The organism is Thermodesulfobacteriota bacterium, from assembly GCA_034189135.1.
Lineage (GTDB): Bacteria > Desulfobacterota > Desulfobacteria > Desulfobacterales > JAUWMJ01 > JAUWMJ01.
Genome location: JAXHVO010000028.1, coordinates 1 through 46,932 on the forward strand (window position 1 = coordinate 1; position 46,932 = coordinate 46,932).

Sequence of the window (46,932 nt, forward strand, 5' to 3'; positions counted from 1 at the left end):
TAAAAGTCATCGAATTGACAAAGAACAATGAAACTGAATTACTTTATCGTAACATTTGTACTACTCTAAACGAAAATGAATTTAAAAAAGCAGCATAAGTTTTCGCTCAATTGGGGTATAATACTTATGTCAAGCAAAAAGCAGAAACTTATAACCTCTTAATATCATATTAAATATAAATTCAATCCAAATTCTTAACGTACCTCACCTGTAGTATTTAAGGATAATATTTCGGTGTCTCTCTCTTTTTTGCGAACTCTCTATCTGATCGTTACGTTTATCCGACATGCCGCAAGGCGTAGGCTGTCAATCATTCCTTATCCAGATTAAAGGTTCAAAGAGAGGCCCTGATTGTCCCTCCCGAGGTCATTCGCCTCAACGCCCATTAACGGGCTCTCTCACCGAAAATTGAATATGTTTATAATATCACCTAATCAGTAACCAAGAAGTCAGCATTAAATGGCTCTTCCTTCTTCATTAATGTCCAGGCTATGACAAGCATTTTAGTTGCTATTTTTACTCTCATTTTGGTCTTAATGCCTCGCTCCCGTTCCCGGCCTTTTAATACCCGGTTAAATAGACGTCTGAACTGATGATTATGATAGGTGCCAACCATGGATGCCTGATATAAACCATATCTTAACTCCGAATCCCCCTTTTTTGATATCACCGCAACCGCACTGCTGCTTGTTTTACCGCTGCGACTGGCATTAAGATCATACCCGGCTAAACGAATCACCTGTTTATAGCTGTTAAATCGGAAAGGATTACCGATCACGGCGATGACAAGGGCCGCAATAAACGGTCCAAAACCGGGGATGGTCTGCAGTATTGTATATGATTTGTGTTTCCTGGCAACTGTTTCTATCTTTTGCATGGTAGCTTTGATTCTTTCTCTTATCCGCTTTAAGCGATCCGCAAGCATCTTTGCTTCAAATTCCACGGAAATATCAACCGGCATCCCGATAGAATCTGCAGCTGCATCATATATTTTCCTTAAACGATCCAATTGCCTTTTTCCTCGATCCGTTGTGGTCACTCGTTTCACAAAATCCATAAAATCCATTTTAGAAATCTTTTTCGGATCAATGCACCATTTGACTATGGCCAGGTTTTCTTTAATACTTTTTCCCCAGTATCGATCCATTTCAGGAAAATATCTTACCAGTAAGCCGTTCCTGATCCTCATCTTTAAGCGGTGCTCTTCTTTCTTTAAGCGCTTTCTTAAAGAAAGCAGGTTACGCAATTCGATGATGGATTCTTCCGGGTTTTCATAAAACAAACATTTCCCCTGTGAAATCAAATCTGCAATATTTGCACTGTCTTTATCATCGTTTTTGTCCCACCGGCCATCCAATAGCTCCCGGTTGTCCTTTACAGCTTTCCCCGACACGAGTACCGGAAAATGCTCATTATTAATCAACCACGCAGCTAAAGGTTTATGATAATTGCCTGTGGGCTCCATCCCGAATACGGTTTTAGTAAGGCTGTATTGAATCTGAAGTTCTTTGACCTGATCGATCAGTTTTTTAAAGCCATCAATGTTATTATTAAAGATTAATCGTTTTAAAAGTGTTTTTCCTCTGGCTGTTCCAAAGAATGCGTGGTGATTATCTTTTCCAATATCGATCCCGATAATAAGATGTTTTTTAGATGCACGGATTTCTGACTTCAATTGACAGAATTTTTTGTACCTGATAACATCACTTTTCATAATAACCTCCTTTTGGTGTTTAATGTTTAATAATTTGCAGATTATTATATTTATGCTATCAGGAGGTTATTTTATTGCAAGGCGATAATAAAAAAATATTTCACTACTATAGGGAAGTATTTTTTACTTCTTCTTTAATATATAACGCTCATCAGTTTATAAGTTGGCAGGAGCCTTGGAAAGTATCCCAAGGATGGGCGTGATAAACTAAAGTACTATTTACAATACGGTAAGAATCAAATGCTGAGATACCTATGGGTGTTATAAAAATTAAAAAGAAATATTTATTAGATATATACCCCTCTATCATGGGAAAATTTTTCGTCTATTAACACCATAAGTGGCTCAAGTTTTTGACCGATTTTTAATGACTGGTTGAAGAAAAATGAAACTCTTTCTGAAAATACTAAAAATTGTGGGCGTCTTTATTGTAGCTGTTATAGTAATTGTGAGCACAGCATTATACTTTTCTGGTCCGCAATTGCCCGACAGTATTGATGAGACAATTGACGGTGTTCTGCAATCCGATTTACCTGAGTTTCTAAAAGGTAACACGGGATACGTCTACCCAGAAAACAAAGCAGTCTGGTATGAATCGATTGGTCAAAACAGCTCGAACAAGGGAGTTGTTTTGCTTTTCATGGGAATCGCGAACGATGCCTTTGGTTGGCCTCAGGGGTTTATTGATTTACTGGTCGAGTCTGGATACCAAGTCATCCGATATGACTACAGGGGAACTGGAATGTCCGATTGGATTTCAGACTGGGAACAATCCCCTTATTCCCTAAAAGATTTAGCGTCAGATGCAAAACTCATCCTCGACACACTGAAAATAAAGAAAGCGCATTTGGTCGGTGTTTCTATGGGAGGAATGGCAGCTCAAGAGTTTGCCATCAACTTTCCACAACGTATACTGACATTGACGTCCATCATGTCTTCGGGAAATATCGTAGATAAGGATATCAAAGGGATATCAAAGGAAATAATATTTGACTTGATAAAAACCGGGCTCAAATATGGAATATTCCCGACAGAAAGAAATACAATCAAAATGCATATAGCTGCCAGGATAATACTTCGGGGTGAAGCTGATTACAGCATTGATATCAAAGGGACAGCCGAGCAGGTACTATACAATTTAAGAAAAAGAAATGGGTATAACCCTCATGTTTCCGGTCAACATGAGGAAGCCGTTCGCCGATCAGGTTCCCGTTATAAGCAGCTAAAGAAATTGGGAATCCCGTCTTTGGTCATTCATGGACAAAATGATCCCTTTGTCCCTATTGAGCACAGTAAGAAATTGGCTTCAGTTCTCTCAAATACCAAAACGAAATGGTTTGCAAACATGGGACACGATATTCCACCCAGTTTGTATGACTCGTTAATAGCTGAGCTAATAAAAAATTTTGAAAGAAATCCCAATTAATTTAGAAAACAAGGCCGTTTAACAGGCTAAAAGAAATGGAAATGGGGTCAAGTCTGCTATTGACCCATGAGAGTTTCAGACACGCGCTTTATGAGTTGGCGTGTACCTGGAAAGCGACTAAGGATGGACATGATTGCCCCAAAGAACTATTTTCAGTGTGGTTAGAATAAAACGCTGAGGTATTTGTGGATCTTATAAGAATTAAAAAGAAATATTTTCCAGACAAATAGTCTTATACTATGGCAAATAATCCCATCTATTAACAATGTTGTGCCGATAAAAGAAAGAATTTTCTCACCAGGCAAAATGAAAAAAGGGCTATCGACATGTATGAAGAACAAGAACAAATGAAACAGTTAGAGACAGGTTGGAGAGTAGTTCTTTTGATTTGGGGGGCAATATTGGCCTCTTTAGGCATATATTTTGTCGTTTGCATGATTATAGAAAAGGAGATGCAAATTAACATCGACCCTAAATTGCCGTTAGAAACGATCAAATATACACTCTTTGGTGTGTCAATCATTACACTTTTTGTGGTGTATTATCTGCGCAAGTTTTTATTGAGGACTACCAGCTCAACTATCATTTCAAGTCAAACATCATTGCCCCAACATCCGGCAGTAGGTAAATATTTAGTATCCGTTATAATAACATCGGCGCTTTTGGAAAGTATCGGAATCTATGGGGTGGTACTATTTTTTCTGGCCAAGGATACTTCGTCACTTTATCAATTGTTGATTATTTCCGCAGGAGCAATGATTTATTTCCGCCCTCGTAAAGATGAGTTGTTGAACATGGCGGCCCAAATGGAAGCTCAAAGGAAAAAATAAACAGGGATGATTGGCACATAGGTTGGGGGTTGGGGATATGAGTTTATAAGTTGACAGGGAACTTGGAAAGCGATCAAGGATGGATGTGATTGGCCCAAAACCTATTTTCAGTGTGGTTAGAACCAAATGTTGAGATACCTATGGGTTTTATAAAAATTAAAAAGAAATATTTTTCAAATATATACTCCTATATCATGTAAAATTTTCCGATTATTAACACTGTTAGATGCTCTGCATTCTTCAACAAGGACAACCAAGATGATCACGGGTATTAATCATATCACGTTTGCGGTTCGAAATATTGATGAGTCGTTTAAATTCTATGCTGATGTGTTAGGCTTCAAACCTATCCAGAAGTGTACAACTAGTGTCTATTTGCTGGCCGGGAATACTTGGATTGCTCTAGTAAAGGACCAGAATTCACGCTATGAACATTTACATGAGTCCACACATATTGCTTTCACCGTTGATCATCAAGACTTTGAGCCAATGAGGGAGCGTATTCTCAAGTCTGGTGCTAAGAAATGGCAAGAGAATTCGACTGAAGGCGACTCGTTCTACTTCGTTGACCCGAATGGGCATAAACTCGAAATTCACGTCTCAGATTTGGAGGCACGAATCAAAAGTGGAAAGAAAGAATGGGGAGATGATGTTCGATGGTTTGTTTAGTTCAGTGTCTATGGAATGGGGTTACATTGAGGTCCACACCTAACATGCAAATTCAACCGCAAGAGTTGTGCGGATGATTAGCGCCATTAGGGACATTAACTATATAAATTCACCTGCCAGCCAATCCAAAGTAATTTCCTACTTGTCAAACATGCTTTTGTCTTTCTTTTTCTTCCAGGCTTTGAAGGCGAATTCAATCATGTGTTCGATGACATAAGTCTGGTTTTCACCGATCTCTTCCGCCACCTGATCGATTTTTTCCGCCATTTCACGCCGCATGCGGTAGTTACGGGACACGCGCTCCATGACATCTTTCGGTGCAATAAACGACATTGGTATCCTCCCTATCGCCCGTTCTTCCCAAACTCAAAAACAGTAAGTCTGGAACAGTTAATGACCAGAACTCGATTTTATATAACCCTAATTGAGCGAAAGTTGAGGGTGCCCCAGATTCCCCCGATAACGGGATCTTCGTTTCACTACGAAAGGCGTCAAAGGGCGAAGCCGTAGTCATTTACTGTCCGTCTGAGGCGGAGCAACGAAGAAGATGGGGTATCATCGGCTTTCCCGCAGGGTAAACAAAATCGAGTGGTTTTTTGATAATTTATATTTCACTGATGCAAGAGTTGTAAACAACCCGCATGTCGCTTAAAAAAAGCTATAAATGAGGCTCTTTATATAAGTTCTCAATTTTGTTTACGCTCATTTAGGGTGTAATATTTTATAGACTATGCACAATTATGTGTCAAATAAAATGCATATGCACAATTTTGTATCCTGCGCTAACCGGGTTGCGGGGTTGCAGGACGTCCTTAGAATGATAAGTTTCCTATGCCAATTGCTATTATCGGCAAAAAGTTAATATCACCCTTGATTCAGGGAAAAGCTTTGTCGGATTCGTAAAGAAAGTGGGAAACCACTTATTGCATCTGGAAAAATTAGCTGGTAAAGATTATTTTGATGCCCTGATCCGCATGGAAAATATTGGTGCCATCGACACCAGATTCAGGGACGTCCAATGCTGATTTGCATGTTTTCTGTTAGTGTGATTTTGTCTTGGGCTCTCTCTACTCGCAGTCCACCCAATACGCTAACCAAGGGTCGAACTATGACTGGCTCAAGCTATTGGCTTTCGCCAGGGGTTGGGGACATCAGTTTTAAGCTGACAGAGTTCTTGCCAAGCGGCCCAGGATGGCCGTGGTAGGCTAAAGAACCATTTTTAGTGTGGTTAGAATCAAATGTTGAGATATCTATGGGTCTCATAAAAATCAAAAAGAAATATTTTTCAAATATATACTCCTTTATCACGGAGAATTTTTCCATCTGTTAACACTGTCATGTACTAGGAAAATATGGAGAAAGGACCAAAAGAATACTGGGAACTACGAATCAAGCTGGCTTGTATGTTTATATACTATCCAGTGATTTGGATCACCCATTTGTATTCTTTCTTTTCACCATTTGTTCGGAGACACCTGCTAAGCTATGAACTGGATGGAAACAAAAAATCTACATTCCTAATAGACCTAATTTCTGTAACAAGCATCACTGTCCTAATAGGTCTTATATGGCATGTTGAATTATTGAGTGATCCAGCGAAATACAAATATATATTAGGTTTGTATATTTGCATGATCGTATTCGGTTACATGTCCCTGGTGTTCATGCGTGACCTTAAGATGCAAAGTTGCACGTAATCTATCACTTGGGTGGGACCGACTTTTCGTTACACTCCAAGTGAGTTCCACAGTTCAGGCGTTGATATTGGAAATAGATCATGACCGTACTGATAATCATATTTGGTGCTCTGACTCTGTTGGCCGGAATAGTAATTGTAATAAATCCGGAGGTTATTTTCGGCTTTCTACGAAGTAATTTGAACAAGCTGGCAGTCCATATTCTGGCTGTTGCAGTAAGACTGGTGATCGGTTCTTTACTGATATACCAATCCAACGTAGCTAAATTTCCGTTTGTCATTGAAATGATTGGTTGGGTTTCTATTGTTGCCGCTATAATTATAGCTGTCATGGGACGCCTCAATTTCAAGCGCTTAATATTATGGGCGTTGTCTTTATCAAAGCCTTTTGGTCGTGTTGGCGGTATCATAGCCGTGGCATTTGGCGCATTTTTAATTTATGCTTTCGTTTAGTACCAATAGACGGTTGTAAAAATCTTTAAATTAATAAAAAATTGGAGGTTTATTATGATGAACAGATCAAAGATGGTTGGTTTTGTAGGATTGGCTTTGGCCATTGTATTTTGTGTAACCATATTTATGCTGCCGTCGGAGGCGGAGGCAAAGTCAAAAGTCGTTGCCATTAAAGGAGTAAGCTATAATGTCGATTCCTCTCTGGCGGACAACTTAAAATCGCTTGTCGGCAAAAAGGTCTGGGTCACCCTTGATTCAGGGCAAACCTTTGTCGGATTGGTGAAAAAAGTGGGAAACCACTTAATGCATCTGGAAAAATTGGCTGGTAAGGAATATTTTGATGCCCTGATTCGCCTGGAAAATATTAGCGCCATCGATACCAGATTCAGGGACTTCAAACGTTGATCGGCATGTTTTCTGCAGTTAAGAATAATTGTTCAATTTAAAAAACAACAAAGAGAGAATCGATACAAGATGAATCATAATTTTTTTTCATCGAGTTTTTTGGATCGTGTTTCATTGAAACGGGGAGATAATAATTGGATTAACGCTCAACTTAACAATGAATCCACCCGAATTATTCCTGTATGGAATTTAAAAAATTTATGTCGGCCTGACCCCGATCAGGGGCCGATTTTCCTCACACCAGGCGACCTTCAAGATTGTTCCCATGCCCTCGAATCGTCGATACTCTTAGGCGTTAGTGATAAAAAAGCATATTTTACCATCGATATAGATTCTGCGGAGTATGCATCTACTTTAGGTGAGCAAAAAAAGGGTGAGTTCTTAGATTTAAGGAAAATCGTTCCCTTGTTAAATTATCAGGATGCCGCCTTGTTGACTCTGGCTCGATTTATGATTAACTGGAGTTCAAATAATCGCTTTTGCGGAAAATGCGGGAACCCAACAACCAGTGCCGAAGCAGGAAATGTACGTATTTGCCAAAATAGTGAATGCGGACAGAGTCACTTTCCCAGTATGGATCCGGCCATCATCGTTATGGTTGCATCGGATGGGCGTTGTTTACTCGGGCGGCAGCAGCCCTGGCCAAAAGATATGTATTCTACCATCGCCGGATTTGTTGAGCCTGGAGAGAGCATTGAAGATGCGGTCATTCGTGAAGTTGAGGAAGAAACAGGAGTCAAGGTTGAGGAAGTGGAATATCAATCTTCCCAACCATGGCTTTTCCCAAGTTCATTGATGCTGGGGTTTACCGCCAGGGCAATGAGCAATGAAATTAGGGTGGCTAAAAATGAGCTTGAAGATGCACGCTGGTTTTCCAGACAGGAGATCACAGATAATCTAAGCAACGGATTAATGAGGCTTCCCTCAAAGGTATCGATTTCTTATCATTTGATTAAGGCGTGGTATGATAAGGGGGATTTTAATTTACCTTAGGCTTTTATATGGAAATATTGGACATACTTGAGGAAAAGGAAGATCGGGCAATCATCAACTGCTTAATGGCAGCGGTTGATAAACCCAATATCCGTTCAATTTGTGACTATGGATGTGGAGATGGTCGTGTGTTAAAAAAAATTAAAAAAAGGCTTCCTTCCGGAATAAGGTATACAGGAATTGATTTTTGGTCAAATGAATATAGCAACCACACTATTCCGGAAGATGAAGAATCAATAAATTTCATCGATAACGGAAGCCCTGAGATAGATGAATTTTTAGAAAACAATCATTATGACCTTGTTTTTTCATCGTTTGCCCTGCATCATTTCAGATTGCCGGTTAAAGAACTTAAGCGTATGGAACGTCTGGTTGCTCCGGAAGGAGTACTTGTTTTAATAGATATGTTTCGGGATTATACGGATATAGAGAAAATTGCGGATAATGTAAATTTTTTTAACAGCAAGATGATGATGATGGCCTTAAGAGGTGATTATCACCGTATTCCCTATACCAGGGAGGAAACCTGTGACCTGCTGCTTGCGCTGGACATGGAAATCACCGACCAGAAAGTCGTTGCTGTAGACATTACTGAAAAAGAGCTGGCTGAATTTAAAAGGCTCGCTCCTGAGTGGTATAAGAAAAAAGCAGAAAAAGAATATCAAGATGATGTATCCAAAAACAGGCATCCGGCTTTCCTGGATGCATTTAGGAAGGTCCAACAGTTCACCATGGATTTGATTGACAGATACGGTACAACACCGGATAGTCTGTTGGTCACCACGGCAAAAAAGACGGGCTAACTGATCGGATGCCCATCCTTTAATCTAATTCGGTTCAACCGGTATCTGCCAGATAGATTCGTTTAGACATGCAGTTCGGTAGCCAGATAGTACTGAGCCGCTACGATAATTGCGGGGAGAGGAAAAAATCTTATGGCAAAAAAAATAGTTGAAAAATATGGTAGCCGGGTCAAGTACTCTGAAAAAGAATTGCAAACATTTCGCCAGGGTGGTCACAGGATTAGGCATGTTGAGAGACTGTCTAAAGCAGCGCCTCTATATTCAATAGAAGCCGAAGTGATCAAGTCGCGTTATTGTAATTCCGGTCACATCGAAGGACAGAAATTCATTATGGATATTGACGGGAATTTTATAACCAAGCTTTGTCCGAAAAGGATGTGTGTTTACCTTGTTTCACAATTAACCATTCCGGTTGCTTTGATAAATGAAAGGTTGAGCGAAGGGCTGCCACCCAACGATTTCCATTTCATGAGGTACGTCCGGTGTCCCGATGCGGGAGTGGAGTGCCTGGGGTACGGTGAAGTCACTCTCAAGGTGCAGGTTGTTCCAAGGGCTAAATAAAAGTAGCTTACACAGGGTTGGAAACTACTATAGCATCAAATGGGATCACTTCAATAGGAAAGAGAATGAAAACCAGACAAAAGATTAGAAAAGGAATGATTTTAACCTCGTTTTTTTTATTTCCGGCTATTTTCTACTATCTGTCACCGGTGCTCATTATTCAATCCACCATGAAAGGTATTATAAATGGTAGCTTTATTATGTTCGTGCTGATGTTTGTAATCGCTCTGGTTCTTGGCAGGGCATACTGTGGATGGGTTTGTCCTGGTGCAGGGTGCCAGGAGGCAATCTTACTAGCCAGAGACAAAAAAGTAACCAAGGGCGATTATATTAAATGGATCATTTGGATTCCGTGGATCAGTGCTATTGTGATATTGGCAATCAGACGTGGCGGTTATGAAAAGATAGATTTTTTTTACCGGACTAAATACGGCTTTTCCATAGGAGATGTAAACGCTCTTATCGCGTATCTTTGCGTCCTTTTCTTTCTGATAGTGATACCTGCTTTTATTTTTGGGAGAAGATCATTCTGCCACCATTTGTGCTGGATGGCCCCATTTATGATATTGGGAAGAAAAATTAGAAATCGTTTTAAGTGGGCTTCACTACAACTAAAAACAGACTCCGAGGCATGCAACCATTGTCATACCTGTACCCAAAACTGTCCAATGAGCCTTCCCGTTGAAAGGATGGTAAAGACCAATAAAATGGAAAATACTGAATGCATTCTTTGTGGTACTTGCATTGACGGTTGCGAGTTCAATGTAATAAGATTTTCCTTCTATAATGGAGCATAGCGCAAAGGGAGACGTCAAAAAACTGCGGCACTTTATACCAGACGCGGTGAAGAATAAATGAAGCCAATTAAAAAAGTAATTATAAAAGATGAAAAATACGAAGATGGTTATTCCGAACTATTTGCCAGAATTTCTCAAAAAGGTGATCTTGTGATTGATGGATGCGATGCAGGAGAATTAGCCAAAGAGATGTTTGGTGATTGGGATTATGAATATTGGCTGACCATACCGGAAAAGTTCAAAGAAACAATTATGCTTAACCTAATAAAAGACCGATTTTCTTCGGTACATGAAATAAAAAAATGGTTGGATCAACTTGGCATACCATCAGAGTTTTCGTCCTATTAACCTTAAATAAACCAGGTATCCAACCATTTACCGGGTATGCATGCTCAAAAGGAGAGCTTTATGGAAAATCGTGTAAAAAAGGTAAAAGTGGCTGTTGTGCAAGCTGCGCCGGTTCTGTTTGATAAAGCCTTGTCGGTAGAAAAAGCCTGTGGTCTGATTAAAGAAGCCGGTGCCAAAGGAAGCCAAGTGGTTCTTTTGCCCGAGGCATTTATCCCCGCTTACCCAAGGGGATTTAGCTTTGGCATGGTGGTAGGCAGCAGAAGTGATGAAGGACGTTGTTTGTGGAAAAGATATTGGGATAATGCCATTGAGATTTCCAGCTGGGAAGTGGAGGCCCTGGGAAAGGCCTCTAAGGAAGCGGGCGTGTATCTATGCATCGGAGTTATAGAGCGAGATGGGGACTACAGTGGTGGAACCGTTTACTGCACATTGCTTTATTTTGACCTTGACGGTCATTTAATGGGCAAACACAGAAAGTTAAAGCCTACCGGTTCAGAACGTTTAATCTGGGGCGAGGGTGATGGGAGCACCATGCCCGTTTTTTCAACTGAGGTGGGAAATATGGGAGGTCTGATTTGCTGGGAAAACTACATGCCCCTTGCCCGTATGGCTATGTATGGAAAAGGCGTTGAAATTTATTTCGCGCCAACCGCAGACTCCCGTGAAACATGGCAGGCAACGATGCAGCACATCGCTTGTGAGGGACGCTGTTTCGTGCTCGGTTGCAATCAATTTGTCACCAAAGAGATGTATCCGTCTGATTTAGAGACATTTGAAGAGCTGATTGATCAACCGGATGTCATGTGTCGGGGAGGAAGTGTGATTGTGTCACCATTTGGGGAAGTGATGGCAGGTCCGCTGTATGATAAAGAGGGCATTCTGTATGCAGATTTGGACCTGTCTGAAATAGCCAAAGCCAAAGTTGATTTTGATGTGGTGGGTCACTACGCCAGGCCGGATGTTTTCCAGTTTCAGGTAAACAGCACACCGCAACTACCGGTAACTTATGAGACCGGGGAGGATTCATAACAATGCCACTTAAAAACGCTTCCCCTGAAGTCGGGCACATATCGTTTATAAGCTCATGGGGGTACTTCAACTACAAGAATGGAGGGCAACGACCCTTGTACGGTAAAAATAAGCTGCTGTTTTTTTCAGCATCGCCCGACTCAAACTATGGTTCTGAGACTATTATTTGAGTATTGAGAGATGTATTTTTTGATACAGCTGAATAGATACTGTAAACCGGCTCTGTGAATATCCAGTAGAGGAGATCCTGGAATGCGACCTATGACACTATGTATGAACCTGTTCATCTGTTTTGTTTTTTCGATATTTTTTGCCATCTATTCCGTGCTTCCGGCTGCAGCCGCGGGCAAATATACGTTAGCCGTTATCCCGTTCGAAAACATTACCAGGAAGCCTGATCTAGACTGGCTGTCCATGGGCATTTCCGAAACCATCAATAATGATTTAATGGCGGTTGAGGGGCTTGTTCTGATTGAACGTTTACAGCTGAGAAAAATTTTAGAGGAACAGCAACTGCATCTTACCGGAATAATTGATGAAAAAACTGTGGTGAAGATCGGAAAGCTGATGGGGGCCAACATCCTTGTGGTGGGCGGATTCCAGAAAATGAACGACCAGATCCGTCTCACCGCACGTTTTGTTGATGTTGAGACCGGGGGCATTTTGCAGACAGCCAAGGTTACCGGAAAAATGGATGAGATATTCGAGCTGCAGGACAGGATTGTGGCGAAACTGGCAAAGAACCTGAACATTGAATTAAAGAAGCAGGAGATTGCAAAGATAGGCACGGCTCCCACAAAATCTTTGAAGGCTTACCAGCACTTTGGCCAGGGCGCTCTCCTGCAGGCGAGAAAGAACTATCAGGGAGCCGCCAAGGAACTTGCCAGGGCGACCGAAATCGACCCGGATTTTTCGGCGGCCATCGACATGCTTAAGGAGGTCTTCTGGTCCCTGGACAAGGGGAACTATTGGACCTATGAAACCAAAACCAGGATCACAGATGACACCACCATGGAAATGATTTCAGAAATGACGAGACGATCCGGGGGACTGGAATCTTTCAACGGACGGAATGTATTCTCCTACATGAAAAAAGGAGAGACAAAGGTGATGGTGACAGGCAAGGCAATGACGGTGCCTATAGAGCAGACGCTGTATTACTTCAAGGGCGAGGATGGAATATACTGGGCCGGTCAAAAGGTGCTAAGCTCCGGTACCGGAACGATTTATACATGCAGCCCACCGCCGCTCAGCTTTCCCTTCAAGTTTTCCAAAGGAAGGTCCTGGAAAGATGTATTTATCAATAAAGTTGACCAAAACGGCAAACCCCTCGCTGCTTCACAGGCTACCCTGAGCAGCAAAATCATCGGCGTGGAGGAGGTAGAGGTGTCTGCGGGAAAATTCAAGGCTTTTGTTGTTGAAGTGACGTTTGCTTCCAAGGCAAAACCCGGTTACAAGTACGGCACCGATTCCCATACGGAATACACTTGCTGGTTCGCCCCGGGAGTGGGAATCGTCAAAACCGTGTCCCGGACGGAAATGGTTATTTTAAACAAGAAAACAGTTACCCTGATCGAGGAGACGCTCAAAAAATACCATATCGAATGATTCCACGGCTGACCGATATTTTCAGAGGCTCACGCTCGTGAGTATGGCGGCTCTGGGAAACCGGACTCAGGCAGGTACACAAGCATCTGCTTGTAGGAATACGTAAAAAAAGCTGTATGTCCCACCACAGAACATAAAAGCAGGATTTTTGGATCATGACGGACCAAGATAGAGTAAAATGGGACTCAAAATATCTAAAGGACATGGGGAGATCTGCCCCTTCCTTGATTGTAAAGACGTTTTTAGGTCTTGCACCCGGTGGGAATGCGTTGGATATTGCCTGCGGGAACGGAAGAAACAGTCTCTATATGGCGGAACACGGGTTTAGAGTGGATGCGGTGGATATATCAACCGTTGCCACCAATCATTTGGCAGGTAAAGATCCGAATATCAATGTCATCTGTCAGGATACAGATACCTGGAAAATTCCACCCAATCGCTATGAGCTTGTGGTCAACGTGCGGTTTTTAGATAGACGTCTGTTTCCCATGATTAAAGATGGACTCAGAACAGGTGGTGTTCTGATTTTTGAATCTTTTATTGGTGGAAAAAAGAAGCAATATTGTCTGAAACAAAATGAGTTGCTTCATGCCTTTCAGTCGTTGCGCATCGTATATTACGAGGAAAAAGAATCAGACCATTCGGATAAGTTTGATCAAACCGCCTCCCTGGTTGCGGTTAAAACCGGTTCAACCCTTTAGCGAAGTTAAGGTAAAGGCAATACGAACACAACCAAACCTGTTTTCCATCTAAGGAATCCGGGTAGTAATACCAAGGAATCAAAACCCATGTCGGAAACACGCGTAACCAACCAGATTTTTGATAAGTTCCCCAGCTTTCGCCGCGGCATCGTGGTCGCATGCCAGATGAACAATCGGGAATCAGCCACAAAACTGGAGTCTCTTTTGTATGAGGCTCTCGCCAACGCAGCCGCCAATCCCATCGATTTAACCACAGATCAAAGAACGGCTGTCTGGATGGAAACCTATCGGGAGTTGGGGGTCAATCCGAAAAAGTTCCCACCGGCGCATCTTGCACTGCTGAAGCGGGTCCAGAAACCCGGCGCTTCCATTCCTTTCATCAACAAGGCGGTGGCGATCATGAACGACAACTCGATCCGGGGGGCCTTACCGGTCGGTGGGGATGATATACTTCGGGCAGGGGAAACCTTCGAACTTCGCTTTGCCGAAGGGAGTGAAAAGTTCACTCCCCTCAATGCTCCGGAGAAAACCGAACAGCCCAATTCCGGGGAGATTATTTACGTGGTTGTGGAAAACCGAGAGGTCATGTGCCGGCGATGGAACTGGCGGAACGGTTATCAGACGCGGATCACCGAAGAAACACAAGCCATGGTGATGAACATCGACGGACTCGGAAAGGACAGTGAGAAACGGGCCATATCCGTTCGCGATCGCGTGGCCCGAATGCTTGAACAGTATTGTAACGCGGAGGTCGAGACCGCTCTGCTGACACCATCCGAGCCGTATTTTCGATTTCATCTATAGGCCGATTTTCCGCAGAAATCAAATAGGTGAGTTTGTTACCGTCTAAGCAATAATAGCGATAGGCCATCATCAATTTAAAGGGAATACAATTATGGAAAATATTTTAATTAATCAATCGGTAGCCATACTGTGCGATGGAAACAATATTGAACGGAGTATCCATGGGCTTTCTAAAACAAAAAACGCCATGATCAATTTTGATCGGTTGATCCCGAAATTGCTAAATGACAGGGGATTAAACCGGTTGCTTTATTTTAGGGAAGGTAAGTCCATATCTTCCAAATTCGCGGATCGATTGCATGAAAACTATTACGGCTCTGTTATTCCGTGTCATAAATCTGCCGATATTCCACTTTCTATCAAAGCCACGCAGCTCGCTTCCAAGGTGGACACCATTATCATTATGTCAGGGGATTCGGATTATGTGGATTTGGTGATACACCTGAAAGGGGAAGGGGTGAGAGTGGAAATTGCTGCAGTAAAAAGGACAGCTGCCAAGATATTAATCGATGAAGCAGATTATTTTCATGAAATCACCAAAGAAGACTGGTTTGTATATAAATCACCACGAAAGGCAAGGGCGAAATGAAGACAAGAAGCTCATAATGCCTTCCATCCCACTGCACTATCAGGATTGTATCGTTTGGGAAATAGTTGGTTGTGTCGTATTTTTTGCTAAACGGTTTTTTAACCTAGAAAAAAAGTGAAAGTGGGTTTTGCCTTTTCATGATCAGACAAGAATCTGCATACCCATATAATAAATAAGCGGGATAAATACAGCTGGCAGCATATTGCCCACTTTAATTTTATGCCCTCCCAGCATGTTTATGCCGAGACCCACAATTAAAAGCCCACCCACAGATGACATTTGGGATATGACTTCAGGGACCAGAAAAGGTTTTACATATGCAGCCGCGAGAGTGATGGTTCCCTGATATAAAAGCACTGAAACTGAAGAGAACAGAACCCCAATTCCCATGGTGGATGAAAATATTACCGCTGCAATGCCATCCAGAGTTGATTTTGCAAAAAGGGTGCTATGATTGCCGGTCAGACCACTTTCTAAAGAACCTACAATCGCCATTGCGCCCACACAGTAGAGCAAAGATGTGGTCACAAATCCTTCTGCAAAGCCTCCTTCTTTTTTGGAGAATTTTTCTTCCAGCCATTCCCCTACATTTTCCAGTCTGAGTTCAATTTTACCCAGTTCTCCCACAAGGCTGCCAAGGGCAAGAGAGATAAGTATCAGAATAAAATCATCACATTTAAAAGCGCTTTTCAAACCGATGAGGATCACACCCAGACTGATGGCCTGTATGATGGTTTGGTTATATTTTTCAGATATTTTGCCGCGGAAAACAAGTCCAACAAGGCTTCCTGCAATAATTGCTGCCACATTTGCTAAAGTACCTAACACGGGAGACTCCTTTTTTTTGGTTTTGATGGATACATATAGATCATCATATTAGCAAGATTTTTTTATGGATTGTAATATTATAACTCAAGTTTCGCACCCCTTATCAATGGTGGAGCCGGGATTGTTAAAGCGCCGATTGGTGTTAAGGGTGTGAATCGAGACAGTTATATTATTTTCTTCCAGGGGATATGAATTGAATCGGTTGCAGGGTGTCCGGATATTTGGAATAAAGTCTATCCGTTGCTAAACCATATAAAAGGGATGGTCTATTCCAAATATCCGGACACTGCGAAAAAGGTAGAACAGATGACCCACATATCCCCTTACAGAAAAAAATATAACCGTTTCGATTCACATCTGATTTTATATGTTACCTGTCGTCAGGGCATTGCTTTCCGCCAAACTGGGGTGCGAAACTTGAGTTTTAATTTTTTGCAGAAAAAGGTGGATTTAATATGGCAGAGCTTGAGGGATATTTGTTTATAAGTTGATCGTGCACATAAACTGTGGTATCTGGCAGAACAGTAACTGATAAACCGAGAGCCCCGTTCCGAAAGCGCTTCGGGTCTCTGAGGAAAACCACATTAGTATTGTCATGGTAAATCACCATGAACTTCCTGGGCTTCAGATTTTCAAAGACAGAGAATAATATCACCCAACCAGACCATTGGAGACAGGTTTAGGAGATAATAATGCTTGCTTATTGTGGATTGAAATGTCTTGAATGTCCTGTATTTCGTGCAACAAAAACCAACGATGAAAAACTCAGAATTGAGACTGCCAAAAATTGGAGTGAATATTTCGAAAAGGGAGTTAAGCCAGAGGAACTTTACTGTGATGGATGCCAAACTTTAAACAGACGAATATTTAGTTGGTGTAAAAAATGTCCTGTAAGGCTCTGTGCCGGGAGACGTCGAATACAAAATTGTGGCTTTTGTGATGCCTATCCTTGCAAGGATATTATGGAAATTCATAAGATTAACCCTCAAGCAAAACAGGAGATAGAAAATATTTTTAAGGAAGAGAAAAGAACAGGTGGCTTAAAACACTGATCAGGGTTTGCCTTATTTACTAATAAAGAGAAGACATATGATCTGAAAGGATAAAAAGCGAATACAAAGGAGAAGATACTCATGGAAAGCCAAATGGAAGTGAATGAAGAAAGACTAAAATATCTTGAAAAAATAAATCAAGAACTACCGGACTTGATGATTCACGAATCTGCCAAATGGGATGAGGTGTATAAGGACGGGGCGCTCAGTACTAAGGTCAAACGGCTAATGGCGTTAGGAATAGCACTCAGGGCACGATGCGTTCATTGTATTGTCGCCCAAACCATGAGGGCCTTAGACGTTGGAGCCACTAAGGAAGAGATATTGGAAACGATTTCCGTTAATATGGCAATGAGCGGCACTACCGGAATAGCTGAATCTCTGAGGGTTTTGAAGTTACTGGATGAATTAGGAAAGCTCTAATTAAGCCGGTGACTTGGATAAAGGGTAAAAGGCAAAAAAGAATCGCTGCACCTGTCAGGTCAGATATCAGCTATGGTCAAACCGCTTTGACAGAAAGCTGCAATTTGAAAATTTGTTCATTTAATAAAGCCAGTGGTTGACCTGGTTGTCCCTGACTTCAGCGGTAGCTTTCTACAATGAATAGTTGCCGATTGGTAATTTGCCAAATTGTAAGTGGATGATTGCATCATGGCTTCAAAAACCGTTTTCACCCGGAAACTGCATACTCCTCACCAGAGCGAAAGCTTTACCAAATATTTGCCTCTCAATCGTGAACAGGTCAGGGAAATAAGAAGTGCGGTAAAAGAAATCTTTGATGCATTTGGCGGGAAAGACCTTATCAAGTCAAGCGGGAATGTGTATATCAAGCCCAATGGGATTGATGCCAAGCCATACTGTTATACACGACCGGAATTGATAAGGGCGGTGATCGAGTACTGGTATGACGCAGGGGCCGGGAAGGTATATCTCCTGGAAAATTCAACCCAGGCCAATTATACCCGCATTGTATTTAAAAGCAACGGATACAAAAAAGTCTGCACCGATACCGCTGCCATTCCCATTTATCTGGATGAGGAGCAGACCATCACCTATCCATTCACCGGTAAAAAATCAATGGCTGACGGCGATGCAGATGGATATGACCTGACCACTTTTGAAATGCCGGTAACGGTGGTTAAAAAATTAATCGAAAAAAGTGATGAAAACCTCTATATCAACCTACCCAAACTAAAAACCCATTCTATGACAGGGGTGACCCTGGGAATAAAAAACCAGTGGGGTTTTCCCGCCCACCAAAGCAGAGGGCTCGACCATAACTACCATCTGCATGGTAAATTGATTGACATGCTTTCTTATATCAAACCGGATGTGACGCTCATCGAAGGTGTTGAGGGGAGTATTTATGGCCATTATCCGGCTCTTAATCTGGCTGATGAATGTATCAAACCGTTTGGCTTACTTATCGGCAGTAAAAATGTGGTTGCCGCAGATCTGGTTGGAGCTAAACTATTCGGTCTTGAGAAGGAGGACGTTCCGCACTTGCAGATGGCCATCGATCGAGGGTTTGGTGGAGATATCCGCACCCTTCAGGATATCGATATGGCAGGCGACATCACCCACCTTGATTCGGTCGATTTGATTGGTGATATGCCCGAAGCAGGATCATACCCGACAGATCTATTTGATTCCTTTCCGGGTGATGTGACTATTATTCAGGGAAAGGAGCTGGCCTGCAAGGAGGGGTGTGTGAACAATCCATTAACATTATTACAGGTGCTGTACAACGATTATAATGGCAGGGGCGGCTGGACGCTTTTGATGGGTAAGGGATTCGATAAAGAGGAAATTCTTAAGCTGGAAGGGAAGGTACTCATTGCGGGACACTGTGCGATTGAAGAGGTGTCTTCGATTTTGATTAAAAAATTAACAAGAAAGAATGTCTATCTCAGTGGAGAGTGCAATGACCTTTGTTCCACAGCAGAGGCAATGTTTCACCTGATGAAGGTGAACCCGATAGATCTTATTCCCCTGAGTTCTATAGCGGCATTGGTTGCCTTAATAACGGCCAAATTAAAAGGATCTCACTCAAGGGTTCCCAGTCCTTGGTCGCATATACTGAAAGGGGTATAGACAACTGGTGAAGAGCAATAAACGTATTGCCGATCTTGATGGGAGTTGCCGTGATTAACGGCATGAATTGATTCGGTTTGATATTGGGCATCATTGTTGACAGAAGAAATTCGATGATTAATCTGACTTAAGCAGCCCCCCGAAAAAAGAAAGGGCGCAAAATGATAACCAAACAGGAGTATCTCGAAAGAGTCAAAAGATTACAAAACCGGGTAAAGGGGAAAGACCTGGGCGCCTTTTTGGTGACCGCTCAAGACAGCATATACTATCTTACAGGGGTGACCTACGTTCCTTTGGAGCGCCCATTTTTTATGATCGTGTATCCTGATGATGACTCAATATTGCTGTCCCCGGCCTTGGATCAGGAACATTTGAGAACAGCAACAGATGTAGAAACTGTCCGCCGGTATTGGGATTACCCTTCCCCTTCAGGCCAAGGATGGCCGGAAAGGCTGCATGATCTTCTCGCCGGAGTCAACCGACTTGGGGTGGAGCCCAGCCTTCCCCAGGAAATTGCCATGCAGCTTGGTCCTTACAACCCGGTGGTGTACCCCTTGGTTGAAACCATGCGATTGGTGAAATCTCCGGATGAAGTGAAGATGCTCCGCCAGGCTGCTCATTTTGCCAAAAAAGGAATGGAAGCCATCATCAAGGCATCATATAAAGGTGTTTCTGAAATCGAGATTTTTTCTCTGGGGCGATCGGTCCAGATGGCGATCATTAAAACCACCGAATTTGATCCGTTGAATACCAGCGTGCTCACTGCCGCCTGGCCGGCCAGGTTGGGACTGCAGCCCCACGGGGTTCCGCTGATTGGCGATCGCCTGCATGAAGGCCCTCATATTGCCTTAAGTTTTATGCGCGTGAATGGATACGGGGCTGAATGTGAAAGAACTTATTTTGTGGCTCGGCCCACCAATGAAATGAAGAAAATGTTTAAAACCATGCAGGAAGCCAGGCAGCGTGGTTTCCAGCTGATAAAACCCGGTGTATCTTGTGCCGAAATTGATCGGGCGGCCAATGGGTTTCTGCGTCAGGAAGGTCTGGGTGATTATTTGCTGCACCGCACCGGCCATGGATTTGGACTGGGAAATCATGAAGGGCCATGGGTGGCAGAAGGCAGCGAGGATATTTTAACGGAAAATATGCTCATCAGCATGGAACCCGGCATTTATGTACCGGATTTGGGCGCTTTTCGCCATTCAGATACTTTGCTGGTTACTGAAGACGGATATGAAAATTTAACTCCTTATCCTGATGATTTAGATTCATTGACAATACGAAAATCAAAGCTCTTTAACCGGCTTCGTGGATCTCTGGTTCGGCGAGCAGTGGGTGTCACCTAGTCCGTGTGAAAAAACGCATGCCCAGTTGGCATGAAAATTTATGATAACTACTATAGAATCAATATTGAGATACCTATGGGTCTGATAAAAATATTAATCTATCTTGCAATTCTGGTCGGTTTTATCGTATTTTTTGCTGTGTTAATAAATTTTGCGGTACGGTTTTTTTAAATAAAGAAAAATGCGGAACAGCTTGAAGGATTAGCAGATCAGAAGCAGGAAACAGGAGATATTGAAATGAAGAATAAAAAAATTGGTTGGATTGGCACCGGGATTATGGGCAAACCCATGGCCATGCATTTGTTAAATGCCGGGTATACGGTCAATGTGAACAACCGCACCAAAACCAAGGCACAAGAGTTAATCGACCAGGGCGCTACGTGGTATGATACCCCTGCGGAATTGACGAAAAATTCCGATATGGTGGTGACCATAATAGGATACCCTAAAGATGTGGAACAGGTTTATTTCGGAGCGGGTGGTATTTTCCAGGGAATGAAACCAAATACCATCTTGATTGATATGACCACCACCAAACCCAGTTTGGCAGTAAACATATATGAACAGGCAACAAGGGCAGGGGCTGATTTTATTGATGCGCCTGTGTCCGGAGGCGAAATCGGAGCCATAAACGGGACCTTGTCAATTATGATCGGCGGAGACAAAAAAACAGTCGATATGATCATGCCTGTTTTTGAGACGTTTGGTAAAAACATGGTTTATCAAGGTGCAGCAGGTTCGGGACAGCATACCAAAATGTGTAATCAGATTACCATTGCCGGGACGATGATCGGGATTTGTGAAAGCTTGATTTATGGATATAAAGCAGGGTTGGACTTAACCACCATGTTAGGTTCTATAAGTAAGGGTGCTGCCGGATGCTGGGGCCTGGATGTTTTAGCGCCTAAAATTGTAGCGAGCGATTACGCTCCCGGTTTTATGGTGGATCATTTTGTTAAAGACTTAGGTATTGCGCTTGAAGAAGCGGAAGCGATGGATTTATCGCTTCCCGGACTGGCTCTGGTCAGACAACTTTACCTTTCGCTAAAGGCTCAAGGCAAAGGCACATATGGTACCCAGGCGCTGTATCTGGTTTTGGAAAGACTTTCATCTATAGATAAATAGCTTGCTGGATGTGATCATGTCAGGATCACCCCGCAACTAGTTGGAACAAAACAAAAAGATCGTACGGCTGATTGGCAACACTGGTGAACAGCAGCACAGGAGGCAGGATGATCGATTTTCTTCAGCAGTACAGCCCCGTCACCCAAGCGCTTATGGCCACGCTCTTTACCTGGGGCGTGACTGCGGCCGGAGCGGCGCTTGTTTTTTTCGTAAAAACGATAAGACCCAAAATCATGGATTCCATGCTCGGTTTCGCTGCCGGTGTTATGATTGCGGCAAGTTTCTGGTCATTGCTCGCACCGGGCATAGAAATGGCCCAACAGATGGGTCAAATTCCCTGGTTGTCCGCCGTTATCGGATTCATGGGCGGTGGGATATTCATGAGACTGACGGATCGATTGCTGCCACATCTTCATTTGGGTCTGGATATAGAGCACAGTGAGGGGATAAAGACCTCCTGGCAGCGAAGCACGCTGCTGGTTCTGGCGATCACACTACATAATATCCCCGAGGGTCTTGCAGTCGGCGTTGCTTTTGGAGCTGTATCCGCCCATCTTTCTTCTGCCACCATAGGCGGCGCTCTTGCGCTGGCAATCGGAATCGGCCTGCAGAATTTTCCGGAAGGAGCTGCGGTATCGTTACCGTTAAGGAGAGAAGGAATGGGCCGGACGAAGAGCTTTGTGATGGGGCAGGCATCCGGTGTGGTTGAACCCATCGCCGGGGTGCTCGGTGCCGCATTTGTAATGTATATGCAGCATATTTTGCCCTATGCACTTTGCTTTGCCGCCGGGGCAATGATTTTTGTGGTAGTGGAAGAGTTGATCCCGGAATCTCAGCGGAAAGAGGCAAACATTGATATGGTAACCATGGCGACCATGACGGGTTTTGCGGTGATGATGATTCTGGATGTGGCGCTGGGCTGATGGATGTGAGGCTGAAGAACTGTTGAAATGAGAGGAAATAGATCGCCAATTGCTCAAACGTTGGTTTGACTCCTTACTTTTTAGATAACGGTAAACATTTTATGATAGGAAGATTATGCGTGAAGAGATTTCCAGTCAGCGAAAAGCCTTTCTGGCCAATGACTACAGTCGGGGATTCATCGAATACTGTCAGTTCAGGGCGGAAACCATAAAGAGAGGTTATTTTCAGTCCAGAGTCAGGATTAAAGAGCATCACCGGCAGCAGGACGGTTTTATTCATGCAGGTGTGATGGCCACAATGGCCGATCACACGGCCGGGTACTCTGCATTTACCCTGGTGGAAGATAATTTTCAAATCCTGACGATTGAGTTTAAAATAAACTTTCTAAGACCGGCCTTTGGAGACGCCCTGGTCTGTCGTTCCAGGGTAATAAGAGAGGGGCGCCAGATCAAAATAGCGGAATCAGAGGTATTTGATATCAGGGGTGAAGAGGAGACGCTGGCCGCCAAAGCGATGGTCACCCTCATGGCGGTGAACCAAGATAAGCTTGTCCAAAAGAGATGACAAAATCTATCCTGCAACCATTTTGCAACGGTTCCGATCCATGTTGGGATTGTCAAGGCAGACCGATAACCAAAAACGGTTCATCAATGGAGAATTAATATGCGTTTAGCCACCATCGGGTATGAGGGGGAAGAGCATCTCGCCATTTGCCAACAATCTGGATTCTTTCGCATCAAAGATGTGAATAAAGTGTTTCAAAGTCAATGGCCGGATTCCATGGAAGTACTGATTAAAACAGAGCAACTCCTTAAATTAAACGACTGGTATGGGCAGGAGGGCAGGCGCGAAACAGCTAAAATGCAACATCTTTTTATAGACGACAAAGAATGCTCCTATGAGCCTCTTTACCGGCACCCTTCCAAAATATGGGGCATCGGGCTGAACTACAGCGCGCATGCAAAAGACCTTTCCGAAAAGCCCCCCACCTCTGCTCCGGCCAGCTTCATGAAACCCGATACCACCATTATCGGATACGGAAATGAGATAAACATACCACGGCTTTCTAAAAGAACAACGGCCGAAGCCGAACTGGGCATCATTATCGGCAAACACTGCAAAGATGTTCCCCGGAACCAATGGCATGAGGTAATCGCCGGATTCACCACCATCCTGGACATGACGGCAGAGGATATTCTGGTACAGAATCCAAGATTTTTAACCATGAGTAAAAGTTTTGACACCTTTTTCTCGTTGGGCCCGCAGCTGTTGACACCGGATGAGGTCGACGATGTTTCCGGTCTGAAAGTATCCACGGTGATTAACCAAACGGTGCATGCTGAAAATACGGTGGACCACATGACGTTTACGCCCGACGTGCTCGTGTCCTATCATTCCAGGGTGATGACGCTTTTGCCGGGGGATATCATATCCACAGGCACGCCGGGAGCCGTTCATATCCGCCATGGGGATATCGTCCAATGCCGGATTTCAGGCTTTGAAACTCTGGAAAATCCGGTGATCGATTTAAAACAATAAAAGAAGGGAAAATGGGGTCCGGAATTTTGGAAAAGTAAATTATTAATGGATGACCGATCAAAGGGGAGAGACATAAATGGCCGTGGTCGAGGCGATCTGTATCAGCCACAAAAAGGGAACAGCCAAGAGACCGGTTGAAAAAGCTGTCTTTCAAGCGGATTTCGGCATCAACGGTGATGCCCACGCCGGGAAATGGCACCGGCAGGTATCTCTATTGGCCGGCGAAAGCATCGATACTGTTAAACTTCAGCTGCCCACCTTAAACGACGGTGCTTTTGCGGAAAACATAGCTACCCGGGGGCTGGACCTGTCTTCCGTCGCGGTTGGCGATGTTCTGCAGATCGGCTCCGGGGTCATTCTCCAGATCACCCAAATCGGCAAAAAATGCCATAATGATGGCTGTGCCATCAAAAAGGCCACCGGTGACTGCATCATGCCCAAAGAGGGGTTGTTTGCCAGGGTAATTCAGGGAGGAGAAGTCCGGACCGGTGACCGGATCGGTATCAAAAAACAGGCGTCAGGATCGGATATCCGTTAATGGGTTGAACTGTTTTAATCAATATTGCGGTACGGTTCTTTTAATAGAGAAAAAAAGAAATGTTGCTCTTAATAAATCATTTATCAAAAGAGGGGGCTTGTGATGAATGTGCTATTCATTATTTCTACAGACGATGCAGAAACAGCTTATAATGCGATGAGATTGGCCAATGTAGCCGTCGAAAAAGGAGATGACACAAGTGTGTTTATGCTTGGGAGGGGAGTTCTTTTTGAACAGGGCAGCACTGAACAGTTCAATGTAATGGAGCAGATAAACCAATTTGAAGGTGATTTTTACGTCTGAGGGGTGTGCATGAAATCCCACGGTCTGGAGGGATCAAGCACTTGCCCCATTGGCTGGATGGATGATCTCTATGAACTGTCTATGGAAGCGGATAAGGTTTTCACATTTTGAAATAGGCGGTATTTGGCATAAAAAGGCTTCCGTGCGGATGGCTAAAAGCCGGCGCTGTAATGGAATGCTTTTATATAACCCCAAAAAGACAATATCGATTTATGGTAGTATATTTTGATGATAAACATCCAAAGGTAAGACCCGTATGACAAAGCTAAGAGACCAGCTGATCCGAATTCAAAAAAAGAATTATCGCCGAAACGTCAATTTGGTTCGTGAAAGTTCAGGGTATAACCCTGGAATTAAAATTTATGAAAAAGAGTATCTCCGCCATTTAAAATCGTATGAGGAGGTTTCCCATAAAACAGAACTGATTCAAAAGGTGATGGCGGCGGATTTGGTCTATCATGGCGACTATCACACGCTAAAACAATCTCAACATTCCGTACTTCGTATACTCAGAGAAATTAAGGACAAAAGGGATATTATTCTATGCCTGGAAATGTTTCACGGACGGGACCAAAAATATATCGATCGGTTTATGGCCGGTGAATTATCGGAAAAGATGTTTCTGGAAAGAATCGATTATGCCAGAAAATGGCCCTTTCACTGGGATAACTGGCGTCCCATTATTTCCTTTTGCCAGGACAATCAAATCCCCATTTTGGGTATTAATACCGAAATGGATGATGCCAAGGGGATTAAAAGATTAAGGAAACGCGATCAATATTCAGCCCGGATTATCGCCAAAGCCTTGATTAAGAATCCCGGCAAATTGATTTACGTGGTGGATGGTGATTATCATATTTCCCCCGATCATCTTCCCCAAAATGTGGAAAACTTGCTAAAACTGCTGGACGAGTCTGCAAAAACCATTTTTATTTTCCAGAACGCGGACAACCTTTACTGGAAGCTATGCAGCAAAAACCTGGAAGAATCGGATGTTCTCAAAATCAATGACAACAAATACTGTGTGATGAATACCATGCCGGCCAATAAGATCCAGTCCTATTTAAACTGGCTTGAGTATTCCAAAGACGCCTATTTCCCAGTGCACCAGGATTGGGAGGATGATGCTTTTGAGGACAGAGGCCAAATGGTGCATGAAATGGTGTCCACCCTCGCTAAAATCCTTAAACTGGATTTCCCTGAGGATGCCCTGGAGAAATTGACCATTTATTATCCGAACAATCTGGATTTTATGGAGTTTGTTCATGGCACTCCCCAGTTCAAGGGCCAGCTTAGACTCATCCGAAGTAAGATAAAAAAAGAAGAGGGATTTTTACTGGAATATGAGGTTTCAGGTGAAGCTGCGTATGTTATCTACCTGGCAAACTCTAACATTAACATGGCTGCCGAGGAAGCCGCTCATTTTTTAAATATCGTGCTCAGGGGACCTTTGAAAAAACCGGTCAGCGCTCTTGATCGCTTTTACCGGAGTGCAATCACCGAATGTCTGGGATTTTTCGGCAGCAAGTTTATCAATGAAAAAAGAAAGTCGCATTCAGAGAATTCCATCAGAATGTTGTTAGGTCAGGCAAAGCGTGGTGAACTTAAACATACCGACCAGGATATCCTGCAGGTGGCCCGGTACATTTTACAGCATTTTTATCTTCAGAGAAAAACGTCTTCTTCTGCGGAATTCATCAATAAATTTTTTCTCCAGTATAACAGTCAGTCTGCGGTTAATCGAATGCTCAGCACCCAGCTGGGTTATATCCTGGGTAACAAGCTCTACTATGCGCTGAAAAGGGGAAAATTTTCCTTGAAAAGAATCCAGGGATATTTTTGCAACCCCTTTGATCAGCCGCTGGAAGCCTTTAACAGCTATCTTGAAATAAGCAATCGGGTTAAAAAGGTAAAACATGTGAGTCGATTATAAGAGAAAGATCATTTCTAAAAGAGGTGGTGGGATCATAAGGATTCAAGGGTTCAAGGAGTCAGGGGCTCGAGTGAAAATCACCGAAAACAAATACATATAGAAAAATTCATGGCTCTTGTAACCATATTTTTATATAGATATACTTTGAAAATATTAGGAGTAAGGGCAGAGAAAACGTAAGTGTTTATGCCATCTGTATCAAACCATTTTCATTCACTTGAACCCTTGACCCCTTGGATCCTCGAATCCTTTACATCAGCTAATTTGGAAGAGAACCGAAAAGAATAGAAATAACAAAGAAAAAGAGTTGGTTTACTAACGGGAAAATGGAAAATTATCATAAATGACCTGTATCGTACAGAAATACGGCGGCAGCAGTGTTGCCGATGTGGATAAACTGCGTAAAATCGCCGGTCTGATCGCCGAAGTGAAACGTCAACAAATCGATGTCGCCGTGGTGGTTTCGGCCATGGGGAAAACCACCGACAATCTTTTGTCCATGGCTCGCAACCTTTCCCCTAGGCCCCCAAGACGTGAAATGGATATGCTCCTTTCCACCGGAGAGCGAATAACCATGTCACTGCTATGTATGGCTCTGCATGAGCTAGGTATTGATGCAGTTTCACTGACAGGTTCCCAGGCTGGAATTATCACCAACGATCGGCACAACGACGCACAGGTGATCGAAGTCCGCCCTTTCCGTGTACAAGATGAAATGGCCAAAGGAAAACTGGTGATCATCGGCGGATTCCAGGGGGTGAGCTATAAGCGGGATATTACCACCCTGGGTCGCGGTGGGTCGGATACCACCGCGGTCGCTCTGGCGGCAGCGTTGGATGCCGAGCGCTGCGAAATTTACTCGGATGTGGATGGTGTGTATTCGGCCGATCCGTCAGTGGTGGCCGACGCCCGCCATTTGCCGGAGGTTTCTTACCCGGAGATGCAGGAGATGAGCACAGCCGGTGCCAAGGTCCTCAACGCCCGTGCTGTACAATTCGCTAAGGAAAAAAATATTGCCATCTATGCGCGCAGTTCCTTCCAACCCGGCAAAGAGACCATCATCCGCAGGCTTTCACCCGGTGCGATCATCGGGGTACAGGCGGTGGTCAGCGAAAAGCGCGTTGAGCGCATTCGGCTAAGCGGAAGTCATGTTCTGCATCGTTTTAGCCGGGTGTTGTCCTATCTGGAATCCGAGCAGGTGCCGGTAAAAGAGGTGAATGTCACCCGGATCGCCGATGACGGGGATCAATCAAAAGCTTCCTTTGTTGTGTCTGCCGGTCATATTTACGGATGGGAACAAATTAAGGACGTTATGAAAGGAAAAGCCGGTTTCGATATGATCATCGATGGCGATCTGGCAACGGTGTCCCTGATTGGCGAAGGGCTGAATCGCAACAACCGGACATTGCTGGAAACCATCGACCTTTTGAAGAGTCATGATATCTCCGTGTCCGGGGTGACCACCACTTCATTCAGGATTTCGCTGCTGGTACCCCGAAACCAAATAGATGAAAGTGTTCAACTTTGCCATGCCCGCTGGGTGTTAAACGGCCTTGGGTAGGTATCGGGCAGACAAACAAATGCCCGGAGACCACCTATTTTAAAACCGCCTCAATTCACTTTTTTTTTTACTTTATTCCAGACTTTTATTTTGTCGTTTTTTGATAGTCCGTTAACGATTTCAATATGAATACCATCTGAAAGCCCGACCTCAATATATCTTTTGGTAAATTCCTGGGGTTGGCTTTCGACTTCCACGTATAGCCGGTCTCCTTCAAATTGCAACAGGCTTTCATTGATGGCCAGCACACTGTCTTTTTTTTCCAGTACAATGTCGGCATTGGCGCTGTAGCCGGCTCTGATAAAATGAGACTGTTTCAGCTTCATCTTGGCTCGTATTTCAAACTGTATGGCCCCTTCCTCTGCCACCCCTTTGGGTGAAATATATTCTAAAACAGCGTCAAATTTTTCCTTTTCCACAGCACCGACCGAAAGGATTAAATCCATACCTGCTTTTATTTTTCCCACTTCGGATTCATCCACTTTGCCTTGAAAAATCATTTCCATCATATCGGCAATCACCGCGATGGTGGTCCCGGCGTTAAAGTTGTTGGTTTCAATCACAGACTTGCCTTCTTTAACCGGAATATCCAGAATCATTCCGTCGATGGTTGATCGGATCAGTGTATTGGTTTCTTCACCGGGTTTTTTGGTCACTCCGGCTTTAATTAACTGCAAATTGTTGTCAGCTGCATCCATTTCTTCTCTGGCACTGTTGTATGCCATTTCATATTCCTGATATTTAGCGGCGGATATTATTTTCTTTTCATGTAATTTCTTTTGCCGCTCGAGCTCCCTGTTGGCATCATCGAGATTGATTCGGGCCAGATTTAATCTGGCCTCGGCATTATTTAGGCTGATCATATTTGGAATCACCCTAATTCTGGCAATCAGGTCATCTTTTTTCACTTTATCGCCGGGCTCTACAAAGATTTCTTCAAGAATGCCCGATATTTGAGGCTTTATTTCAATTTCTTTTCTGGGGACAATAGATCCTGTGGCCACCGTTTTTTTGACAATATTAGTTATAAAAGGGCTTCGAGTTTCAAAAACGACCGGTTTTTTACGGGATTTATGATACAAAAATAAAAGGGTGCCCAAAAAGACAACTAAGACTAAAATCAGGCTCAGGATTTTAAGAAATACTTTCATTGTTATGCGTTCCTTATGGCATAGACCGGTTTGATGCTTACCGCCCGGTGAGCGGGAATCATACCGGCTAAAATTCCGGAAATAATAAGTACGATTAATGCAATGACGGCAATCTGGAAATCAACTTCCGGGTTTTGGAACATATCAGTGGAACGTCCAAACATTTTCAACCCCTTTGAAACCGTTTCCAGCATCCCCACGCCGGCCACCAGGCCGAAGTATCCGGCAAAAGCGGTTAATAAAACAGATTCCAGGATGATGTTACTTATAATTTTCCAGGGTGTGGCACCCACCGCCCTCCTGATACCGATTTCCCTGGTTCTTTCCTTAACGATGACAAGCATGATATTACTGACCCCGATAATGCCAGCAATCAAAGTCATTGTTCCCACAAACCAAACCAGTATTCTAATCCTACGAAATAAACCCACAAACTTGAGGAATTCTTTTTCGGTATTCCAGTGTCCGAAGGCCAGGGTATCATTCGGAGCCACATGATGGCGAGCCGCAAGAAGAGCAATGGCTTTTTTTTCTACCTTAGAAACCGGAACATCCTTCACCGATGTCAAGGAAAACCAGCTGACACGGTTTCCGAAATTAAATGCCTGCTGAAAGGTGGTAAAAGGGATAAAAATTGCCTGGTTTTCTTCTTCTTCCTCATCCCCCACCGCCTTGCTGTTAAATACACCGACCACTTTAAAATGAACTCCCTGTATCTTTATATATTTTTCGATCGGTTTTTCTCCGGGACCAAATAATATTTTATACACCCGGTTTCCGATGACGGCCACTTTACGTTTTTCTTTAAGGTCCAGGTGATTCATAAATCGGCCGTCAGTGATATCCATCAGTTTGATGAAATAAATTTCAGGGAAATCGCCATAAATACTAAAAGCCCCGTTCTTTTCTCCTCTATTTACATTGTTGATTCCCCGATGGCCACCCAGTTTATTCCTGGGAGCAATGTATTTAATTTCAGGTATATTATCTTTTAACGCTTTAATATCGTCATTGTTAAATCTAAACCGTCTTCCTTGGGGAAATCCTTTATAAGAAATGGTGGTTTGTCGTGGCCAGATAAATACGCTGTTGGTGGCTATTTTTTTAAAATCTTTGATGGCACCGTTTTGCAGACCGTTTCCGCTACCCAGCATAATAATCAGCATAAACACGCCCCAAAAAACTCCAAATGCAGTTAAGACTGCACGCAATTTGTTTTTTTTTAAAGCGCTGAATATTTCCTGCCAATTGTCTTTATCGAAAATCATATTTAAAAACCAACAGTTTCTATTCCTCCAGCAGAGCCTCCACTGGTTTTATATTGGCCGCTTTTCGAGCAGGGATCAATCCTGCCAACGATCCTGCGATGACCAGCAGTATGATAGCCCCTATGGCTGCTTGAAAATTGACTTCCGGGTTCTGGAAGAATTCGGTTTTTGGCAAATATTTTGCGGCCAGTTCAATGGCAGCCACTCCGGTGACCAGACCGATGTAACCGGAGATCGACGTGATCATAATGGCTTCGGTTAAAACTAAGGTGACAATAGACAAAGGAGTGGCTCCTAAAGCCTTTCGAATGCCGATTTCTTTGGTTCTTTCTTTGACTGCGATAAGCATGATGTTACCGACCCCCACAATGCCGGCAACAATGGTTCCGATTCCGATAATCCATATGAAAATCCTGATCCCCTTGAACAAGGTTATAAATTTTTGATAGAATTTTACATTATTCCAGATATTGACTGCTTTTTCATCATCTACGGAAAAGTTGTGACGTACAGCCAGTTGTTTACGCACCATGTTTTCTATGTCCAGGCTTTCTTTTACCGAAGCATCACCTAAAGTAAATGCAAACATATGAATCCGGTTTGAACCGTTGAAAACCCTCTGTGCAGTTGAAATGGGAAGGTATATCAGACTCACCACGCGTTCTTCTTCATCGGAAAAAACACCCACCACTTTAAAGGGGATTGAATTGATATTGATGTATTTGTCCAGAGAAGATTCCTTTTTAAATAGCAATCTTTCCACTTCGGTTCCGATGATCGCCACTTTGCGAAATTGATCAATATCAATCTGATTGATGTGTCTTCCCTTGACCATGATGGTATTTTCCAGATATTGATGCGCAGGATGGCACGAAATAATGTTAAACGCACCGGTTTCATTCCGGTAGGTAATCTTATTATTCCCCCACCGGTAAAATCTGGCGGTAATATGTTCAATTCCTTTTAGAATTTTTTTTGCATCTTCATAATCGGCATTGGTAAACCTTATACTTCTACCGGGTTGGAGACCTTTATGGGGAATGCTTGTCTGTCCTTTGCGGACCCAGACACTATTGGTGGCATCTTTGAAAAGGTTTTTGACACCCTTTTCCAGTCCTGTCCCTGATCCCAGTAATATGATGAGCATAAAAATTCCCCAGGATACGGCAAAACCGGTGAGGAAAGTCCTCAACCTGTTTTTTTTAATGGTACTGAAAATTTCCTGGAATTTATCAAGGTCAATGATCATTTTTGTTCAGCAATCCGGTGTTTATTGGTGATTTTGAATACGGCCATCTTTTAAACGAATCACCCTGTCCGTTCGGTCGGCGATATCATGCTCATGGGTGACAATCACTATGGTGATGCCTGTTCGGTTGATGGTTTTAAAAAGATCAATTAACCCATAAGATGTTTCGGTATCCAACGCCCCGGTCGGTTCATCGGCTAAAATAACTTTTGGATTGGTTACAATCGCCCGTGCCACAGCCACCCGTTGCTGCTGCCCCCCGGACAGTTCCCCCGGCAGATGTTCTGCCCACTGGTAAATGCCCATTTTGTCCAGGTATTCCAGAGCGATCTTGTTTCTTTTTTTTCGGTTCATTCCCTGATAATAAAGGGGAAGAGCCACATTTTCCATGGCGTTTTTAAAGGGGATGAGATTAAAAGATTGAAACACAAAGCCTAAAATTTCATTTCGAAAATGAGCAGCTCTGGTTTCACTCATATTGCTTATCAGGGTATTATTTAAACGATATTCTCCGGAGTCATAAGAATCGAGTATTCCGATTATATTGAGCAAGGTTGATTTTCCTGAGCCTGACGAGCCCATAACGGAAACCAATTCTCCCTTTTCAATATGAAGATCAATTCCCTTCAATACGTGGAGGCGATTGGTGCCGGTGATATAGGACTTGTGTAGATGGCTCAATTTTATCATGGTTAAGTTATGTTACACTGGCACTCAGTCTGATCACGGCAAGACCTGATTAGTAACTAACACCTTTAATTTAATCAGAAATAAACTTCAGCCTTATTTTGCATATGTAACGAATATGACTTATTTGGGGTAAAAAATCAACAGTTAGCAATTTATGTGTCAATCGTATTGGGTAACACAGATAAATCATTGGTTATAATCAAAGAAAAAGAGATGGTTGACAAGACAACCGGTAGCCGATATTTTATTTTACAGTGCGACCCATTTATTTGATTCTTCGTCGGTTTGTTATGATCGGTCGAAAACAAGAAAAAGGAAGGAGCAATCAACATGACACTGATGGACCTGTTAAGTGAAGAGGAATGGAATGACTTTGTAAAAGACCTCCACCAAAAATTCGGTATATGCTGTTCGGTTTCGGATACGGAGGGTGCCCATGTGAGTCATTATGAAAACTGGTGCAACCGGATTTGCCCGGTCATTAAACAGAAACCCGAGTCAATCGCGGCCATCTGCGCCGTGGCGGCGCAGAATTTTACTTCGGAGACACAAAAGACAAAAAAACCGATGGTCGGGGAGTGCGACATCGCCCTGAAAAAGGTGGCTGTGCCGATTTTCGTGGGCGATACCTTTCTTGGTACGGCCGGTGGATGCGGCCTTCTCCCCGAGAACGGGGAAGTGGAGGAATTCATGATTCAGAAGGTTACCGAACTGGATGAAAAAAAGATTTCCGAGCTGACCACAGGCATCGAGATAATGACCGAAACCCGGGCACAAGAGTTTGCGGACTACATTACTGCACGTATTGCAGAAATTGTAAGCAAGTATGAATCGAAATAAACCATGATGCTTTGTATAGGTTACTAATAGGAGGCAGGAGTTATGCAGGAGATGGAAAATCTGATTGAATCCTGGCAGGATACCAACGGGATGAAAAACGTATTCATCAGGCTCAAAGACTTTCTGGGGACTCAACAGGAAGCCAACCTTTCATTCAATGCCCGACCGGGGGTCAGTTACTCACTTCGTGCGGTACATCCGGACCAGAAAGATCGATCCTTGTATGTGATGGCAGATGTGGTGGACGATGACCCGGATGACCGGTGGTTGTCGGTGTGTTTTTTTGGAGACATGATTACAGACCCCGAAGAAAAAGGGGACTTGATTCCCGGCGGTTTGCTGGGTGAGGATGGCTACTGCTTCGACATAACCGAACCAGACGACAAGCTGACAGCGTATGTGGAAGCCAGGATCGAGGAGGCGTATCACAGCGCAGGAGGATAGAGTCGATTCTGACGAATTGAAATTGTTTCTTACCCCAGGCCATTCAAGTTGCGACCATTCAAAATGGTCTCAACGCAATTCAGACCGGGGAGTATTATGAACTTACCGGTAATTGGACGATTTCCTCAAAGTGTGGCTTTAATAAAAAAAAGGGCATTATATTGACATCAACCATTAAGACAGACCAACGCCAGAGAAAGGATTATGCGATGTATCACCGAAAAATAGGGCATTAACGGCAAACAGTATAATTGCAGGTTTCATTTCTCCCATTCATTTTTACTCCCGCAAAAGGCAACCAACCCTCCGTTCATTTTCGACTAAAACGAACGCATACGGGGGAGGCTGATGTAAAATGGTAATTTTTTAGAGTCTTTACCTATCTGCCTGCCCTGTTAAACCTTTTTATATCTAACCGGATATTGCTGTACCAAATATAAAATATGCAGTTGACAATATTTTCAGCTTAACTGTTGCTTTTTATTGAAAATAGGAGTAAAGTTCATCTGTTTTTCATAAATCCAGGGTATCTCTGAGTGAAATATGGAAAGATGAAAATTTTCAATAAAAAAAAGCAGTTTGTCGCTGATGATGAAAATTTTATCACTCTGGTACAGGTGCTGCAAGAAGATGATAAAATTCGAAGTAAAGTCGAGCCGATTCTTTCCATGAATCCATTTAACAGAAAATCCGCTTTAAATACATGGCTGGAACAACTCAAATTGCAACAGGCACCGGAAAAATTTATGGCTTTGCTTTCCTGCCTGCTTGATGATGATATTGCAAAGAGACTTCTTCAGGTACTCAAGGAGTGATTTTTGGACGAGAAGATTAACGGGCAAAAGAGTATTGCCGGGCACATTATCGACGGTTCAATCACCATTGATTCCGTGTCTGATTTTGAAAGCATGCTCGGTCTTTTTCCTGACAATCCGGCTCTTTTTAATGCTTTTGGCGATTTGCTGGTTAAAAAAAAGTCCTATAAAGCGGCTGCCAGAGCATATGGAAGAGCGGCCGGTCTTTTTTTTGATTCCGGCATGATGTTCCCTGCCATACTATCTAAAGTTCTCCAGTGGCGCATAATCAAGCCCACCCTTCATGAAGTTCGTCCTTTTTTTGCCAATCTTCAAAGGACCCACTTTAGCCCTTCGTTATTAAAAAATTTTTTTAAAAGCCTGTCATTTCCAGAGATGGTTTCCATCACAAACCGTTTAATAAAAGTTCGCCTGCCTTCCGGTGACGTTTTTAAAAAGATAGGGGATGTTGAAAATTATCTTTATTTTATTGCATCCGGCACCCTGAAAGAAACGACCTACCAGCCATTAAGCAGGGATGAAAAAAAACACAGAAAATCAATTGTTTACCTGTCGGCAAACGATATTGTGGGTGATATTTATCCTTTTGAAGAGGAAAAATTGTCTCAATCCTACACGGAGGCGGTTACCTCCGTGGAGATGGGGAAAATATCAAAAAAGGGTCTAATCACGGTTTGCACCAGATATCCCAATGTGGCGCATTCCATAATTAAACTGTTTAAAGACCGCAAGGCAAGCAGGAAAAAATCCTCCCGGTCGGCCAGAAAGTCCAGCCGTCATTCTTTGCCTTTAAAAATGAAGTTAAAAATCCGGCCCAAAGAAGCGGGTTATCCCCCGTTTATTCTTGACGGTTTTTCCCGGGACATCTCGGTGGGGGGAGTTTGTGTCGTTTTGGATGCCAAACATAAGAATGTTGTACCTATAGCAAAGAACATTCAAGACGCAGGGGTAACCATTTACATACCCGGCGGAGGGTTTACCCTCAACGTTTCAGGTACGGTTGTATGGAGCAGGGGAGTGATCAGCAAAGGTAAGAAAACTCTGGCCCTGGGAATTAAATTTAAAGGGATGACTCCGAAAGTTAGCGGTTTGCTGGTGGTTTTTGCCGATATGCTGTATAAGATTTAATAATTTTCATAGTCAAACTTGGCTTCAAGTTCCTGCTTTTTCCCTTCGGTCAGTTTGCCGATATCCACCAGCAGATCTCCGATACCGGCTTCACGGAGTAGATCAATTTTCATAATGTCTTCAGACCGTTTGGTGGTGACATTAAAAAAAGTATATTCAAGGGTAAGGTATGATTTTTTCAGCAGGTCAAAATCTATGCTATTATTTATTGAGTAAAAAATGATATGATAGCTTGAAACAAAGTAGCCCAGGACAAGAAAAAGGCCGATGAAAATGTAGCTTTTTATTCTCTTTAGCAATGTTTATTCCCTTACTGTTAAGCTAAGATTTCCAAACGTTCCCTTTTGGCTCCCGTCAGTGGCGGGAAACGATTGAAAACCGTCTCTAAGGTTTGGGGTGTCATTCCGATCAGGCGGGAGTATAACCGGACCATTTGGTAAAAGAAAAATATTTTCTTATTATGAAACTAATTTTATATAAGCCGGTCATTTTTCTGCTATAGTTGTTGGGTTAAATGCCGATATAATCCTATAGATAAGCATTTTATTTTTATTTTAGCAATTTTCATGGTTATAGTCAACAGCAATGCGTCTGATCGTTGAAAACCCGTATTGCGGGAGGCAAAACGATTGGCTTCGGCATATGACAGGCAAAGTCCATATGAACAAGGGCCGATGAAAAGCCATAATGTTTTACATAGATAAATATATGTGATATTGAGGTGTTAATGGATTCGTTAAAAGCAAAAATTGCTTTTAAACTTAGCAGCAGTTCACCTTGGTGGTCGGAGAACTTCGATATGAAAAACCTGATTAAAAACCGTGTAAGTGTGGCAGATTCCATGATTGTGGTGGGAATTTTGCTCGCTGCAGTATACTGGGCCATTGAAGCTGTTTTAAATCTTTTTACCACACGTAAAGTTGACATTTTTTATCAGCTGTTTCCCACCCAGGTAGATGAGATCTGGCCGCGGATAGTCGTATTATGCCTGTTTGTGATTTTTGGCTCCCACGTTCGTTTTACCATAAATGAACGAAAAAAAGCCGAACAAGCGTTGACGGTCAGTGAAAAAAAGTACCGCAACATTTTAGAGAGCATTGAAGAGGGTTATTTTGAGGTTGATCTAAAGGGTAATTTTACTTTTTTTAACGATTCAGTTAGCAGGATACTGGGTTATTCAAGAGAAGAATTAATGGGCATGAACAACCGGGCATTTACGTCCCCTGATGCGGCAAAGGAAATGTTTCAGGTCTTTAACAAGGTGTATCATTCAGGAAATACCGCCAATATTGCAGAGTATGAAGTCATCAACAAAGACGGCAGCATAAAGTATGTTGAGTTTTCCGTTTCCCGCATGCAAGTCAAGGAAAGCCTCCCGACAGGTTTCAGAGGGGTCGCCCGCGATGTGACCGAGCAATTAAAAGCGGAAAAAGAAAGAAGGAAACTGCAAAAAGAACTGCTTAGCGCAAGGGCTGCAACCATTCTGGGCCTCGCAAAGCTGGCGGAATACAGGGATAAAGGAACAGGCGCACATCTTGAAAGAATAAGGGAATATGCAAAGATAATTGCTTTGGAAATGGCCGGACTGCGGCCCTATAAAGGCTATATTACCGAAAAATACATCGGGGATATCTATCAGTCGTCCATTCTTCACGATATAGGAAAAGTCGGCATACAGGATTCGGTGCTGTTGAAACCCGGTAAGCTCAGTGCCGAAGAGTTCGAAATAATAAAGAAACATACGGTGCTGGGTGGCGATGCGTTGGCCGAAATTGAATCTCAGACCGAAGGCCGCTCGTTTCTTATTCTGGGCAAGGAGATTGCCTATCACCATCATGAGAAATGGGATGGAACCGGATACCCAAAAGGCCTTAAGGGTCAGGATATTCCTCTTTCAGCCAGAATAGTTGCCATTGCTGATGTTTATGATGCCCTGACCACCAAACGATTTTACAAAGAGGCTTTTACCCATAAAAAATCGAGGGAAATTATTATCAGCCTGAAAGGGAGTCATTTTGATCCGGATATAGTGGATGCTTTCCTGGCCAATGAAAAAATATTCAGCAGGATATGTACGGAAAGGCGAACGGAAGAGATGGCCCTTCCGGAACAGCCGGAAGAGATGTCCGTGCATTAGCGCCCATTAGAAAACGCTTCTTAAAGAGTAAAGAAATACCCCTCTCGGAACAACCTGAACAGATTTTGCTGCAATAGACATTTGACAGCATCATAACGACCATTTGTGGTTCATTTCAGTCGGCAGGTGGCTTTTATATCGCAAGCTTGCGCCATACAAAGTATTTTCCCTATTTCCCCACTTTTTTCAACTAATAAATGAATCTTTATTCAGCGGTTTCTATATATCCCTTCAATAGTTTTAAATAATATTTTTATGAGGTCGATGCAATATATAATTTTATAACTTATAGATTTTTAAATCAAAATTAAATATTCAAATTATTGTTTCCCGTCAAGGAATTTACTTGACAGGCAAATAACCTTTCTGATAAATGAATGAATATTCATTCATATAACGAGCCAGTTTCAAAACCTTTCAGCCCGAAGTCTGCGCTTATCTGTCCAAGGTCAAGGAGGGTGATCCGCCTGAGGCGGATTAACCACAGGAATACATGTAGTATTTCGCGGATTAAAATGTTAGCCTGACACAGAGATTGGGCAGATAAGCGTAGACTTCGAAATGGGACGTTTTGAAACTGGCTCTATCGTTAATAATTTATCCAGGAGGCTATTATGAATAGAAAAATCAGATCGGCCGCGGTTATCGGTTCAGGAGTGATGGGGGGAGGAATAGCTGCCCTCTTGGCCGGAGCCGGCGTTAAGACTTTATTACTGGACATCGTTCCCTTTGATTTGAAAGATGATGAGAAGAATGACCCTGCCGCACGCAACCGGATCGCAAAAGCCGGACTTGACACGGTTCTTATGTCTATGCCGTCTCTTCTTATGCAGAAAAAGGATGTCGATCTCATTTCCATCGGCAACCTTGAAGATGATTTTGCTAAACTGGCGGATTGTGACTGGATTGTGGAAGTGGTGGTTGAGAACCTGAAGATCAAAAAAGACCTTTTCCAACGGATCGAAACGGTAAGAAAAAAAGGTACCATTGTCTCTTCCAACACATCCGGGATTCCTTTGAAGGCGATGTCGGAAGGCTTGAGCTCTGAGTTCCGTCAGCATTTTCTGGGCACTCATTTTTTTAACCCTGTTAGGTATATGAAGCTGCTTGAGATTATTGCAGGAGAGGAAACACTGCCTGAAATCGTTGAATTCATGGCCGATTACGGGGAAAGGATTCTTGGTAAGGGGATTGTGTGGGCCAAGGATACCCCGAACTTTGTGGGAAACAGAATCGGTGTTCAGGGGATTACAAAGGCAATGCAGCTTATGCTTGAGGATGGGCTCACCATCCCGGAAGTGGATGCGCTGTTCGGACCGGCCATGGGAAGGCCGAAAACAGCCATGTTTAAAACTACCGACCTGGTCGGTCTCGATACCATGGGGCATGTGGCGAAAAATACCTATGATCTGGTGAAAGATGACGAGGCCAGGGAAAGCTTTGTTATACCGGAATTCGTGGATAAAATGATTGAAACAAACCTGCTGGGTAAAAAAACACAAAGCGGGTTTTATAAAACGGATCTGACGCCTGAATGGAAAAAAATTCGTAAAGTGATAAATCCTGCCACCCTTGAATATGCGGAATATGAACCGCCTGATTTTCCCTGCCTTGCCGAGGCAAAAAAGGCGGCTACACTTCCCGACAAAATAAAGGCCATTTTGTACGGTGAGGATAAGGGAGCAAAATTTGCTTGGAAAGCGGTTGCCAACAATCTGATCTATGCCGCCAATAGGATACCCGAAATTTCAGATACCATTGTTGATATCGACAATGCCATGAAGTGGGGATTCAACTTTGAAATGGGGCCTTTTGAGGCCTGGGATGTCATCGGTGTGAAAGAATCTGTGGAAAGGATGAAAAAAGAAGGTTTAACAGTACCGCAACTGGTTACCGGGATGCTTGAATCCGGTGGCACATCTTTTTACAAGTCTGAAAACGGCAAGGTTTTCTTTTATGATTTTAAGTCAAATGACTACCGGGAACAGGTGGTAAGTAAAAACATTATTTCTCTTAAAGCGCTCAGGGGTGCGGACAAGGTGGTCCGGACATGCAATTCGGCCTCTCTGATCGATATCGGAGACGGGGTTTTCTGCTGTGAATTCCACACCAAGATGAACGCGTTAAATGGTGAGATTATTGATTTTATAGGAGACGTACAAGACTATATTGACGAAAACGGCGTCGGCTTGGTTATCGGAAACCAGGCCGGTGGGATGCCGGGCGCTTTTTCAGCGGGTGCCGATCTGGCGTTTGTTCGGAATCTGGCAAAAGAGAAAAAATATGCTGAAATTGAGTCATTTTTACAAAAAGGCCAGTCAGGCATTCAAAAGGGAAGGTATGCCCCATTTCCGGTTGTGGCCGCACCATACGGGATGACCCTTGGGGGCGGATGTGAAACGTGCCTCGGCGCCGACAGGATTGTCGCGCATGCCGAGCTGTATATGGGTCTTGTGGAAATAGGTGTGGGTCTTCTTCCGGCGGGTGGCGGTTGCCTGAACCTGTGGAAAAAATTTATCAGTACCATACCGGAGGCAGTCACCGATGTCGATCTGGCAAAATTCTTTGTTCCGGCATTTATGGCCATCGCCATGGCCAAGGTTTCCATGTCTGCTGCGGAGGCAAGAGCCAACGGATTCTTAGGGCCGACGGACAGAATCGTATTTAACCGGGATTACCTGATCGGCGAGGCCAAAAAGGAAGTCTTAAAGATGGTTGATGAAGGTTATGCACCACCGGTCAAGAGAAAAATCAGGGTTTTTGGCGAATCGGCTCATGGAATGATTAATGCTGAGATCCTTAACATGGTGAGTGCAAAATTTGTCAGTGAATATGATGCATTTCTGGCCAAACGGATTGCCTATGTTTTAAGTGGCGGAGAGGTTCGGGCCAACAGCGAAGTGGACGAAGATGTTATCCTTAAGCTTGAAAGGGAGGCATTCATCGATTTTATTAAAGAAGAAAAAACGATTGCCAGAATTGATCATATATTAGAGACCGGTAAGCCGCTTAGAAACTAAGGAGGAAATGTCATGAAAGATGCATATATAGTAACATCAGTCAGAACCCCCGGGTGCAGAAGAAACAAGGGCGCATTTAAAGATACCAGACCGGAAGATCTTCTGTCTTTTATTTTATCTGCCGCTGTTGAAAAAACGGAAAACCTGGAAAAAAAAGATGTGGACGATGTCATGATCGGTTGTTCTTTTCCTGAAGCCGAGCAAGGTTTGAATATCGGAAGAATGGCAAGTCAGATTGCAGGTTTTCCCATTGAAGTTTCCGGTGCGACGGTAAACAGGTTCTGTTCGTCCGGGCTGGAAGCGATTTCTTTGTCATGTTTGCGGGTGATGGCAGGATGGTCTGATGTCACCATTGGTGGTGGAATAGAATCCATGACCTACGTTCCCATGGGGGGGTATCTTCCGAGGCCTCATCCTGAAATCACCAAGAAGTATGCCGACCTTTATTCTTCAATGGGAATTACGGCAGAGAATGTGGCTAATCGGTATAACATATCCAGGGAAGACCAGGATGAATTTGCCTATCATTCCCAGATGAAAGCATCCAAAGCCAAGGCGGAAAAGCTTTTTACCGAGATCGTACCGACTCCTGCAGCACGGTTCGTTCAGCAGGAGGATGGCACATACCGAAAAGAGACATTCCTGCAGGATTTTGATGACGGTATCCGGGAGTCAACCACAAAGGAGGGACTGGCGAATTTACGGGCGGTTTTTGCCGCCAACGGTTCCGTTACCGCAGGCAATTCCTCCCAGACTACAGATGGAGCTGCGGCAACCGTGATTATGTCCGAAGAGAAGGTAAAGGAACTGGGAGTAAAACCCATTGCAAAGTTGAAATATTATACCACCATCGGCTGTGAGCCTGATGAGATGGGTGTGGGACCCAGGTATGCCATTCCCAAACTGATGAACATGGCAGGAATGGAATTCAAGGACATCGGGTTGTTTGAAATAAATGAAGCCTTTGCTTCCCAGGCGCTGTACTGTATCAGAGAGCTTGGCTTAGACAATGATATGGACAAGATCAATATCCACGGCGGGGCGATTGCTCTGGGTCACCCCTTGGGATGCACAGGTGCAAAACTGTGTGCCACGCTTCTTGCCAACATGAAGGCAAAAGGGGTTAAATACGGTGTCGAATCCATGTGCATCGGCGGAGGAATGGGTGCGGCAGCACTTTTTGAACTTTGTGATTAACATCATTCATCACTGAATACGCAGAGATCACAGAGAATATTTTGTTTTATTAATTAAAGGTAGGGGGCGATCTCTGCTAATTTCGTCCGGGGAATAGCCCATCGCCCGCTGTGATCATTAACAATATTATTTGAGAGTTGACATACGGCAGCTATCTCGCTGAGATCAAATTTGAACCAGCCCCGGCAGACAGGATCCCACGGCGGCAATGATCGTCTCTGTCTGTATGGATTTAACGCAGAGGATAGGGGGCGGCTGCAAGATTTTAAACGAATTTGTTAATGATCACAGCGGGCGATGGGCTATTCCCCGGACGAATCGCTGACAATCATTAAAACGCAGACGGTTCACCAAAAAGTCTTTTAGGAGAAACTCTCCGATCCCTTAATTCGTTATCTCTGTGAGTTCAGTGTCCTTTGTGGTAAAGGCGTTTTTCCCTAACGGTCTTCAGCCTTAAACCTATCCACCTGAGTTATAGTTCAAACTTATTAAACTGTCCGGTTTCAAGGTCCACATGGACCATGGTCTTTCTTAAAAGATTTCCTCGTTTCAGAATGATTTTAAGCACTTCCATTGCCTGGAGTGTGGCCATAAAAGCTGGTGTCACCGCCGGCACACCAAGTATTGCTTCAGGGCTTTTTCGATTATTCTTCTCAGCCTGATCATCTCCATACAATGACTTCAAACCCGGATCGTCCGGGAAGATGGTCATCACCTGTCCTTCAAAGCCTGCCACAGCGCCGTGTACCATTGGAATTTTCAGCCTTTTGGCCGACTCTTCCACAACGAACCTGTCTGAAATATTATCGAGTGCATCCACCACCACATCGACGCCGTCCAGTATTTGATCGACATTGGAAGTGTCGATGTTCACCATAAGGGGGGAAACAATCACACCGGGATTAATATATCCTATAATACGGGCGGCTGTTTCGGACTTGGAAAGTTCTATGGATTCCGTGCTGGATAATGCCTGGCGATTTAAGTTTGTTTCATCAAAAACATCCCCATCGCTGATGACCAGATGACCGATTCCAAGTCTTGACAGGGATAAAATCAACTGTCCCCCAAGGCCGCCGGCTCCAATTACGGCCACCTTCGATTTTGCCAGAATGATTTGTTCCTTGAGAGTAATTGCCTCCCTGTTGCGAAGATAACGATAAGGATATATCCTCAGGTTCATGGCTTCCAGATAAATGTCATGAATGCTGCAACGACATTTATCCGCCAGTTTTAACGCTTGATTGTCTTCCATGACCTGGGCCAGCCGTCCTGCCGGGTCGGTAACTTCTATAGAATACTCTTGAATGAGTTCGGCCAGTCTGGTTTTATTATTTGTATTCATTTTTATTCAGTTTTAGAACTATATTTTTCGGGCGTGGATTCTCTATTTTTTACGAAACCGCTTGAATTACTTATGGTACATTTAGGCTTAAACCGTCAAGAGTATTTTTTGATAAACGACTATCAAAAAACGATTTTAAGCAGATTTTGAAGTTTGCTGGCTTTCGACTATTGGATTGAAAACAACCCTGGAAAACAGGAGGTGATAAAAAAATAGCAACCAATATTTTTGGGTGATTTTCCCAGTAAACCTGATATGATTGTTTTAATATTTTCATTGTATTATGGTTTGGCTCATTTCCCGGTTGGTTGCGGGTAATTAAGGCAAAATGAATGAGTGATCTTCCATTGAACGGGTGTGAGACGAAAAGGTACCAGAGGGCAAGAGTTGGGGTGATGCGTTAGGTAACAGTCGCACAACAATGTTGTTGAATGACAAAGGACTGCATATTTCGAAAGGAATATTTTCCCTAGTTTAACTTCGTGCGCGAATATATCAAAGTATTCTCCGGATTTTTGCTTTAATAACAAGGAAAGATTTTACATTTTTTACAAAATATTTAATGAATCGGAGGGTTAAGAATGACCACCATTCTTGAGATCAAAAAATTAAAAAAGAATTACGGTGAACTGACCGCGGTCAATGAGGTTAGTTTTACCATCAGGCGGGGGATCTGTTTTGGACTGCTCGGACCCAATGGGGCAGGAAAAACAACCGCCCTGGAAGTGATCGAAGGAATCCTTCCCCCCACATCCGGTGAGATTTTGTACAAAGATAAACCGCGTTTTCGCTCTTTTAAAGAAGAGGTGGGAATCCAGTTCCAGCAGACCTCATTGCTCGCCTATCTGACGGTTCATGAGACGCTGAAGACCTTTGGTACTCTTTATTCCCGGAAAGACAACCTTGATAAAATTATAGAGATGTGCCACCTGCAGGATATTCTGGACCAGAAGAATGATAAAGTGTCCGGCGGCCAGAAGCAGCGGCTGTTGATTGCCATCGCTTTAGTCAATAACCCGGAGTTGATATTTCTGGATGAACCGTCCACCGGGCTGGATCCCCAGGCCAGGCATAACCTGTGGGAAATCGTGAAAACCATCAAGACCCAGGGAAAAACAGTGGTACTGACCACACACTATATGGAGGAGGCTGAATACCTGTGTGATGAAATCGCAATTCTGGACCACGGAGAAATCATTGCCCATGGCAGTCCCCAGGAATTGATAAAAACCTATTGTAAATCCTCATCTGTTTTACTCCCGATGAAGGATATTGAATCCAGGATTTCCGATTTGCCATATGCCTATCAAATCGTAGATGGTCTGGTTGAAATTCAGGTGGATGATATCAAGGAATGTTTTAATACAATGATGAAAAAAAACATCCCCTTTAAAAATGTCAGGGTGTATACTCCCAATCTTGAAGATGTATTTCTGACTTTGACGGGTCGTAAGTTAAGAGAGTAATATAAATTTGATGGCGTCGCAAAAAGGTATTTTTCACCACTGAGCTCACTGAGAACACAGAGAATATTATTTTTTGTTAATTAATTATCTCTATGCCCTCCGTGTTCTCAGTGGTAAGTATGATTTCTTACAAAGCCATCAATTTTGTATTCTTGCAGGTAATAGAATATGAATGTCACACGTATTTTAGCGATTTTAAAAGCGAGCAATTACGAATTTTTTCGGGATAAAGGCTTACTGGGATGGAACCTGCTTTTTCCGTTTTTGATCGTGGTTGGGTTTGGCCTGATCTTTGGAGGGGGAAATCGGCCAGATTATAAGGTCGGTGTTTTTCCCTATACAGCAGAAAATGTCATCCAAGCGGAATTAAACCTGCCGGAAGAATTTAAAAATGAAGCATCCATTGAATTTATCGCATTTCCAAATTTTGAAATTGGATTGGATAAGCTAAATCACCATAAAATCGATATGCTGGTAAATCTGAAATCCGAGGAATTCCAATACTGGGTGAGCAGTTCCTCTCCCAAAGGGTATATTGTTGAAAAATTGTATTATTCCAGCCTCATTCCGCAAAATATGAAACAACTGGGTAAAAAGCAGGTGATTCAGGGAAAAGAAATTCGTTATATTGATTTTTTGTTTCCCGGAATTCTGGCCATGAATATGATGTTCAGTGCCCTTTTCGGAGTGGGGTATATTATCGTGCGTTATCGGAAAAACGGGGTTTTAAAACGCTTAAAGGCCACGCCGCTAACCGCCCTGGAATATCTCACCGCTCAAACTATTTCCCGTTTGATTATACTGACATTTATGGTTGTTATCATCTGGATCGGATGCGACCTGATATTTTCATTTAATGTGGAGGGGTCTTATTTTGATTTGGTCATTGTTTTTTTGACCGGAGGCTTTTCGCTGATTTCCCTGGGAGTGATTGTCGCCTCCCGTGGCACCAATGAAGAGTTGACATCAGGGATTCTTAACTTTCTGACCTGGCCCATGATGTTTTTATCTGAAGTCTGGTTTTCCATTGAAGGTGCGCCGCAGTGGTTAAAAATGTTTGCCAATATTTTCCCCCTGACCCACCTGCTGCGTGCCGCACGCAAAATTATGAATGACGGCCAAAGGCTTTTTGATGTGATCCCGGAGATATCCATCCTGTTGATAATGACTGCGGTATTTTTAGCCATTGGTGCATCACTGTTTTCATGGAGAAAGTAGGAAAAAATAAGCTTAAGAACATTTTTATACTGTTTCTTATGTGGTTCAAGATAACCGCATTTGGAAATAGTGCTACCTTAAACCCCTCCTCTTAAACTGATTTTATTTTTCCAAATGCGGTTACCCCGTCATGTCTTTTATCTTTGATTGACAATATGGACAAAAGCTGTTTAGTTAGTGTCGATCCATAAATAGACAAATTTACTACTGAACGACAGGTCAAAATAAGATGCCGGTTCAGAATAGTACAAAGTCGGGATCGAATTCGTTCCGAAAATGAGCATATGCTCAAAAT

At 43.2% G+C, this 46,932-nt stretch carries 45 protein-coding genes; 36 read left to right on the forward strand and 9 right to left on the reverse strand.

What is annotated here, in order from left to right; all coding sequences use genetic code 11:
• Positions 1-430: 430 nt before the first annotated feature.
• Positions 431-1,714: an IS110 family transposase gene (locus tag SWH54_03950; protein MDY6790404.1), complete on the reverse strand. Its 1,284-nt coding sequence runs from the start codon at positions 1,712-1,714 to the stop codon at positions 431-433.
• A 385-nt stretch (positions 1,715-2,099) separates the two neighbouring features.
• Between SWH54_03950 and SWH54_03955 the strand changes: the two genes are divergently transcribed.
• The 3 genes from SWH54_03955 (at position 2,100) to SWH54_03965 (ending at position 4,639) form a co-directional block, all read left to right on the forward strand.
• Positions 2,100-3,140 carry an alpha/beta hydrolase gene (locus SWH54_03955; GenBank protein MDY6790405.1) on the forward strand — a complete coding sequence of 347 codons (1,041 nt, stop codon included), beginning with the start codon at positions 2,100-2,102 and terminating at the stop codon, positions 3,138-3,140.
• A 326-nt stretch (positions 3,141-3,466) separates the two neighbouring features.
• A complete protein-coding gene (locus tag SWH54_03960) occupies positions 3,467-3,970 on the forward strand; it encodes a hypothetical protein (protein MDY6790406.1) in 504 nt (167 codons plus the stop codon).
• A gap of 258 nt (positions 3,971-4,228) precedes the next feature.
• Positions 4,229-4,639 carry a VOC family protein gene (locus SWH54_03965; GenBank protein ID MDY6790407.1) on the forward strand — a complete coding sequence of 137 codons (411 nt, stop codon included), beginning with the start codon at positions 4,229-4,231 and terminating at the stop codon, positions 4,637-4,639.
• 138 nt (positions 4,640-4,777) lie between these two features.
• On the opposite strand, the gene SWH54_03970 is transcribed toward SWH54_03965, so the two are convergent.
• Complete coding sequence (locus tag SWH54_03970; GenBank protein ID MDY6790408.1) at positions 4,778-4,972, reverse strand: hypothetical protein; 195 nt, start codon at positions 4,970-4,972, stop codon at positions 4,778-4,780.
• A gap of 1,444 nt (positions 4,973-6,416) precedes the next feature.
• On the opposite strand from SWH54_03970, the gene SWH54_03975 reads away from it, so the two are divergent.
• The 12 genes from SWH54_03975 to SWH54_04030 all read left to right on the forward strand — a co-directional run bounded on the left by SWH54_03975 (position 6,417) and on the right by SWH54_04030 (position 15,426).
• On the forward strand, positions 6,417-6,788 hold the full coding sequence (locus tag SWH54_03975; GenBank protein ID MDY6790409.1) for a hypothetical protein: 372 nt from the start codon (positions 6,417-6,419) through the stop codon (positions 6,786-6,788).
• Between the two features lie 54 nt (positions 6,789-6,842).
• Positions 6,843-7,193 carry a hypothetical protein gene (locus tag SWH54_03980; protein ID MDY6790410.1) on the forward strand — a complete coding sequence of 117 codons (351 nt, stop codon included), beginning with the start codon at positions 6,843-6,845 and terminating at the stop codon, positions 7,191-7,193.
• A 69-nt stretch (positions 7,194-7,262) separates the two neighbouring features.
• Positions 7,263-8,186, forward strand: a complete 924-nt coding sequence (gene nudC / locus SWH54_03985) for an NAD(+) diphosphatase (GenBank protein ID MDY6790411.1) — start codon at positions 7,263-7,265, stop codon at positions 8,184-8,186.
• Positions 8,187-8,194: 8 nt separating this feature from the next.
• Positions 8,195-8,989, forward strand: a complete 795-nt coding sequence (locus SWH54_03990) for a class I SAM-dependent methyltransferase (protein MDY6790412.1) — start codon at positions 8,195-8,197, stop codon at positions 8,987-8,989.
• 132 nt (positions 8,990-9,121) lie between these two features.
• A complete protein-coding gene (locus tag SWH54_03995; protein MDY6790413.1) occupies positions 9,122-9,550 on the forward strand; it encodes a hypothetical protein in 429 nt (142 codons plus the stop codon).
• A 65-nt stretch (positions 9,551-9,615) separates the two neighbouring features.
• Entirely contained in the window at positions 9,616-10,347 is a 732-nt protein-coding gene (locus SWH54_04000; protein MDY6790414.1) for a 4Fe-4S binding protein, read from the forward strand.
• Positions 10,348-10,404: 57 nt separating this feature from the next.
• Positions 10,405-10,695: a hypothetical protein gene (locus SWH54_04005; GenBank protein ID MDY6790415.1), complete on the forward strand. Its 291-nt coding sequence runs from the start codon at positions 10,405-10,407 to the stop codon at positions 10,693-10,695.
• Between the two features lie 60 nt (positions 10,696-10,755).
• Positions 10,756-11,724, forward strand: a complete 969-nt coding sequence (locus SWH54_04010; protein ID MDY6790416.1) for a carbon-nitrogen hydrolase family protein — start codon at positions 10,756-10,758, stop codon at positions 11,722-11,724.
• Between the two features lie 252 nt (positions 11,725-11,976).
• Entirely contained in the window at positions 11,977-13,332 is a 1,356-nt protein-coding gene (locus SWH54_04015; protein ID MDY6790417.1) for a CsgG/HfaB family protein, read from the forward strand.
• A gap of 155 nt (positions 13,333-13,487) precedes the next feature.
• Positions 13,488-14,033: a class I SAM-dependent methyltransferase gene (locus tag SWH54_04020; protein MDY6790418.1), complete on the forward strand. Its 546-nt coding sequence runs from the start codon at positions 13,488-13,490 to the stop codon at positions 14,031-14,033.
• A gap of 87 nt (positions 14,034-14,120) precedes the next feature.
• Positions 14,121-14,837, forward strand: a complete 717-nt coding sequence (locus tag SWH54_04025; protein MDY6790419.1) for a phenylalanine--tRNA ligase beta subunit-related protein — start codon at positions 14,121-14,123, stop codon at positions 14,835-14,837.
• A gap of 91 nt (positions 14,838-14,928) precedes the next feature.
• The gene (locus SWH54_04030) at positions 14,929-15,426 is read left to right on the forward strand and encodes an NYN domain-containing protein (GenBank protein MDY6790420.1); all 498 of its coding nucleotides are present in this window, start codon (positions 14,929-14,931) and stop codon (positions 15,424-15,426) included.
• Positions 15,427-15,567: 141 nt separating this feature from the next.
• Here the strand turns inward: SWH54_04030 and SWH54_04035 are convergent, their stop codons facing one another.
• Positions 15,568-16,254, reverse strand: a complete 687-nt coding sequence (locus SWH54_04035) for a DUF554 domain-containing protein (GenBank protein MDY6790421.1) — start codon at positions 16,252-16,254, stop codon at positions 15,568-15,570.
• Between the two features lie 692 nt (positions 16,255-16,946).
• Here SWH54_04035 and SWH54_04040 point away from each other — a divergent pair.
• The 12 genes from SWH54_04040 (at position 16,947) to SWH54_04095 (ending at position 28,669) form a co-directional block, all read left to right on the forward strand.
• Complete coding sequence (locus SWH54_04040; protein MDY6790422.1) at positions 16,947-17,306, forward strand: DUF3795 domain-containing protein; 360 nt, start codon at positions 16,947-16,949, stop codon at positions 17,304-17,306.
• An 81-nt stretch (positions 17,307-17,387) separates the two neighbouring features.
• Positions 17,388-17,729 (forward strand): carboxymuconolactone decarboxylase family protein, encoded by a 342-nt coding sequence (locus tag SWH54_04045; GenBank protein ID MDY6790423.1) that lies wholly within the window; start codon positions 17,388-17,390, stop codon positions 17,727-17,729.
• 228 nt (positions 17,730-17,957) lie between these two features.
• Positions 17,958-19,400: a DUF362 domain-containing protein gene (locus SWH54_04050; protein MDY6790424.1), complete on the forward strand. Its 1,443-nt coding sequence runs from the start codon at positions 17,958-17,960 to the stop codon at positions 19,398-19,400.
• Positions 19,401-19,561: 161 nt separating this feature from the next.
• Complete coding sequence (locus SWH54_04055) at positions 19,562-20,746, forward strand: Xaa-Pro peptidase family protein (protein ID MDY6790425.1); 1,185 nt, start codon at positions 19,562-19,564, stop codon at positions 20,744-20,746.
• Positions 20,747-20,917: 171 nt separating this feature from the next.
• Positions 20,918-21,871: an NAD(P)-dependent oxidoreductase gene (locus SWH54_04060; protein MDY6790426.1), complete on the forward strand. Its 954-nt coding sequence runs from the start codon at positions 20,918-20,920 to the stop codon at positions 21,869-21,871.
• Between the two features lie 107 nt (positions 21,872-21,978).
• Positions 21,979-22,794, forward strand: a complete 816-nt coding sequence (locus tag SWH54_04065; protein MDY6790427.1) for a ZIP family metal transporter — start codon at positions 21,979-21,981, stop codon at positions 22,792-22,794.
• 115 nt (positions 22,795-22,909) lie between these two features.
• Positions 22,910-23,359 carry a PaaI family thioesterase gene (locus SWH54_04070; protein ID MDY6790428.1) on the forward strand — a complete coding sequence of 150 codons (450 nt, stop codon included), beginning with the start codon at positions 22,910-22,912 and terminating at the stop codon, positions 23,357-23,359.
• Between the two features lie 99 nt (positions 23,360-23,458).
• A complete protein-coding gene (locus tag SWH54_04075; GenBank protein MDY6790429.1) occupies positions 23,459-24,334 on the forward strand; it encodes a fumarylacetoacetate hydrolase family protein in 876 nt (291 codons plus the stop codon).
• Positions 24,335-24,410: 76 nt separating this feature from the next.
• On the forward strand, positions 24,411-24,872 hold the full coding sequence (locus SWH54_04080) for an MOSC domain-containing protein (GenBank protein ID MDY6790430.1): 462 nt from the start codon (positions 24,411-24,413) through the stop codon (positions 24,870-24,872).
• A gap of 102 nt (positions 24,873-24,974) precedes the next feature.
• A complete protein-coding gene (locus SWH54_04085; GenBank protein MDY6790431.1) occupies positions 24,975-25,286 on the forward strand; it encodes a DsrE family protein in 312 nt (103 codons plus the stop codon).
• A 145-nt stretch (positions 25,287-25,431) separates the two neighbouring features.
• Positions 25,432-27,108, forward strand: coding sequence for a ChaN family lipoprotein (locus tag SWH54_04090; GenBank protein MDY6790432.1), 1,677 nt, complete (start codon positions 25,432-25,434; stop codon positions 27,106-27,108).
• A gap of 343 nt (positions 27,109-27,451) precedes the next feature.
• Positions 27,452-28,669, forward strand: coding sequence for an aspartate kinase (locus tag SWH54_04095; GenBank protein MDY6790433.1), 1,218 nt, complete (start codon positions 27,452-27,454; stop codon positions 28,667-28,669).
• A 50-nt stretch (positions 28,670-28,719) separates the two neighbouring features.
• Here SWH54_04095 and SWH54_04100 read toward each other — a convergent pair whose 3' ends face one another.
• Genes SWH54_04100 through SWH54_04115 form a run of 4 tightly spaced genes read right to left on the reverse strand, consistent with a single transcriptional unit; the run spans position 28,720 to position 33,027 of the window.
• The gene (locus tag SWH54_04100; GenBank protein ID MDY6790434.1) at positions 28,720-29,820 is read right to left on the reverse strand and encodes an efflux RND transporter periplasmic adaptor subunit; all 1,101 of its coding nucleotides are present in this window, start codon (positions 29,818-29,820) and stop codon (positions 28,720-28,722) included.
• 2 nt (positions 29,821-29,822) lie between these two features.
• On the reverse strand, positions 29,823-31,088 hold the full coding sequence (locus SWH54_04105; GenBank protein MDY6790435.1) for an ABC transporter permease: 1,266 nt from the start codon (positions 31,086-31,088) through the stop codon (positions 29,823-29,825).
• Positions 31,089-31,107: 19 nt separating this feature from the next.
• Entirely contained in the window at positions 31,108-32,337 is a 1,230-nt protein-coding gene (locus SWH54_04110) for an ABC transporter permease (protein MDY6790436.1), read from the reverse strand.
• A gap of 21 nt (positions 32,338-32,358) precedes the next feature.
• Positions 32,359-33,027 carry an ABC transporter ATP-binding protein gene (locus SWH54_04115; protein MDY6790437.1) on the reverse strand — a complete coding sequence of 223 codons (669 nt, stop codon included), beginning with the start codon at positions 33,025-33,027 and terminating at the stop codon, positions 32,359-32,361.
• A 330-nt stretch (positions 33,028-33,357) separates the two neighbouring features.
• Between SWH54_04115 and SWH54_04120 the strand changes: the two genes are divergently transcribed.
• The 4 genes from SWH54_04120 (at position 33,358) to SWH54_04135 (ending at position 36,254) form a co-directional block, all read left to right on the forward strand.
• On the forward strand, positions 33,358-33,867 hold the full coding sequence (locus SWH54_04120) for a PocR ligand-binding domain-containing protein (GenBank protein MDY6790438.1): 510 nt from the start codon (positions 33,358-33,360) through the stop codon (positions 33,865-33,867).
• Between the two features lie 42 nt (positions 33,868-33,909).
• The gene (locus tag SWH54_04125) at positions 33,910-34,311 is read left to right on the forward strand and encodes a hypothetical protein (protein MDY6790439.1); all 402 of its coding nucleotides are present in this window, start codon (positions 33,910-33,912) and stop codon (positions 34,309-34,311) included.
• 551 nt (positions 34,312-34,862) lie between these two features.
• A complete protein-coding gene (locus tag SWH54_04130; GenBank protein ID MDY6790440.1) occupies positions 34,863-35,126 on the forward strand; it encodes a hypothetical protein in 264 nt (87 codons plus the stop codon).
• A 3-nt stretch (positions 35,127-35,129) separates the two neighbouring features.
• Entirely contained in the window at positions 35,130-36,254 is a 1,125-nt protein-coding gene (locus SWH54_04135; protein MDY6790441.1) for a cyclic nucleotide-binding domain-containing protein, read from the forward strand.
• Here the strand turns inward: SWH54_04135 and SWH54_04140 are convergent.
• The gene (locus SWH54_04140) at positions 36,251-36,553 is read right to left on the reverse strand and encodes a hypothetical protein (protein ID MDY6790442.1); all 303 of its coding nucleotides are present in this window, start codon (positions 36,551-36,553) and stop codon (positions 36,251-36,253) included. The two genes, SWH54_04135 and SWH54_04140, sit on opposite strands and share 4 nt — an antisense overlap.
• A 500-nt stretch (positions 36,554-37,053) precedes the next feature.
• Here SWH54_04140 and SWH54_04145 point away from each other — a divergent pair, with 500 nt between their 5' ends.
• The 3 genes from SWH54_04145 to SWH54_04155 all read left to right on the forward strand — a co-directional run bounded on the left by SWH54_04145 (position 37,054) and on the right by SWH54_04155 (position 42,608).
• Positions 37,054-38,391, forward strand: coding sequence for a PAS domain S-box protein (locus tag SWH54_04145; GenBank protein MDY6790443.1), 1,338 nt, complete (start codon positions 37,054-37,056; stop codon positions 38,389-38,391).
• A 614-nt stretch (positions 38,392-39,005) separates the two neighbouring features.
• Positions 39,006-41,411 (forward strand): 3-hydroxyacyl-CoA dehydrogenase NAD-binding domain-containing protein, encoded by a 2,406-nt coding sequence (locus SWH54_04150; GenBank protein ID MDY6790444.1) that lies wholly within the window; start codon positions 39,006-39,008, stop codon positions 41,409-41,411.
• Positions 41,412-41,423: 12 nt separating this feature from the next.
• Positions 41,424-42,608, forward strand: a complete 1,185-nt coding sequence (locus tag SWH54_04155) for a thiolase family protein (GenBank protein ID MDY6790445.1) — start codon at positions 41,424-41,426, stop codon at positions 42,606-42,608.
• A gap of 472 nt (positions 42,609-43,080) precedes the next feature.
• On the opposite strand, the gene SWH54_04160 is transcribed toward SWH54_04155, so the two are convergent.
• The gene (locus SWH54_04160) at positions 43,081-43,953 is read right to left on the reverse strand and encodes a HesA/MoeB/ThiF family protein (GenBank protein MDY6790446.1); all 873 of its coding nucleotides are present in this window, start codon (positions 43,951-43,953) and stop codon (positions 43,081-43,083) included.
• Positions 43,954-44,534: 581 nt separating this feature from the next.
• Between SWH54_04160 and SWH54_04165 the strand changes: the two genes are divergently transcribed.
• Entirely contained in the window at positions 44,535-45,419 is an 885-nt protein-coding gene (locus SWH54_04165; GenBank protein ID MDY6790447.1) for an ABC transporter ATP-binding protein, read from the forward strand.
• A 168-nt stretch (positions 45,420-45,587) separates the two neighbouring features.
• Positions 45,588-46,637, forward strand: a complete 1,050-nt coding sequence (locus SWH54_04170; protein MDY6790448.1) for an ABC transporter permease — start codon at positions 45,588-45,590, stop codon at positions 46,635-46,637.
• Positions 46,638-46,932: the final 295 nt, after the last annotated feature.

Excerpts from the sequence above, each read along its gene's own strand:
- SWH54_03950 (MDY6790404.1), bottom strand. The coding sequence starts at position 1,714 with ATGAAAAGTGATGTTATCAGGTACAAAAAATTCTGTCAATTGAAGTCA.
- SWH54_04015 (MDY6790417.1), top strand. The coding sequence starts at position 11,977 with ATGCGACCTATGACACTATGTATGAACCTGTTCATCTGTTTTGTTTTT.
- SWH54_04080 (MDY6790430.1), top strand. The coding sequence starts at position 24,411 with ATGGCCGTGGTCGAGGCGATCTGTATCAGCCACAAAAAGGGAACAGCC.
- SWH54_04095 (MDY6790433.1), top strand. The coding sequence starts at position 27,452 with ATGACCTGTATCGTACAGAAATACGGCGGCAGCAGTGTTGCCGATGTG.
- SWH54_04130 (MDY6790440.1), top strand. The coding sequence starts at position 34,863 with ATGAAAATTTTCAATAAAAAAAAGCAGTTTGTCGCTGATGATGAAAAT.
- SWH54_04110 (MDY6790436.1), bottom strand. The coding sequence starts at position 32,337 with ATGATCATTGACCTTGATAAATTCCAGGAAATTTTCAGTACCATTAAA.
- SWH54_03955 (MDY6790405.1), top strand. The coding sequence starts at position 2,100 with ATGAAACTCTTTCTGAAAATACTAAAAATTGTGGGCGTCTTTATTGTA.
- SWH54_03995 (MDY6790413.1), top strand. The coding sequence starts at position 9,122 with ATGGCAAAAAAAATAGTTGAAAAATATGGTAGCCGGGTCAAGTACTCT.
- SWH54_04075 (MDY6790429.1), top strand. The coding sequence starts at position 23,459 with ATGCGTTTAGCCACCATCGGGTATGAGGGGGAAGAGCATCTCGCCATT.
- SWH54_03965 (MDY6790407.1), top strand. The coding sequence starts at position 4,229 with ATGATCACGGGTATTAATCATATCACGTTTGCGGTTCGAAATATTGAT.
- SWH54_04160 (MDY6790446.1), bottom strand. The coding sequence starts at position 43,953 with ATGAATACAAATAATAAAACCAGACTGGCCGAACTCATTCAAGAGTAT.
- SWH54_03970 (MDY6790408.1), bottom strand. The coding sequence starts at position 4,972 with ATGTCGTTTATTGCACCGAAAGATGTCATGGAGCGCGTGTCCCGTAAC.
- SWH54_04055 (MDY6790425.1), top strand. The coding sequence starts at position 19,562 with ATGATAACCAAACAGGAGTATCTCGAAAGAGTCAAAAGATTACAAAAC.
- SWH54_04045 (MDY6790423.1), top strand. The coding sequence starts at position 17,388 with ATGGAAAGCCAAATGGAAGTGAATGAAGAAAGACTAAAATATCTTGAA.
- SWH54_03975 (MDY6790409.1), top strand. The coding sequence starts at position 6,417 with ATGACCGTACTGATAATCATATTTGGTGCTCTGACTCTGTTGGCCGGA.
- SWH54_04000 (MDY6790414.1), top strand. The coding sequence starts at position 9,616 with ATGAAAACCAGACAAAAGATTAGAAAAGGAATGATTTTAACCTCGTTT.
- SWH54_03960 (MDY6790406.1), top strand. The coding sequence starts at position 3,467 with ATGTATGAAGAACAAGAACAAATGAAACAGTTAGAGACAGGTTGGAGA.
- SWH54_04105 (MDY6790435.1), bottom strand. The coding sequence starts at position 31,088 with ATGATTTTCGATAAAGACAATTGGCAGGAAATATTCAGCGCTTTAAAA.
- SWH54_04005 (MDY6790415.1), top strand. The coding sequence starts at position 10,405 with ATGAAGCCAATTAAAAAAGTAATTATAAAAGATGAAAAATACGAAGAT.
- SWH54_04145 (MDY6790443.1), top strand. The coding sequence starts at position 37,054 with ATGAAAAACCTGATTAAAAACCGTGTAAGTGTGGCAGATTCCATGATT.
- SWH54_04150 (MDY6790444.1), top strand. The coding sequence starts at position 39,006 with ATGAATAGAAAAATCAGATCGGCCGCGGTTATCGGTTCAGGAGTGATG.
- SWH54_04030 (MDY6790420.1), top strand. The coding sequence starts at position 14,929 with ATGGAAAATATTTTAATTAATCAATCGGTAGCCATACTGTGCGATGGA.
- nudC (MDY6790411.1), top strand. The coding sequence starts at position 7,263 with ATGAATCATAATTTTTTTTCATCGAGTTTTTTGGATCGTGTTTCATTG.
- SWH54_04025 (MDY6790419.1), top strand. The coding sequence starts at position 14,121 with ATGTCGGAAACACGCGTAACCAACCAGATTTTTGATAAGTTCCCCAGC.
- SWH54_04010 (MDY6790416.1), top strand. The coding sequence starts at position 10,756 with ATGGAAAATCGTGTAAAAAAGGTAAAAGTGGCTGTTGTGCAAGCTGCG.
- SWH54_04125 (MDY6790439.1), top strand. The coding sequence starts at position 33,910 with ATGCAGGAGATGGAAAATCTGATTGAATCCTGGCAGGATACCAACGGG.
- SWH54_04115 (MDY6790437.1), bottom strand. The coding sequence starts at position 33,027 with ATGATAAAATTGAGCCATCTACACAAGTCCTATATCACCGGCACCAAT.
- SWH54_04070 (MDY6790428.1), top strand. The coding sequence starts at position 22,910 with ATGCGTGAAGAGATTTCCAGTCAGCGAAAAGCCTTTCTGGCCAATGAC.
- SWH54_04020 (MDY6790418.1), top strand. The coding sequence starts at position 13,488 with ATGACGGACCAAGATAGAGTAAAATGGGACTCAAAATATCTAAAGGAC.
- SWH54_04170 (MDY6790448.1), top strand. The coding sequence starts at position 45,588 with ATGAATGTCACACGTATTTTAGCGATTTTAAAAGCGAGCAATTACGAA.
- SWH54_04100 (MDY6790434.1), bottom strand. The coding sequence starts at position 29,820 with ATGAAAGTATTTCTTAAAATCCTGAGCCTGATTTTAGTCTTAGTTGTC.
- SWH54_03980 (MDY6790410.1), top strand. The coding sequence starts at position 6,843 with ATGATGAACAGATCAAAGATGGTTGGTTTTGTAGGATTGGCTTTGGCC.
- SWH54_04040 (MDY6790422.1), top strand. The coding sequence starts at position 16,947 with ATGCTTGCTTATTGTGGATTGAAATGTCTTGAATGTCCTGTATTTCGT.
- SWH54_04065 (MDY6790427.1), top strand. The coding sequence starts at position 21,979 with ATGATCGATTTTCTTCAGCAGTACAGCCCCGTCACCCAAGCGCTTATG.
- SWH54_03990 (MDY6790412.1), top strand. The coding sequence starts at position 8,195 with ATGGAAATATTGGACATACTTGAGGAAAAGGAAGATCGGGCAATCATC.
- SWH54_04165 (MDY6790447.1), top strand. The coding sequence starts at position 44,535 with ATGACCACCATTCTTGAGATCAAAAAATTAAAAAAGAATTACGGTGAA.
- SWH54_04120 (MDY6790438.1), top strand. The coding sequence starts at position 33,358 with ATGACACTGATGGACCTGTTAAGTGAAGAGGAATGGAATGACTTTGTA.
- SWH54_04090 (MDY6790432.1), top strand. The coding sequence starts at position 25,432 with ATGACAAAGCTAAGAGACCAGCTGATCCGAATTCAAAAAAAGAATTAT.
- SWH54_04050 (MDY6790424.1), top strand. The coding sequence starts at position 17,958 with ATGGCTTCAAAAACCGTTTTCACCCGGAAACTGCATACTCCTCACCAG.
- SWH54_04155 (MDY6790445.1), top strand. The coding sequence starts at position 41,424 with ATGAAAGATGCATATATAGTAACATCAGTCAGAACCCCCGGGTGCAGA.